Annotated in this window: 56 protein-coding genes and 1 pseudogene (2 of these 57 only partly in view); 31 read left to right on the top strand and 26 right to left on the bottom strand. The window is 72.2% G+C overall.

Annotation, left to right across the window (positions count from 1 at the left end; all coding sequences use genetic code 11):
* Both HJC40_RS30970 and HJC40_RS30965 read right to left on the bottom strand, forming a co-directional pair.
* Positions 1-65, bottom strand: partial view of a hypothetical protein gene (locus tag HJC40_RS30970; RefSeq protein WP_250006493.1) — the start only. The gene continues 679 nt to the left of window position 1, outside the view; only the first 65 of its 744 coding nucleotides appear in the window; the start codon lies at positions 63-65; its stop codon lies off the left edge, out of view.
* Between the two features lie 60 nt (positions 66-125).
* Positions 126-818: an MBL fold metallo-hydrolase gene (locus HJC40_RS30965; protein ID WP_250006491.1), complete on the bottom strand. Its 693-nt coding sequence runs from the start codon at positions 816-818 to the stop codon at positions 126-128.
* Between the two features lie 383 nt (positions 819-1,201).
* Here HJC40_RS30965 and HJC40_RS30960 point away from each other — a divergent pair, with 383 nt between their 5' ends.
* The 4 genes from HJC40_RS30960 to HJC40_RS30945 all read left to right on the top strand — a co-directional run bounded on the left by HJC40_RS30960 (position 1,202) and on the right by HJC40_RS30945 (position 5,776).
* On the top strand, positions 1,202-2,350 hold the full coding sequence (locus HJC40_RS30960; RefSeq protein WP_250006489.1) for a ScyD/ScyE family protein: 1,149 nt from the start codon (positions 1,202-1,204) through the stop codon (positions 2,348-2,350).
* A 160-nt stretch (positions 2,351-2,510) separates the two neighbouring features.
* Complete coding sequence (locus HJC40_RS30955) at positions 2,511-2,840, top strand: DUF3817 domain-containing protein (protein ID WP_250006487.1); 330 nt, start codon at positions 2,511-2,513, stop codon at positions 2,838-2,840.
* Between the two features lie 324 nt (positions 2,841-3,164).
* Complete coding sequence (locus HJC40_RS30950) at positions 3,165-4,148, top strand: helix-turn-helix transcriptional regulator (protein WP_250006485.1); 984 nt, start codon at positions 3,165-3,167, stop codon at positions 4,146-4,148.
* Between the two features lie 38 nt (positions 4,149-4,186).
* On the top strand, positions 4,187-5,776 hold the full coding sequence (locus HJC40_RS30945; RefSeq protein ID WP_250006483.1) for a DASS family sodium-coupled anion symporter: 1,590 nt from the start codon (positions 4,187-4,189) through the stop codon (positions 5,774-5,776).
* A gap of 17 nt (positions 5,777-5,793) precedes the next feature.
* On the opposite strand, the gene HJC40_RS30940 is transcribed toward HJC40_RS30945, so the two are convergent.
* From HJC40_RS30940 to HJC40_RS30925, 3 genes are all read right to left on the bottom strand, one after another.
* Positions 5,794-7,230 carry a chemotaxis protein CheW gene (locus HJC40_RS30940; RefSeq protein WP_250006481.1) on the bottom strand — a complete coding sequence of 479 codons (1,437 nt, stop codon included), beginning with the start codon at positions 7,228-7,230 and terminating at the stop codon, positions 5,794-5,796.
* The gene (locus tag HJC40_RS45635; protein WP_284043947.1) at positions 7,227-9,602 is read right to left on the bottom strand and encodes a PAS domain S-box protein; all 2,376 of its coding nucleotides are present in this window, start codon (positions 9,600-9,602) and stop codon (positions 7,227-7,229) included. The genes HJC40_RS30940 and HJC40_RS45635 overlap by 4 nt, the downstream gene beginning before the upstream one ends.
* 149 nt (positions 9,603-9,751) lie before the next feature.
* Positions 9,752-12,508, bottom strand: coding sequence for a BTAD domain-containing putative transcriptional regulator (locus HJC40_RS30925; RefSeq protein WP_250006479.1), 2,757 nt, complete (start codon positions 12,506-12,508; stop codon positions 9,752-9,754).
* 88 nt (positions 12,509-12,596) lie between these two features.
* Here HJC40_RS30925 and HJC40_RS30920 point away from each other — a divergent pair, with 88 nt between their 5' ends.
* Entirely contained in the window at positions 12,597-13,631 is a 1,035-nt protein-coding gene (locus HJC40_RS30920; protein ID WP_250006477.1) for an NACHT domain-containing protein, read from the top strand.
* Here HJC40_RS30920 and HJC40_RS30915 read toward each other — a convergent pair.
* A complete protein-coding gene (locus tag HJC40_RS30915) occupies positions 13,624-14,175 on the bottom strand; it encodes a Uma2 family endonuclease (protein ID WP_250006475.1) in 552 nt (183 codons plus the stop codon). The two genes, HJC40_RS30920 and HJC40_RS30915, sit on opposite strands and share 8 nt — an antisense overlap.
* A 271-nt stretch (positions 14,176-14,446) precedes the next feature.
* Here HJC40_RS30915 and HJC40_RS46325 point away from each other — a divergent pair, with 271 nt between their 5' ends.
* The 9 genes from HJC40_RS46325 to HJC40_RS30870 all read left to right on the top strand — a co-directional run bounded on the left by HJC40_RS46325 (position 14,447) and on the right by HJC40_RS30870 (position 26,386).
* Positions 14,447-15,514, top strand: a complete 1,068-nt coding sequence (locus tag HJC40_RS46325) for a methionine ABC transporter ATP-binding protein (protein ID WP_250006473.1) — start codon at positions 14,447-14,449, stop codon at positions 15,512-15,514.
* Positions 15,511-16,167, top strand: coding sequence for a methionine ABC transporter permease (locus HJC40_RS30905; RefSeq protein ID WP_250006471.1), 657 nt, complete (start codon positions 15,511-15,513; stop codon positions 16,165-16,167). Before HJC40_RS46325 ends, HJC40_RS30905 begins: the two co-directional genes overlap by 4 nt.
* A 12-nt stretch (positions 16,168-16,179) precedes the next feature.
* Complete coding sequence (locus tag HJC40_RS30900; protein ID WP_250006469.1) at positions 16,180-17,004, top strand: MetQ/NlpA family ABC transporter substrate-binding protein; 825 nt, start codon at positions 16,180-16,182, stop codon at positions 17,002-17,004.
* Between the two features lie 143 nt (positions 17,005-17,147).
* Positions 17,148-17,609, top strand: a complete 462-nt coding sequence (locus HJC40_RS30895; RefSeq protein ID WP_250006467.1) for a GNAT family N-acetyltransferase — start codon at positions 17,148-17,150, stop codon at positions 17,607-17,609.
* Positions 17,610-17,705: 96 nt separating this feature from the next.
* A complete protein-coding gene (locus HJC40_RS30890) occupies positions 17,706-20,210 on the top strand; it encodes a M14 family zinc carboxypeptidase (RefSeq protein ID WP_250006465.1) in 2,505 nt (834 codons plus the stop codon).
* Positions 20,211-20,393: 183 nt separating this feature from the next.
* Positions 20,394-20,870 carry a hypothetical protein gene (locus HJC40_RS30885; protein ID WP_250006463.1) on the top strand — a complete coding sequence of 159 codons (477 nt, stop codon included), beginning with the start codon at positions 20,394-20,396 and terminating at the stop codon, positions 20,868-20,870.
* Between the two features lie 59 nt (positions 20,871-20,929).
* On the top strand, positions 20,930-25,039 hold the full coding sequence (locus HJC40_RS30880; protein ID WP_250006461.1) for a polymorphic toxin-type HINT domain-containing protein: 4,110 nt from the start codon (positions 20,930-20,932) through the stop codon (positions 25,037-25,039).
* Positions 25,040-25,046: 7 nt separating this feature from the next.
* Positions 25,047-25,805 (top strand): hypothetical protein, encoded by a 759-nt coding sequence (locus HJC40_RS30875; protein WP_250006460.1) that lies wholly within the window; start codon positions 25,047-25,049, stop codon positions 25,803-25,805.
* 164 nt (positions 25,806-25,969) lie between these two features.
* Positions 25,970-26,386, top strand: a complete 417-nt coding sequence (locus HJC40_RS30870) for a PPOX class F420-dependent oxidoreductase (RefSeq protein ID WP_250006458.1) — start codon at positions 25,970-25,972, stop codon at positions 26,384-26,386.
* Positions 26,387-26,395: 9 nt separating this feature from the next.
* Here HJC40_RS30870 and HJC40_RS30865 read toward each other — a convergent pair whose 3' ends face one another.
* Positions 26,396-26,851, bottom strand: coding sequence for a nuclear transport factor 2 family protein (locus HJC40_RS30865; RefSeq protein ID WP_250006456.1), 456 nt, complete (start codon positions 26,849-26,851; stop codon positions 26,396-26,398).
* Between the two features lie 81 nt (positions 26,852-26,932).
* On the opposite strand from HJC40_RS30865, the gene HJC40_RS30860 reads away from it, so the two are divergent.
* Entirely contained in the window at positions 26,933-27,583 is a 651-nt protein-coding gene (locus HJC40_RS30860; protein WP_250006454.1) for a TetR/AcrR family transcriptional regulator, read from the top strand.
* 25 nt (positions 27,584-27,608) lie between these two features.
* On the opposite strand, the gene HJC40_RS30855 is transcribed toward HJC40_RS30860, so the two are convergent.
* Both HJC40_RS30855 and HJC40_RS30850 read right to left on the bottom strand, forming a co-directional pair.
* The gene (locus HJC40_RS30855; RefSeq protein ID WP_250006452.1) at positions 27,609-28,550 is read right to left on the bottom strand and encodes an alpha/beta hydrolase; all 942 of its coding nucleotides are present in this window, start codon (positions 28,548-28,550) and stop codon (positions 27,609-27,611) included.
* A 6-nt stretch (positions 28,551-28,556) separates the two neighbouring features.
* Positions 28,557-28,832, bottom strand: coding sequence for a putative quinol monooxygenase (locus tag HJC40_RS30850; RefSeq protein ID WP_250006450.1), 276 nt, complete (start codon positions 28,830-28,832; stop codon positions 28,557-28,559).
* A gap of 272 nt (positions 28,833-29,104) precedes the next feature.
* Here HJC40_RS30850 and HJC40_RS46715 point away from each other — a divergent pair.
* Positions 29,105-29,302 (top strand): annotated as a pseudogene (locus tag HJC40_RS46715) (helix-turn-helix domain-containing protein); the annotation flags it as partial.
* Between the two features lie 87 nt (positions 29,303-29,389).
* Here HJC40_RS46715 and HJC40_RS30845 read toward each other — a convergent pair.
* Positions 29,390-29,848: a hypothetical protein gene (locus tag HJC40_RS30845; RefSeq protein WP_250006448.1), complete on the bottom strand. Its 459-nt coding sequence runs from the start codon at positions 29,846-29,848 to the stop codon at positions 29,390-29,392.
* Between the two features lie 110 nt (positions 29,849-29,958).
* On the opposite strand from HJC40_RS30845, the gene HJC40_RS30840 reads away from it, so the two are divergent.
* Positions 29,959-30,270, top strand: coding sequence for a hypothetical protein (locus HJC40_RS30840; protein ID WP_250006446.1), 312 nt, complete (start codon positions 29,959-29,961; stop codon positions 30,268-30,270).
* Between the two features lie 98 nt (positions 30,271-30,368).
* On the opposite strand, the gene HJC40_RS30835 is transcribed toward HJC40_RS30840, so the two are convergent.
* The gene (locus HJC40_RS30835) at positions 30,369-30,578 is read right to left on the bottom strand and encodes a hypothetical protein (protein WP_250006444.1); all 210 of its coding nucleotides are present in this window, start codon (positions 30,576-30,578) and stop codon (positions 30,369-30,371) included.
* Between the two features lie 54 nt (positions 30,579-30,632).
* On the opposite strand from HJC40_RS30835, the gene HJC40_RS30830 reads away from it, so the two are divergent.
* The 3 genes from HJC40_RS30830 (at position 30,633) to HJC40_RS30820 (ending at position 32,179) form a co-directional block, all read left to right on the top strand.
* On the top strand, positions 30,633-30,998 hold the full coding sequence (locus HJC40_RS30830; RefSeq protein WP_250006442.1) for a hypothetical protein: 366 nt from the start codon (positions 30,633-30,635) through the stop codon (positions 30,996-30,998).
* A gap of 8 nt (positions 30,999-31,006) precedes the next feature.
* Positions 31,007-31,207, top strand: a complete 201-nt coding sequence (locus HJC40_RS30825; protein ID WP_250006440.1) for an AlpA family transcriptional regulator — start codon at positions 31,007-31,009, stop codon at positions 31,205-31,207.
* Positions 31,208-31,747: 540 nt separating this feature from the next.
* Complete coding sequence (locus HJC40_RS30820) at positions 31,748-32,179, top strand: tyrosine-type recombinase/integrase (RefSeq protein ID WP_250006438.1); 432 nt, start codon at positions 31,748-31,750, stop codon at positions 32,177-32,179.
* On the opposite strand, the gene HJC40_RS30815 is transcribed toward HJC40_RS30820, so the two are convergent.
* Together HJC40_RS30815 and HJC40_RS30810 are read right to left on the bottom strand one after the other, a co-directional pair.
* The gene (locus HJC40_RS30815) at positions 32,164-33,009 is read right to left on the bottom strand and encodes an ABC transporter permease (RefSeq protein WP_250006437.1); all 846 of its coding nucleotides are present in this window, start codon (positions 33,007-33,009) and stop codon (positions 32,164-32,166) included. The genes HJC40_RS30820 and HJC40_RS30815 overlap by 16 nt on opposite strands.
* Positions 33,006-33,983 (bottom strand): ATP-binding cassette domain-containing protein, encoded by a 978-nt coding sequence (locus tag HJC40_RS30810; protein WP_250006435.1) that lies wholly within the window; start codon positions 33,981-33,983, stop codon positions 33,006-33,008. The genes HJC40_RS30815 and HJC40_RS30810 overlap by 4 nt, the downstream gene beginning before the upstream one ends.
* A gap of 103 nt (positions 33,984-34,086) precedes the next feature.
* Here HJC40_RS30810 and HJC40_RS30805 point away from each other — a divergent pair, with 103 nt between their 5' ends.
* Together HJC40_RS30805 and HJC40_RS30800 are read left to right on the top strand one after the other, a co-directional pair.
* On the top strand, positions 34,087-34,893 hold the full coding sequence (locus HJC40_RS30805) for a cyclase family protein (protein ID WP_250006433.1): 807 nt from the start codon (positions 34,087-34,089) through the stop codon (positions 34,891-34,893).
* A gap of 138 nt (positions 34,894-35,031) precedes the next feature.
* Positions 35,032-35,286 (top strand): hypothetical protein, encoded by a 255-nt coding sequence (locus HJC40_RS30800; protein ID WP_250006432.1) that lies wholly within the window; start codon positions 35,032-35,034, stop codon positions 35,284-35,286.
* Here the strand turns inward: HJC40_RS30800 and HJC40_RS30795 are convergent.
* Together HJC40_RS30795 and HJC40_RS30790 are read right to left on the bottom strand one after the other, a co-directional pair.
* The gene (locus tag HJC40_RS30795) at positions 35,283-36,440 is read right to left on the bottom strand and encodes an alkaline phosphatase PhoX (protein WP_250006431.1); all 1,158 of its coding nucleotides are present in this window, start codon (positions 36,438-36,440) and stop codon (positions 35,283-35,285) included. The two genes, HJC40_RS30800 and HJC40_RS30795, sit on opposite strands and share 4 nt — an antisense overlap.
* Before the next feature lie 85 nt (positions 36,441-36,525).
* Entirely contained in the window at positions 36,526-37,017 is a 492-nt protein-coding gene (locus HJC40_RS30790; RefSeq protein WP_250006430.1) for a septum formation initiator, read from the bottom strand.
* A 102-nt stretch (positions 37,018-37,119) separates the two neighbouring features.
* Here HJC40_RS30790 and HJC40_RS30785 point away from each other — a divergent pair, with 102 nt between their 5' ends.
* The 7 genes from HJC40_RS30785 to HJC40_RS30755 all read left to right on the top strand — a co-directional run bounded on the left by HJC40_RS30785 (position 37,120) and on the right by HJC40_RS30755 (position 43,933).
* Positions 37,120-37,809: a response regulator transcription factor gene (locus HJC40_RS30785; protein ID WP_250006429.1), complete on the top strand. Its 690-nt coding sequence runs from the start codon at positions 37,120-37,122 to the stop codon at positions 37,807-37,809.
* On the top strand, positions 37,806-39,074 hold the full coding sequence (locus HJC40_RS30780) for a HAMP domain-containing sensor histidine kinase (RefSeq protein WP_250006428.1): 1,269 nt from the start codon (positions 37,806-37,808) through the stop codon (positions 39,072-39,074). Before HJC40_RS30785 ends, HJC40_RS30780 begins: the two co-directional genes overlap by 4 nt.
* A 99-nt stretch (positions 39,075-39,173) precedes the next feature.
* A complete protein-coding gene (locus HJC40_RS30775) occupies positions 39,174-39,758 on the top strand; it encodes a PepSY domain-containing protein (RefSeq protein WP_250006427.1) in 585 nt (194 codons plus the stop codon).
* A gap of 318 nt (positions 39,759-40,076) precedes the next feature.
* Positions 40,077-40,721: a heme oxygenase (biliverdin-producing) gene (locus HJC40_RS30770; RefSeq protein ID WP_250006425.1), complete on the top strand. Its 645-nt coding sequence runs from the start codon at positions 40,077-40,079 to the stop codon at positions 40,719-40,721.
* A 135-nt stretch (positions 40,722-40,856) separates the two neighbouring features.
* Positions 40,857-41,879: an alanine racemase gene (locus HJC40_RS30765; RefSeq protein ID WP_250006423.1), complete on the top strand. Its 1,023-nt coding sequence runs from the start codon at positions 40,857-40,859 to the stop codon at positions 41,877-41,879.
* Between the two features lie 59 nt (positions 41,880-41,938).
* Positions 41,939-42,661, top strand: a complete 723-nt coding sequence (locus tag HJC40_RS30760) for a GNAT family N-acetyltransferase (RefSeq protein ID WP_250006421.1) — start codon at positions 41,939-41,941, stop codon at positions 42,659-42,661.
* 9 nt (positions 42,662-42,670) lie between these two features.
* On the top strand, positions 42,671-43,933 hold the full coding sequence (locus tag HJC40_RS30755; RefSeq protein WP_250006419.1) for an alpha/beta fold hydrolase: 1,263 nt from the start codon (positions 42,671-42,673) through the stop codon (positions 43,931-43,933).
* Between the two features lie 39 nt (positions 43,934-43,972).
* Here HJC40_RS30755 and HJC40_RS30750 read toward each other — a convergent pair whose 3' ends face one another.
* The 8 genes from HJC40_RS30750 to HJC40_RS30715 all read right to left on the bottom strand — a co-directional run bounded on the left by HJC40_RS30750 (position 43,973) and on the right by HJC40_RS30715 (position 48,237).
* Positions 43,973-44,308: a transcriptional regulator gene (locus HJC40_RS30750; protein WP_250006417.1), complete on the bottom strand. Its 336-nt coding sequence runs from the start codon at positions 44,306-44,308 to the stop codon at positions 43,973-43,975.
* A complete protein-coding gene (locus tag HJC40_RS30745; protein WP_250006415.1) occupies positions 44,305-44,784 on the bottom strand; it encodes a hypothetical protein in 480 nt (159 codons plus the stop codon). The genes HJC40_RS30750 and HJC40_RS30745 overlap by 4 nt, the downstream gene beginning before the upstream one ends.
* A gap of 106 nt (positions 44,785-44,890) precedes the next feature.
* Positions 44,891-45,424: a peptide deformylase gene (gene def / locus HJC40_RS30740; protein WP_250006413.1), complete on the bottom strand. Its 534-nt coding sequence runs from the start codon at positions 45,422-45,424 to the stop codon at positions 44,891-44,893.
* Positions 45,425-45,796: 372 nt separating this feature from the next.
* On the bottom strand, positions 45,797-46,045 hold the full coding sequence (locus HJC40_RS30735; RefSeq protein ID WP_250006411.1) for a hypothetical protein: 249 nt from the start codon (positions 46,043-46,045) through the stop codon (positions 45,797-45,799).
* Complete coding sequence (locus HJC40_RS30730; RefSeq protein WP_250006409.1) at positions 46,042-46,332, bottom strand: hypothetical protein; 291 nt, start codon at positions 46,330-46,332, stop codon at positions 46,042-46,044. Before HJC40_RS30730 ends, HJC40_RS30735 begins: the two co-directional genes overlap by 4 nt.
* Positions 46,325-47,161, bottom strand: a complete 837-nt coding sequence (locus HJC40_RS30725) for a DNA-3-methyladenine glycosylase (protein ID WP_250006407.1) — start codon at positions 47,159-47,161, stop codon at positions 46,325-46,327. Before HJC40_RS30725 ends, HJC40_RS30730 begins: the two co-directional genes overlap by 8 nt.
* Positions 47,162-47,172: 11 nt before the next feature.
* Positions 47,173-47,946: a hypothetical protein gene (locus HJC40_RS30720; protein ID WP_250006404.1), complete on the bottom strand. Its 774-nt coding sequence runs from the start codon at positions 47,944-47,946 to the stop codon at positions 47,173-47,175.
* A 54-nt stretch (positions 47,947-48,000) separates the two neighbouring features.
* Complete coding sequence (locus HJC40_RS30715) at positions 48,001-48,237, bottom strand: hypothetical protein (protein WP_250006402.1); 237 nt, start codon at positions 48,235-48,237, stop codon at positions 48,001-48,003.
* A gap of 2,323 nt (positions 48,238-50,560) precedes the next feature.
* Here HJC40_RS30715 and HJC40_RS30710 point away from each other — a divergent pair.
* Entirely contained in the window at positions 50,561-51,922 is a 1,362-nt protein-coding gene (locus tag HJC40_RS30710; protein WP_250006401.1) for an NAD(P)/FAD-dependent oxidoreductase, read from the top strand.
* Here HJC40_RS30710 and HJC40_RS30705 read toward each other — a convergent pair.
* Together HJC40_RS30705 and HJC40_RS30700 are read right to left on the bottom strand one after the other, a co-directional pair.
* Complete coding sequence (locus HJC40_RS30705; RefSeq protein WP_250006399.1) at positions 51,895-52,671, bottom strand: DUF3152 domain-containing protein; 777 nt, start codon at positions 52,669-52,671, stop codon at positions 51,895-51,897. The genes HJC40_RS30710 and HJC40_RS30705 overlap by 28 nt on opposite strands.
* A gap of 31 nt (positions 52,672-52,702) precedes the next feature.
* Positions 52,703-54,199, bottom strand: coding sequence for an ABC-F family ATP-binding cassette domain-containing protein (locus HJC40_RS30700; RefSeq protein WP_250006397.1), 1,497 nt, complete (start codon positions 54,197-54,199; stop codon positions 52,703-52,705).
* A 399-nt stretch (positions 54,200-54,598) separates the two neighbouring features.
* Between HJC40_RS30700 and HJC40_RS30695 the strand changes: the two genes are divergently transcribed.
* Entirely contained in the window at positions 54,599-55,114 is a 516-nt protein-coding gene (locus HJC40_RS30695; RefSeq protein WP_250006395.1) for a GNAT family N-acetyltransferase, read from the top strand.
* A gap of 13 nt (positions 55,115-55,127) precedes the next feature.
* On the opposite strand, the gene HJC40_RS30690 is transcribed toward HJC40_RS30695, so the two are convergent.
* Positions 55,128-55,609, bottom strand: partial view of a diguanylate cyclase gene (locus HJC40_RS30690; RefSeq protein ID WP_250006392.1) — the final stretch only. It continues 4,498 nt past the right edge of the window; only the last 482 of its 4,980 coding nucleotides appear in the window; its start codon lies off the right edge, out of view — the gene reads right to left on this strand; its stop codon occupies positions 55,128-55,130.

Here is a 55,609-nt window from a genome sequence, read left to right as displayed (position 1 = left end):
GGCTCGCCGGTCAGTCCTGCGACAGCGATCGCCGCGCCGGCGGCCAGCAACGTCCTACGGTCCATGGGCTGGACCCTAACCGGGCAAAAGCCCCACGGGGCGCGACTACCGAAACTTCCGCCGTTTCAGCCGGCCGACCCGCCGGCGCGGCCCGCGTACTCCCGGAAGCGCTCCACGGCCCGGCCCGAGACGGCCTGGCCGTGCCCGAAGACGGCGTGCTCGAAGTCGTAGGAGCCGAGCTTGGCCAGGCTGCGTGCCTGTTCGTCCGGGTCGGCCGACACCCGGGTGGGACCGGCGGTCACGCCGCCCTCGCGCGTGCCGGCCGCCGTGTCGCCCGCGAACAGCAGCCCGCCGGCCCGGTCGAGCAGATAGGAGACGTGCCCCCGGGTGTGGCCGGGGGTGTGGATCGCGGTGAAGCCCGGCAACGGCTCGGACTCGTCCTTCGTGATCAGCTGGTCGAGCTTGGTCGGCTCGGCCGTCCCGATCAGCCGGACGGCGAACCGGGCCAGGCCCCGCGGCTCGGGCGGCCGGATCGCGCCGGTGATGGCCGGGGCGTCGGCGGCGTGCGCGAACACCCGTGCCCCGGAGCGGCGCCGGACGTCGGCGACGTTGCCGATGTGATCGAAATGCTGGTGGGTCAGCAGGACCGCGGTCACGTCGCCGATCTGCTTGCGCAGGCCGTGCAGGGCGCGATCGATGCGCTTGGCGTTGCGCGGGAGCCCGGTGTCGACCAGGACCACGCCGTCGTCGGTGACGACGAGATGCATGTTGACGAAACCCAGGCTGACTTCGAAGACACCCTCGACTACTTCGCGCACGCGACCATCCTGCCAGCCACCTCGCTCGCCGGGGACTCGAGGCGGGCGTGGACGGGGAACGGCAGTTCGTCGGGGTCGGGAAGAGGGAGCTCCGCCGCGCCGGCGCCGGCGCCGGCCGTGGGGCGGGGGCGCCGCGGGTGCGGGCGGCCGTTGCTGCCGCCTCGGCCCGTCAGCGCAGATTCATCTCTCGACTGTAGAACGACCTTGCGAAGGCCGGGGCCTCATGCGGAAAACTGACACAACAGGCTGGAATAGGTCTGACATTAGGCGACTGAAATGCATCTCGAATCGGGGAGTCCTTTTTCTTCGATGGCTGGCCGAAAGGATGGTTGCCGGATGCGCCCGCCGTTCTTAGGTTGAATTTGCTGACAACGCATCGGCTAATGGAAGATCTCGCCCGGGGGAGGCGGGAAAACAATCTGTCGGGGGACAGGATGAAATTCACGCATGCGTTGAAAATGGTCGCGGCGGTGGGGACCGGCGCGATCACCGTGCTGGCGGGTATGCCCGCCGGCGCGACCGGTGGTCACGGTGGCGGCAAACCCGCCGTCCGGACGATCACCACCAAACTGAGCGGCCCGTTCGGCCTCGACGTGATGTCGTCGCGGACCGCCCTGGTCGCCGAGTCGGAGAGTGGGGAAGTCACCGCGGTCGATCTGAGGACCGGCCGGCGCACCACCTTGATCTCGAAGGTGCCGGGCGTGGCCGGGGTCGCCGCCACGCGCGGAAAGATCTATTCATTGATCGGCGGTCCGAATGAGGAAGGCGCTCCGCCACCCTCGAAATATCCGCCGGCCTCGGTGCTGGTGTCGGACGCGAAAGGTAAGCACGTTCGCGTTCTCGCCGATCTTATGAAATACGAGTTGAGACGCAATCCGGACAGGCAGAAGCAGTTCGACAAGTCCGGAAAGCCCTATGACGCCCTGTCCAACCCGTTCAGCATGGTCGCCACCCGATGGGGACTGCTGATCGCCGACGGCGGGGCGAACGACGTCCTGCGGGTCGACCCGCGCACCGGCCGGGTCTCGACGTTCTTCGTGCCGCCGAACCCGCGGACCAAGGCCTGTCTGGCCAAGGGCGCGCAGGCCAACCCGGGCACGGTCGGGTGCGACTCGGTGCCGACCGGCATCGCCGTCCAGGGCCGGCACGTGTACGTCTCGACCCTCGGAGCCGAGAAGGCCGGCGCCGCGGCGATCTACAAGCTCGACGGCCGCAGCGGCAAGGTGCTGCGCAAGTGGTCGGGCTTTACGTCGCTGACCGGGGTCGCGGTGAGCCCGCGGGGCACGATCTTCGCCTCCGAGGTGCTGTTCGGCGCGCCGGCCGGTCCGCCGCCGGCCGGGTTCGACCCGTCGAAGGTGGGCCGCCTGACCCGCATCGACCACGGGCGGGTGACGCGCGCCGCGGTGACGATGCCGACCGGTCTCGAGTTCACCGACGGCAAGCTCTACGCGACCTCGTGGAGCATCGCCGGACTGCTCGGCATCAAGGACGCCGGCCGCCTGGTCCAGGTGCACCCGCACGCGTTCCGCTAGAACCGGCAGGATGCTGGAACCGGCAGGATGCCAGAACCGGAAGTGATCCGCCGGGGTGACGACCACGTCACCCCGGCGGTGGCCGTCCGGCGCCGCGGATACGATCGGATGCCGTCAGGTCGCAGGGCTCGAGCCGAGCCGGGAACCAGGGGGCAGCACCGTGCCACAGCCGTACCGCATCTTCCGCATCACGGCCGTGGCCGAGGCCTTCTCGTGGGCCGGCCTGCTGGTCGGCATGTATCTCAAACGCGTCGCGGAGGTCACCGACCTGGGCGTCTGGCTGTTCGGCCGGATCCACGGCGCGCTCTTCGTCGCCTATCTGGTCGCCGCCCTGTGGGTGGCGCGCACCGAGCGCTGGTCGCTGCCGCGCACCCTGGTCGGCCTGGCCGCCTCGATCCCGCCGTTCACGTCGCTGATCTTCGAGCGCTGGGTGGCGCGACGGCGGAGGGCGACCGATGAGGCTATTTCGGAAATGTCTATTACGAGCTGAACGGCAGCCCCCGATGGGCCGTTCGGATGATCTCCGCCCGATGGTTTCAGGGACGCATTAAACGTCTTGTCGCGCGGCCCGCACTCCGGAGATCGTCATCCCGCCGGGTCGGCCACGAGCCGGGCCGACGGGGCTGTGTCTCATGCCGGATATGCCGTTATCGGGGGTGCATATCCGGGACTGCTGCCCTTTGTCGGCGCTGCTCGTGGCGACACCCGCTCTTCCGTACGGCTCCGGGCCTTACGGATCTTCGTCGTGGACTGATTTTCGGGCTCTCGTGCACTCCGGATAGACTTTCGGCCGTGAATCCTTGCTGAATGGCAAATGGGGGCCGACGTGTTGCGCATCCACTTCACGCCGGAGGATGTCGGCCGCGTGCGGATCGCGGGCGAGCCCGATCCGCTGTGGGAGACGATCTTCAGTGTGTGGCGTCTGCGCCGCCCCGGGCCCGAGCTCGTCTACGGCCGCTGGCGTGACCACGCGCTGAGGGCGAGCCGGCGCGACGACCTCGAGCTGCTGCTTCCGCTGGTCCGCGGGGCCTACTACCCCGACTTCCTCACCCCCGCCGAGGGCTCGCTCGGCCTGCCCGCCGCGCTCGAGGTCATCAAGTCCACACCGGCCACCCGGCTGCGCGGCGAGCTGGAGGAGCTGGTCCGCCACGCCGGGCCCAAGCCGTCCTGGATGGGCCGGCTGGCCGAGGGGGAGATCGAGACCGTCGAGCGGCTGGCCGGGGCGCTGCAGTCGCAGTACGAGAGCGCGATCGCGCCGTTCTGGGCCGAAGGCCGGGCCCACATCGAGGCCGAGCGGTCCCGCCGCGCCCGCGTGCTGCTCGACCAGGGCGCCGAGGGGCTGCTCGACAGCTTCCGGCCGATGATGCGCTGGGAGCCGCCGGTCCTCGAGGTCGACACCCCGTTCGACCAGACGTTGCACCTCGGTGGACGCGGCCTGATCCTGCTGCCGTCGTTTCTCTCCTACGGCACGCCCGACGCGTTGCGGGACACGACGTTGCCACCCGTGCTGGTCTATCCGATCCAGCACGACCTCACGATCAACCCCGGGCTGCGCCCAGCCGACGGCGCGTCGCTGGCCGCGCTGATCGGGCGGACCCGCACGTCGCTGCTCGAGTCGCTGGGTGACGGCCGGACGACCTCCGAGCTGGCCCGCCGGGTCGGCGTCAGCGCCGCCTCGGTCAGTCAGCACACCGCGGTCCTGCGCGAGGCCCGTCTCATCCGGACCAGCCGCGCCGGCAAGGCGGTCGTCCACACTCTGACCCCGCTGGGCGAAGCGCTCTTAGCAGATCAGCCCTAAGATTGAGTGATGTGGATCACTCGATCAGAGGGGCTGGTATGGACGGCGCCAAGACCGATGTGGAAGATCGCCTGCTCGGCGGGGCAACCTACCGCAGTTTGGGCGAACAACAACTGTCCCCGGCCGAGGAGCGGTTCGAGCGCGGCCGCCGTACGGTCGGGCTCTTTCTCGCCCCGGCCATCACGCTTCTCTTCCTCGCGCTGCCGCTGAGCATCCCGCCCAGCCAGCAGGTGCTCGGCGGGGTGCTGCTGGGCGTGATCGTCCTCTGGATCACCGAGGCCGTGCCCATCCCGATCGGGGGCCTCATCGGGGTCGGTCTCATCGTCGTGTTCGGGGTGGCCGAGGCGGCCGACGTGCTGGCGCCGTTCGGCTCGTCCACCGTCTTCACCTTCATCGGCGCCTTCATCCTGGCCCAGGCGATGCTCAAGCACGGGCTGGCCCGGCGCTTCGCCTTCCGGATCCTCTCGCTGCCGGGCGTGGGCCGCTCGACGTCGCGCGTGATCATCGCGTTCGGCGTGGTGACCGCCCTGCTCTCGGCGTTCGTGTCGAACACCGCCACGGTTGCGATGCTGCTGCCCACGGCGCTGGGCATCCTCTCGGTCATCGCCAAGCTGCTGCAGGACCGCGGGCTCGTCGAGCCGGGCTTCGACCCGACCCGGCTGCGGGTCGGCGCGGCGCTCATGCTGATGCTGGCCTACGGCGCGAGCGTCGGCGGTCTGCTCACCCCGGTCGGCTCGCCGCCCAACCTGATCGGCCGCGGGCTGATCGAGGAGGCCACCGGCGAGCGCATCTCGTTCGCACAGTGGATGGCCGTCGCCGCCCCGATCTGCCTGGTGATGTTCGCCGTCCTGGCGATAGTCCTGCTGCTGCTCAACAAGCCGGAGATCCGCCGGATCGAGGGTGTGGCCGAGTACGTCGCGGCCGAGCGGGCCAAGCTCGGCAAGCTCTCGGTGGCCGAGCGCAACACCCTGATCGCGTTCGTGGTCACGGTCACCTTCTGGATTGTCCCGGGCATCGTCGCGGTGATCGCCGGGACCGACTCGGCCGTCTACGACACGGTGTCGGCCCGGCTCAACGAGGGCGTGGTGGCCGTACTCGGGGCCTCGCTGCTGTTCCTGCTGCCGGTCTCCTGGCGGCAGCGGGAGTACACCCTGAACTGGAGCGATGCCGCCCGCATCGACTGGGGGACGATCGTCCTGTTCGGCACCGGCATCATCTTCGGCTCGCTGCTGGCCGACACCGGGCTGGCCGAGACGATCGGCACGTCCAGCGCCGACGCGCTCGGCCTGGGCAGCACCTTCGCGATCACCGCGTTCGCCGTCGTGCTGGCGATCGTGGTCTCCGAGACGACCAGCAACACGGCCTCGGCCGCGGTCGTGGTGCCGATCATCATCCCGATCGCCGTCGCCGCCGGCATCAACCCGCTGGTCCCGGCGCTGGCCGCCACGTTCGCCGCGTCGTTCGGTTTCATGCTGCCGGTCTCGACGCCGCAGAACGCGGTGGTCTACGGCTCCGGCGTCGTCCCGATCACCACGATGATCCGGTCGGGCGTCTCGTTCGACGTGCTCGGCGCGATCGTCATCCTCCTGCTGCTCCCGTTGATGGTCGCGGCGGTGGGCCTGGGCTGAGCCGCGCCGGGGACGACTCATCCACCGCCGAGGGCGGCCGCCCAGCCCGCGAGATCCACCCGGGGCACCAGGCGGCCGTCCGGATCGGCGCCGAGCTGGACGAGGCGGCTGTCCTCGATCCGGCCCGGGGTCGTGCCGCCGCCCTCGTCGTCCTGCTCCCAGACCGAGAGCTCGATCGCCCCGAGGTCGTCGACCACGTAGCCGATGTGGTGCCCGCCCTGCTCGACGAGCAGGACGCGGCTGGTCACCGGGTCGATCTCGCGTGGACGGCCGATCAGCTCGTTCAGGCTGATCAGCGAGACCACGCTCTCGCGGTGGGTGAACAGCCCCAGCAGGCCGCCGCCGGCCCCGGCCAGCGGAGCCACGTCGTCCGGGTAGGCCAGGATCTCGGCGATCTGGGTGAGCGGCGTCGCCACCTCCACGCCGGCGCGGTAGGTCAGATAGCGGCCCAGACCGGTGGTGCTGCCTCCGGCGGGCCGATCGTCGCGCTCGACGACGTCCTCGCGCGGCGTGGTCAGCCGGCCGAGCGCGGTCAGCGTCTCGTCGGCCGACAGCGCCGCCGAGTCGACCACCAGGTGCTGGCCGTGGCCTTCGATCAGCACCGCCCCGCTGAACCGGCCCGCGTTCGGGCCGCCCAGCGCGGGCAACGGGTGGATCCGGGCCGGGTCCAGCGTGACGATCTGGACGACCTCGGAGACCTGCAACGCGACCAGCCCGTCCGGGTAGCTCCAGAGCAGGCCCTGCGCGCCCTGGTCGCCCGTCGGCGGGCCCAGCCCGAGCCCGTGGGCCAGGTCCACGACCGGCACCCAGTCCCGCAGGTACGCCGTGACGCCGCGGCACAGGTCGCCGGCCAGCGGCGAGTCGGTCACCACGAGCTGGGGCAGCACCGTGTGGATGTCGGTGAGGCGCACCGCGAGCCGGAACTCGCCGCACCGCACGAGCAGCATCGGCAGCCCGGCCGGGACCGCCGAGGCGGTGACCGGAGCGGCTCCCGCCGGGCCGTCGGCCGGGTCGAGCACCGCCGGCACCCCGGGCAGCCCGAGGATCGCGCCGGCGTCCAGGATGCTGACCACCGAGCCGGTCTCCGGGTGCCCGAAGGTGTGCGAGAAGACCAGTCCGTCGGCGGTGTCGCGGGTGTCGTGCCGCTGGTCGTCGGGCACCGTGGTGATGCCGTCGACCCGGTCGGCGACCACCCCGAGGGTCCGGCCGCCCGAGCTGATGATCACGATGACCGGGTGCTCCCGGACCCGCTCGGGCCACTCGAGCGTGACCGCGAGATCGAGCACGGGGATCACCACGTCGCGCAGGTTCACCGCGCCGAGCAGGCCGCGGGCCCGGGCCGGGATCGGGGCGAGCTTCTTGGGACAGGGGATGACCTCGCGCAGCACGGTCAGCGGCAGCGCGACGGCGGCGTCACCGACCCGGAGCAGACCGTACGTGGTCCGGGCGCTCATGACGGGCAGGAGCCCGCGAGCTGACCGAGCAGGGCGGTGACCTCGTGCGAGGCGTCCTGCTGGGTGCTGGTGGACGACGCGATCCGGCTGATCGCGTCGTCGGTCAGGCGGGCGCTCTCGCGGATGCGGGTGAGCGCGCTGCCGGCCCGGTCCGAGACGTCGGCGCCCTCGTTGACGCGCAGCGCCGACTCGCTGATCAGCTTGGCGATCTGGCGGGCCGCGTCGCCCGAGCGCTCGGCCAGCTTGCGCACCTCGCCGGCCACGACGGCGAAGCCGACGCCGTGCTCCCCGGCGCGGGCGGCCTCGATCGAGGCGTTGAAGGCGAGCAGGTTGGTCTGGCTCGCGATCTCGCCCATCACCGAGACGATGTCGCCGATCTCGCGGGTGGACGCCTGGATCAGCTTGATCGCCTCGATCGAGCGCTGCAGCTCGGCCGCGCCCTGCTCGGCGTCGCCCGCCGTGCGGCGGGCCAGCTCGAGGGCCTGACCGCTGGTCTGCGCGATCTCGGTGGTGGCGCCGGCCAGGGCGGACACCGTCGCGCTCATCTCGCTGGTCTTGGCCTGGACGAGCATCTCCATTCTGACCTGGGCGGTGATCTCGGTGGCGTACTTGATGACCTTGGACGGCCGGCCGTTGAGGTCGAGGACGGGGTTGTAGGTGGCCTGGATCCACATGTCGCGGTTGTACTTGCCGAGGCGGTGGTAGCGCCCGGCCGAGAACTCGCCCTTGTTGAGGTTGAGCCAGAACGCGCGGTACTCGGGGCTCACGACGTACTCGGGCGTGCAGAACATGCTGTGGTGCTGGCCGACCACCTCGCGCAACGAGTAGCCGGTGGCCCGCAGGAAGTTCTCGTTGGCGTGCAGCACGACGCCCTCGAGGTCGAACTCGATGACGGCCTGGGAGCGGTCGACGGCGTTGACCTTCGACTCGAACTCGGCCGCGCGCAGCTTGGTGCCGGTGATGTCGGTGGCGAACTTGACGATCTTCACCACGCGGCCGTCGGCGTCCAGGATCGGGTTGTACGTGGCCTGGATCCACACCTCCCGGCCGAGCGCGCCGACCCGCTTGTACTCGCCGCCCTGGAACTCACCGGCGCCGAGACGCTCCCAGAAGTTCGCGTACTCGGACGACTGGGCGTACGCCGGCTCGCAGAACATCCGGTGGTGCTTGCCCTGGACCTGGTCGAGGCGGTAGCCGGTGAGCTCGAGGAAGGACGTGTTGGCGGTGATCAGCTCGCCCTTGACGGTGAACTCGACGACGGCCTGGGACCGGTCGATGGCGTCCAGCTTGCCCTCGAACTCGAGGTTGCGCTGCTTCTCCGGGGTGATGTCGTGGGCGAACTTGACGACCTTGACCGGCTTGCCGTCCAGCCCGAAGATCGGGTTGTACGTGGCCTGGATCCAGACCTCGGCGCCGGACTTGTCGAGCCGCTTGTACTCGCCCGAGTGGAACTCGCCGCGGGCCAGCTCACGCCAGAACTCCCGGTAGTCCTCGCTCGCGGCGTAGGCGGGCACGCAGAACATCCGGTGGTGCTTGCCGACGACCTCGTCCCGGTCGTAGCCCAGGGCGCCGAGGAAGTTGTCGTTGACCGACAGCACGGTGCCGCGCAGGTCGAACTCGATGACCGCCTGCGAGCGGTCGACCGCGGCCACCTTGCTCTCGAACTCGGCGTTGCGCAGCCGGGCCTGGGTGATGTCGGTGGCGTACTTGACGACCTTCACGGGCTTGCCGTCGAGGTCGAGGATCGGGTTGTAGGTGGCCTGGATCCACACCTCCCGGTCGCCCTTGCCGAGCCGGTGGTATTCGCCGCCCTCGTACTCGCCCCGGCCGAGCTTGGCCCAGAACGCGCGGTACTCGTCCGAGCCGGCGTACTCGGTGTCGACGAACATGCGGTGGTGCTGGCCGATCACCTCGCGCTCCTGGTAGCCCATGGCCTGGAGGAAGTTGTCGTTGGCGGCCAGGATCGTGCCCTGCAGGTCGAACTCGATGACCGCCTGCGCCCGGCCGATGGCGTCCATCCAGCCCATCGCCTCGGCCGAGGCCCGCCGCTCGGCGGTGACGTCGCGCAGCGCGACCATCAGCCGGTCGCCGGGCAGGGGCCGCACGGTGGCCCGCCACTGTGCCGGGGCGCCCTCGAGGCTGGTCGCCGTGAACTCGGCGACGGCGCCGTCGTCGCCGGCCCGGCGCAGCGCGCTCAGCACGCCGGCGTCGGCCGCCAGCTGCTCGGCCCACTCGGAGGCGCCGGGGGAGCCGGTCGTGACGGCGACCAGGGCGCCGTTCCCGGCCTCGACCACCAGGCCGATCGTCTCGGTCGACACCAGGGCGCGGAACGCGTCGGCGAAGGTGGGCTCGGCGGCCAGGTCGGTCGTCAATGCAGCTCCCCGGTGCAGGATGGCACACCCCCGTCGGGTGTGTCCGCCAGCACTGTCGGCCGTGCCAGGGCCGAACTGAACCCGGAAATGATCGGAGCTTTCCGCGGACGGGAGTTATCCGGTTGCCGTGCCCGTCCGCCCGGCCGCGCTCAGCCCTGTTCCTGGAGTCGGGCGGCGGCGGTGATCTTCTGACTGACGGCGGCCCCGGCCGGGTGCTGCAGGTCGTTGAAGAGGGCGAGCGCCCGGCGCCAGGCGGCCTCGGCCTCGGCCGGGCGCCCCATCGCGCTCAGCGTGTTACCCATCCGGTCGAGCGTGGCGGCGTGCTCGTACACGTCGGGCAGCTCCTCGTACAGCGACCGGGCCCGCTCGTAGTGCTCGAGGGCCGCGTCGAAACGGCGCGCCCGATGGTGGATCAGGCCGAGACTGTCGCTGGCGGCCGCGATGCCGCTGCGATCGGCCAGCGACTCGAAGGCGGCCAGCGCCCGCGCGCAGTTGCGCAGCGCGGGCTCGGGCCGGCCGAGCACGGCGTTCCACCAGCCGACCTCGTTGAGCGCGACCGCCACCGCCCGCGGGTCGGCCGACTCCCGGGCCGCCGTCAGGGCCTGCTCGGCGCTCTCCAGCGCGTCGGGCACGCGGTCGAGCATGCCCAGCAGCCAGGCCAGCAGCATCCGGAGGCGATAGACCCGGCCCGGGTCGGTGACCAGCGGAACGGCCCGCTCGGCCTGCCGCCGGGCCTGGTCGGCGCGGCCCTGCCAGCCCAGCGCGCGGGCCAGCTCGATCAGGGCGTCGGCCACGTCGCCGGTGTCGCCGAGGCGGCGCGCGCCGGCCAGGGCGACCAGTTGCGCCTCGTGATACTCGTGCCAGCGGCCCTGCCGGATCTGGTAGTTGGCCGACATCCGCGGCAGCTGCACCGCGTACCGGGTCAGTCCGACGTGGAGCGCGCGCTCGGCCACCGCGGCCAGGTTCAGCGCCTCGGCCCGCAACCACGCGCTCGCCGCCGCCTCGTCCTCGATCGGCGTGACCACGACGCCGGGCGCCGGCGGTTCGCCGTCGGCCACATGCGAGTACGGGCCGAGCTTCCGGTCGGCGCCGGCCGCGGTGTGCAGGTAGTGGTCGAACAGGCGGACCGTGGCGGCGGGCTCGCCGGTGGCGGCGTCGGCCTCGGCGGCGAACGCCCGGAGCAGCCCGTGCATCGCGAAACGGCCCGGGGCCGGGGAGCTGATCAGGTGGGCCGCCGCCAGGTCGGCCAACGGCGGATCGGGCTCGCCGGCCAGGCTCGCGGCCGCCGCGGCGGTGAAATCCGGGCCCGGATGGCGCGACAGCAGGCGGAACAGCCGCGCCGCCGGGCCGGGCAGCCGGTGGTACGACCAGGCGAAGGTCGCGCGCGGGTCGGTCGGGCCGTCGCCGGTGGCGATGACGTCCAGCCGCCGGCCCTCCTCGCCCAGCTGGCCCACCAGCTCGGCCAGCGGCAGCTCCGGGCGCTCGGCGGCCCGCGCGGCCACGATGGCCAGGGCCAGTGGCAGCCCGGCGCAGAGCCGGATCAGCTCGGCCACGACCCCGGGCGGCTCGCCGGCCAGCCGGTCGTGCCCCAGGCGGGCGGCCAGCACCTCGCGGGCGGATTCCTCGGCCAGCAGCTCGAGCGTGAGCGCGGCGCCGCCGGGCGCGACGGCCAGGCCGTTCAGGCGGGTCCGGCTGGTCACCACGGTCAGGCACGACTCGGAGCCGGGCAGCAGGGCCCGCACCTGCTCGTCGTCGGCCGGGTTCTCCAGCACGATCAGCAGACGGCGGCCGGCTGCGAGGCTGCGGAACAGCCCGGTCAGCTCGCTCTGGCCGGTGGGCATCCGGTCGGGCGGGACACCCAGCGCGCCGAGGAAGCCGCGCAGCACCTCGGCCGGCGTGCGGCGGCCGGGCCGGCGGCGGCGCCGGCCCAGCAGGTCGGCGTGCAGCTGCCCGTGCGGATAGTCGGCGGTCAGCGAGCGGGCCCAGTGCACCGCCAGGGTGGTCTTGCCGACCCCGGCGGTGCCGTAGATCAGGACGACCGGCGGGCGCGGGCGGGCCGGGTCGGTCAGGGCGGTCAGCCGGGCCAGTTCCCGCGTACGCCCGGCGAAGTGGGCCGTGACGGCGGGCAGCTGCCGGGGCACCGCCGTCTCGTGGCCGTCACCGCCCGGCGTGCCGAGCAGCGGATCCCGTACGCGGATCCGGTCGTTCAGGGCACGGGTGGCGGGCGCCGGCGTGGTGCGCTGGGCGAGCCGTTCGTACGCCTCGACCGCCGAGCCGTAATCACCGGCGAGATAGGCGGCCTGCATCTCGAGCCGGACCACCCGCTCGTCGTCCGGGTTCTCCGCGCTCAGGCGTTCGGCGTCCGCACGGGCCGGCTCGACCGCGCCGCAGCGCAGCCGGGTCTCGGCCAGCCGGATCGCCGCCTCCCGGCGCTCACGGTCGAGCTGGCGGCGGATCCCGGCGGCCCAGTCGCCCGGCACGCCCTCGAGCGCCGAGCCGTGCCACAGCGCGAGTCCGCCTTCCAGGTGGATGCGGGCGGCGGCCCAGTCGCCGTGCGCGACGCACTGCCGGGCGGCCTCGGTCGCCGTCCGGAAGCGGTGCAGGTCGACGCGGTCGGGCTCGACGTCCAGCCGGTAGACGCCGCCGTGGCCCTGGCGGGGCAGCGTGAACCCGTACCGCCGCAGGGCGAGGCGAAGGTCGCCGATGTAGCCCCGCCGGGTCTCGGGGTTGCGCGCCTCGGCGCCCCAGAGCGCGTTGTCGAGGAAGGCGCCGGTGACCGGCCGGGCCCGGGCCAGCAGCAGCGCCGCGAGGACACAGTGCACCTTGGGGAGCTCGGCGTCACGCCCCAGATGGATGCGGGTGTCGCCGTCGAACAGGCCGACCGGGCCGAGCAACCGGAAATCCATGCCTCCATGTTCCCCGCCGGATTCCCCGTTACGGCAGTCAAGGTGCCGACATGGACATCGGTCGGCCCACGAACGTGAGCGTGTCGCCGTGAGTCCACCCCTCATGCCGCCGGCGCTGCGGTTGCTGCGCCCGGGTGAGCCCTTCGAACAGCAGTTGTGCTTCGCCGAGGCGTTGTGGACGGCCGGGGAGTACGCCAGCAAGGCCGCGAGCCTGCTGGCGCTGAACAAGTGGCGCGCCGTCGTCTACGGCGGTCCGGGCAGCGGCAAGTCGACCTTCGCCGCTCTGGCCGCCCGGGGCCTGCGGGAGCGGGCGGCGCCGGTCGTGCCGTTGCTGTTCTCGCTGAGCGCCCGGCGGCCGCCCGACGATCTGTCCGGCTGGCTCAACCGCCGTCTCGCCCTGGCCTACCCCGACCTGCGCCGGGTGCCCGCGACCGGGCCGGGCGGACGGGTGGCCCGCCTGATCGGCAGCGGCGAATACCTGTTCATCCTCGACGGGCTCGACGAGATGCCGGCCCGCCTGCGGCGCTGGGCCCTCGAGGAGGTGAACCTGCTGTTCGGCCCGGACGACCCGGTGATGCTGCTGACCGGCGACGCCGGGCTCAGCCACCCGCTGCCGCTGGCCGGGGCCCAGCACATCGGCATCGACCCGGCGGGCGCGGCCGACGTGGCCGACCACCTCGACGCGATGGGCCGGCTGGAGATGCCCAACCTCGCCGGCTCGACGGCCGGGTTCGATCTGCTGGCCAAAGCGTTGCGCGACGATCCGTACGGGCCGCTGGGGGTGCTGCTGTGCCGCCCCCTCGACCTGGCGCTGACCGTGCAGGCGATGCGCCGGGGCCTGCTCTGGCACTCCGACCTGACCGGCTGCGTGGCCCACGCCGGCCCTGCCGCCGCCCGCGAGATGCTGCTCGACCTGGAGATCGCGGGCGCGCTCGACGGCCGCTGGCCGCCCCGCCGCACGGCCCACCTGGCCCGCCGGATGCGCGCCGGCGACGTCGGCCCGCGGCCCGGCCCGTTCCTGCCGGCCTTGCACGCGGCCGGCCTGCTCCGCCGCGAGGGCCGCCTCTACCAGTTCCGCCACGCCGAGCTGCGCGACCACGCGGCGGCGCTCGCCGTCAGCTGAGGTCGTGCTCGGCCGGGCGGGTGTTGAGGACCCAGGCGAGTGGCATCGTGGCCCGGACGGTGTAGTGCCCGTCGGCGAGGACGTGCATCGTCACGGTCTGCGCGGTGTCCTGGTCGACCACCCAGTACTGCGGGATGCCGGCGGCCGCGTACTCGCCTCGCTTGGTCACCGTGTCGATGCCCTCGGAGCCCGGGGAAACGATCTCCACGACCAGGAGGACGTCGGCGACCGGCAGCCAGACTCCGTCACTCTGTTCCTTGTGCCACACGACCAGGTCGGGGATGCGTCCGCCGAATCCACCGGCGCGACCCGGAATGCGCAGGCCGACCCGCTGCGTGACGCACGGGAGCGCGACGATTTCCGTCAGCCAACCGGTGAGCCGGGTCGCGACGATCGCCTGTGCATACCCCGGTGGCGGCGTGATCGTGAGGACGCCTTCGGGGCTCAATTCGTATCGATGGTGGTCGTCCGCGGTCATCATCGCGGTCAAGTCGTCGAGCGTCACGACGGCGGGCATGTGCCGGCCGACTGCCTCTGCGCTCATGCCGGGGAGCGTACCGATTTCGAGCAGAGCGGTGGCGCATGTGGTGTGCGCCTGTGGGTAACTCGCTGAAGCGGTGCGCATCACTGTGGGTATCGGTGGGCGACGCCGCGCGGGCGGGGTAGGGAATAAGGGGACGGTCAGGGGCGTTGCCCGTGACGGTCGTTACAGCGATTGGCCTACGCCGTCGGCGCACGCTACCGTATCGATGTATCGAAGCCTATGGGATTTATAGGTTTTACCGGGTCGTCAACCACGCATACCAGGGTGCTACGTGATTGAGATACAAGGGCTCCGGAAGACCTACCGGGCCAAGGGACGGCGCGACCGGGAGGTCGTCGCCGTCGACGGGGTGGACCTCAGCGTCGCCGACGGCGACGTGTTCGGGGTGCTCGGGCAGAGCGGCGCGGGCAAGAGCACGCTGCTGCGCTGCGTGAACATGCTGGAGCGGCCGGACGAGGGGACCGTGACCGTGGGCGGCGTCGAGCTGACCGCGCTCAAGCGGAAGCCGCTACGGCTCGCCCGGCACGGCATCGGGATGATCCACCAGCACTTCGCGCTGCTCTCGTCGCGGACCGTGGCCGGCAACGTCGCCTTCGCGCTCGAGGTCACCGGCGTGCCCCGGGCCGAGCGCCGGACCCGGGTCGCCGAGCTCCTCGAGCTCGTGGGCCTCGGCGGGCGCGCGGACGCGTACCCGGGCCAGCTCTCCGGCGGGCAGAAGCAGCGCGTCGGCATCGCCCGGGCGCTGGCCGCCCGGCCCCGCGTGCTGCTCTCCGACGAGGCCACCTCGGCGCTCGACCCGGAGACGACCGACTCGATCCTGCGGCTGCTGCTCGACCTCAACCGGCGGCTCAACCTCACCATTCTGCTGATCACCCACGAGATGACCGTGGTCAAGCGGATCTGCCGCTCGGCCGCGGTGATGCGCGACGGCCGGTTCGTCGAGTCCGGCGCCGTCGCCGACCTGCTGCACCGGCCGGACTCCGAGCTGGCCCGCGGGCTGTTCCCGCTGGACGCGCCGACCGAGCTGCCGGGCCACACCGTCGTCGACGTGACGGTCAGCGGCGAGCAGGCCGACGCGCCGCTGCTGGCCGAGGTCGCCCGCCGCTTCGATCTCGACGTCCGCATCCTGGCCGGCTCGGTCGAACAGCTCGCCGCGACCCGCGCCGGGCGGTTCCGGCTCGCGCTGCCCGCCGGCGACGACGCCCCGCTGACCTACCTGCGGGAGCGCGGCGCGCAGGTCGGTCCGCCCGCGGCGCCGCCGGAGCCGGTCGAACGGCCCGAACCCCTCGAGACAGCCGCCCCGCTCAGCGGGCCCGAGATTCAGGGAGCCGCGTCGTGACCTGGAGCGAACTCTCCGAGCTGCTCGGGGTCGGACTGCGCGAGACCGCCTGGATGGTCGGCGTCTCGACCGTGCTCACCGCGATCGGCGGTCTGCTGCTGGGGATCCTGCTGGTGCTGACCGCGCCGGGCGGGATGCTGGCCGCGCCCGCGGTGTCGTCGGTGCTCGGCTTCGTCGTCAACGTCGCCCGCTCGCTGCCGTTCATCATCCTGCTGGTCGCCGTCATCCCGTTCACCCGGGCCGTGGTGGGCACGACGATCGGCACCGACGCCGCGATCGTGCCGCTGACCATCGGCGCCATCCCGTTCTTCGCCCGCATCGTCGAGGCCGCGCTGCGCGAGGTGCCGCCCGACGTGGTCGCCGCGGCCACCGCGATGGGGGCCACCCGCCGCCAGATCGTCGGCAAGGTGCTGCTGCGCGAGGCCCGGCCCGGCCTCGTCGCCGGCCTGACCATCACCGTGATCGCGCTGGTCGGCTATTCGGCCATGGCCGGCGTGGTCGGCGGCGGCGGCTTGGGCGACCTGGCCATCCGGTACGGCTACCAGCGCTTCGACACGCAGGTCATGGTCGCCACCGTCGTCGCGCTCATCGTCTTCGTGCAACTCGTCCAGATGGCGGGCGACGTCCTCGTCCGCCGGCTGTCACACCGTTAGGAAAGGGATTTCATGCGCCGCGCACTCGCTGCCGTGCTCACCTCCGCGACCCTCCTGCTGGGCCTCGCGGCGTGCGGCTCCGACACCGATTCGGCCGGGGGCTCCTCGGCCGGCGACACCCTCAAGGTCGGCGTCAGCCCCGTCCCGCACGGCGAGATCCTCAAGTACATCGCGGACAACCTCGCCTCGGCCGAAGGCCTGAAGCTCGACATCGTCGAGTTCAACGACTACATCCAGCCCAACGTGGCGCTGCAGGAGAAGCAGCTCAACGCCAACTACTTCCAGCACATCCCGTACCTGGAAGAGGAGATCGCGGCCAAGGGCTACAAGTTCACCGCGCTCAAGCCGGTGCACATCGAGCCGCTCGGCGTGTACTCCAAGACCGTCAAGAACATCGCGGACGTGCCGGCCGGCGGCGTGGTCGGCATCCCCAACGACCCGTCGAACTCGGGCCGCGCGCTCAACCTGCTCGCCGCCAACGGGCTGCTGACCCTCAAGGACGGCGTCGGCGTCAAGGCCACCGAGAAGGACATCACCGCCAACCCCAAGAACCTGGAGTTCAAGGCGCTCGAGGCGGCCCAGCTGCCGCGCAGCCTCGAGGACACCGCCATCTCGGTCATCAACGGCAACTACGCGATCGAGACCGGCCTCAAGCCGGCCACCGACTCGCTGGCGCTGGAGAAGGCGCAGGACAACCCGTACGCGAACCTGCTCGTGGTCCGCACCGGCGAGGAGACCGACGCCCGGGTCGTCAAGCTCGAGAAGCTGCTGCACTCGCCCGAGGTCAAGAAGTTCATCGACGACAAGTACCAGGGCTCGGTGCTGGCCGCGTTCTGATCCACTCCGGGGGCCGGGACCGCGCGGCGGTCCCGGCCCCCGTGCTATCACCCGGATGATGCGCCTTGAAATCAGAAATCCCCGGCCGTGCTCGCCGCGCCGGAAATCTCGTGAGATGGCCGGCGTTGCCTCATGATGCTTCGGTGAGCAACCTGGCCGTCCTGCCCTTGACCATCCGAGCCCGGCGCTCCGAGGACCTCGAGCAATGTGTGGAAGTGCTGCGAGAGGTGCGCCTGGACATGGGGTATCCGGGGAAATGGCCGTCGGATCCCCGGGCCTGGCTGGACCATCCCCGGCTCGATCAGGCGTGGGTGGCCGAAAGCGCCCCCGGTGTCATCGTCGGGCACGTCGCCGTCCAGAACGGCCGGGAGGCCACCCGGTTGTTCGTGGCGCCGGCGGCACGGCGTCAAGGGGTGGGCAGTGCCCTGCTGGACCACGTGTGCGTGCTGGCCGGCGGCCGGGTGATCCTGGACGTCACCGACAAGGCGGGTTCCGCTGCCGTCGCCTTCTTCGAGGCCACGGGCTGGCGATACACGCACACGACGACCGCTGACTCGACCGGGCCGCGCGAGGAAGCGGTGCGGCTGCGGCACTACGTCCGATAGAGGGCGCTGCGCGCCGGTGCTATGACCCGAACGGTATGGGCCGCGAGCGTTGCGGCGCCGGCGGTGCGTGCGGGAGGGTCCTGGTGGAGGTGCACTGTGGATCTGGCCCGACTCTGCGCTGTGCTGCTCACCGCCGGACTGTTCGCCGTCCCCGCGTCCCCGGCCCGGGCCGGCGACCCCGGCACCACCCGTGACTTCGGCAACGGGCCGGAACGCAACGAGGTCGCCGCCGTCTCCGAGCCGGCCGGCGCTTCCGTGTTCGGCGCCCCGGCCCCGGCCTGGAGACCGGCCCCGCAGGGCTATCCGCGCCGGCACGAGCTGCCGCTGCCCCCGGTCGACCCGGCCGACCGGTCGATCAAGCTGGGCCTCGTCCCGTACCACGGCATCGCGCCCCGGCTCAATGCCCTGCAGGAGGCCTCGGACCGGGTCTCGGCCGAGGTGGTCGGGCGCTCCGCCCTCGGTCGCGACCTCTATCTGGTCACGGTGACCGCGCCCGAGTCGGCGGCCGAGTCGGCCCGGCAGGACCGCTGGCGGAAACTGATCGAGGACGACCCCCGGGCGGCCGCGCGGGACCGGCGGCTCGCCCGCGAGTACAAGACACCGGTCTGGATCAACGGCAACATCCACGGCGACGAGTGGGAGGGGACCGACGGCTCGTTGCGGGTGATCGAGCGGCTCGCAGGCGCCTCCGACGCCGCCACGGCCGCCTTCCTCCGTCGTACCCGGGTGTATCTGACCGTCACCAACAACCCGGACGGCCGGGTCGCCGGCACCCGCGCGAACGGCGCCGGCTTCGACATCAACCGCGACCACGCGACCAGTTCGCAGCCCGAGTCGCGGGCCGTGCGCGACGTGCTGATCGCGACGCAGCCGCTGGTGATGCTCGACGAGCACGGCTACACCGGCACGACGCTGATCGAGCCGGCGACGCCGCCGCACGGGCAGAACTACGAGTACGACCTCTACATCAAGCACGCGCTGCCCAACGCGCTCGGCATGGAGGCGGCCATCGGGCGGCTCGGCCACCCCGAGACCCAGCGCGCCGACATCCCGTTCCGCGACTTCGCCCCGGGCGACTGGGACGACTGGCCGCCGATCTTCACCCCGATGTACGCGATGTACCACGGCGCGATCGGGCACACCGTGGAGGTCCCGCTGCGCGTGAACCGCGCCGAATACACGTCGTTGCCGGTCGCCGAGCTGCAGCGGCGCTCCGCGGTCAACACCGACGTCGTCGCCGCGACCATCTCCGCGACGCTGACCTACGCCGACACGAACCGGGCGGCCCTGCTGGCCGACCAGATCGAACAGTTCCGGCGCGGCTGGGCCGGTGCGCCCTCGCCGGTCGTCCCCGACGGCTACGTGCCCGGCTTCGGGCCCGAGGACCGCTACTCCACTACCTTCCCCCGGGCGTACGTCATCCCGGCCGGCACCCCCGCCGCGGCCCGGCTCGTCGACCACCTGGTCGACCACGACGTCCGGGTGAAGCGGGCCCTGCGGAGTTTCGCGCTGAACGGCAAGCGCTACCCGGCGGGCACCTACCTGGTCGACATGCACCAGCCGAAACGCGGCCTGGCCAACGTGATGCTCGAAGCCGGCCGGGACATCTCCGACCTCGTGCCCCAGATGTACGACATCTCGGGCTGGAGCCACCGCCTGCTGTGGGGCGCCGCGGTCGACATCAGCCGCTTCGCCGCGCCCCGCGTCGCGTCCGCGCCGGTGGTCGCCGCTACGGCCACCGGCGCGGTCACGGGAGGGAGGGGCCAGGATCTCGCCCTCACCCTGCGCGACGGTTCCGATGTACGCGCCCTGAACGCGCTCCTCGACCGCGACGTCAAGCTGTCCCGGCTCGACGCGGCCACGGTGGTGGTCCCGGCCTCCGCGCGCCGCCAGGCCGAGGAGGTGGCCGGCCAGTTCGGCGTACGCTTCGAGCCCGCCCGCCGGACCCCCGCCGGCGCGCCGTTCGCCAAGCCGGTGCTGGCCGCCGCGGTCGCCGCCGACGAGCTGTACGTGCTCCGCGAGCTCGGCTTCGACGTGCGCCCGGTGTCGACCGCGTTGCTCAACGCCGGCGCCACCCTGACCGGCGCCGACACGCTGGTCGTCTCGTCCGGCCTGAGTTACGCCCAGCTGAACGCGACCGGCAAGGCCACCGTCGACGCCTTCGTGGCCGCGGGCGGCGGCGTCGTCACCCGGGGAGCCACGGGCGCCGCCTTCAACGCCGCCACGGCCCTGCTGCCGGCCACCGCCGTCGCCGGCCGCGGCGACGCGAACGGTGTCGTCGCCGTCGCCAACACCGGCCCGGTGGTGGGCGCCGGCTCCCCGCCGAACTCGTTCGTCTACTCACCGCTGTGGTTCACCGGCACCGGCTTCACCGTCGAGCAGCGCTACGCCGCCACCGACCCGCTGGTCGCCGGCCACTGGCAGCCCGCGTCCCCCGGCGCCGGGGGCCCGGCCCAGGCCGCCGGCCAGGCGTCGGTCGTCTCCGGCACCACCGCCGGCGGCGGTGGTGCGGTCCTCTTCGGCACCGAGCCCCTGTTCCGGGCCCACCCCAAGGGCCTCTACGCGCAGTTCGCCCGAGCCCTCTACTGGACGGCCGCCTGAGGTCACCGCTCAGGCGGTTTCCGGAAGGGGCATGGTGATGCCGCGCGACAAAACGGACGGGGTTGCGAAGACATCGACCGTCCCCCATGCTTTGGCGGCATTGGGCGATGTTCTTCGGCCGGCCGCTCGGCCGCCTTCCGACGCGCTCGAGTCGCCAATGTTCCACGGGGGAAGGAAATCTCTGTGTCCGCTGTCAATCGCCGTCTGATCGGACTCGCCGCCGGGATCGGTGCCGCGCTGGCCATCGTGGCCGGCGTTGCCGCCGGTGTGCCCGCCATGGCCGCCGACGAGGATCCCGCGCCGCAGTCGCTGGTGGAGGACTTCGCCTATCCCGGCGCGGAGCGGTACACCGACATCAAGCTGATCCGCGGTGACGGCAAGATCATGCTCGTCGACTGCGGCGCGGGCCGCACCTCCGCCGAGGTGTGGAGCTACACCCGCCCGGAGCCGTTCTGTTTCGAGTTCCTCGGTGACACCGGCTACGTCGCCCTCGAGCTGGCCGAGGCGTACGGCGTTCGCAACTACGAGAACTTCGTCATGTCCGCGAAGGTCACCGTCGACGACGTCACGAAGACCGTCGAGGTCCCCGAGGACGACTGGAAGGGCGTGGGCGTCGGCAACAGCGAGAACCAAGCTGTCCTGCTCGAGCTGCGCGCCTGATCCGGACTGATCGACAGACATCGGCGGTCGCCGCGGCGGCCGTTGCACGAGGGGGATGCATGTCATCGTTGGACACTCCAGCGCGCCCATTGTCCGGTCACCGGCGGCGCCGGTGGCTGGCCGGATTGCTCACACCACTGCTCGCTCTGACGCTGGCCGCCGTCCCGGGCAGCGCCGCCCGGGCTGACGAGGCCGAGGACGAGTGGGCCCCGTCGAGCCGGTCGGCGGCGCTCTACCTGATGCGTTTCGGCGGTCCGTCCGCCGCCAAGGCGGCCAAGGCGGCGCTGGTCGGCTCCGAGGCCGACGTGCAGCGTTTCCTGGACGAGGACGAGCCGACGCTGCGGACCACCGACATCCGGACCCAGATCACCGGGCTGTTGACCACCGGCGGACCGGGGGTCCAGATCGCCGCCGCCCGGGCGCTGGACGGCACCGACGAGGACCGCAACAACTTCCTCGCCTACGGTTTCGAGGCCGCGTGGCTGCAGGACGAGCGGGCGCGCACCCTGCAGGTGCACAACACCGGCGGATACGCCGTGCAGGCCGCGGCCAAGAAGGCGATGGACTCCGGTGACGACGCCATCACCGAGTTCCTCGCATCCGGGCAGTTCGTCGCTCAGCAGCAGGACGACCGGGCGGCCATCCTGGCGGTGATGTCCACCGGGGGCACGGCCACCAAGGAGATGGCCCGGGCCGCGCTGGCCGCCGGCCCGGAGGCGATCACCGAGTTCCTGGCCACCGGTGTCGAGGTCGGCCGGGCCCGCGACGTGACCCTGGCCACGGTGACCGAGTTGGCCGCCGAGGCGAAGGCGGCCGGGCTGAAGGCGGCCAAGGAGACTGCCGCCGCCGAGTTGGCGGCCAAGCAGGCGAACGCCGCTGCCGCTCGCGCCAAGGCCTCCGCACAGGTCGCCGCCGAGGAGACGCGGCTGGCCAAGGATTCGGCGGTCAAGGCCGCCCGGGCGGCCGGTCGGGCCGCCGACGCGGCGAGCCAGGCGGCCGACGCCGCCGAGGTCGCGATCGGTGCCGCGGCACAGGCGCATACGGCGGCGCGGGCCGCCGCCACCGCCGCCGGCCGTGCGGCGCGGGCCGCGGTGCTGGCCGAGGATGCCGCCACCCGGGCCTGGGGGCAGGCGTCCCTGGCCTGGAACGACAAGCAGGCGGCCGACAACGCGCGGATCGCCGCCAACAGCGCGCTCGAGATCGCCCGCGCGGCCAAGATCGCCGCCGACGCCGCGGACCAGGCACGTCTGGCGGGTGACGCGTCCGGCGACGCGGCGCTGGCCGCCGCCTCGGCCAGTGGCCACGCGCAGCTGGCCGCCGACGCCTCCGACGAGGCGGGTGGCTACTCGCAGGCAGCCGGCGCCGAGGCCGAGCGGGCCCGGCGCAACGCCGCCACCGCCCGCCGCGCGGCGACCCGGGCGACCCGGGCCGCGAATGCCGCGGTCGCGTTCGCCCGCAAGGCGGCGGCCGCCGCTGGAGAGGCCGCCGCCGCTGCTCGCGACTCGGCCTCACACGCGCAGGCCGCAGCCGTCGCCGCTCGCGCAGCCGCCGATTCCGCCGGCGAGGCGCGGGACAAGGCACAGAAGGCCCGGGAGCATGCCGACGCCGCGATCGTCGCGGCCAACGCCTCCTCGGCAGCCGCGCAACAGGCGGTGAAGGTCGCCGACCTCGCCGACACCGCCGAGGTCGAGCGCCTGCGGGAGCTCACCGATCAGGGCATCGTCCAGGCCGAGGCGGCCCTGGCCGAGGACCGGAAGATCGCGGCCCAGGTCGCGTGGGACGCGGAGGAGACGAGTCGGCGCGATGCCGAGACGCGCACCCTGCTGGCCGAGGCCGGTGCTCCGGGTGCGCCGACCGAAACCGTGGTGCAGAAGGGGCGTGAGGCGGCGGTCCGGCTCCTCAACGTCAGCGGTCCGTATACCCGGGGTGCCGCCGAGGAGGCGCTGACCGGCGGCGAGGTGGAGATCCGGGCGTTCCTCGACACCAACTTGGCGACAGCCACCGAGCAGGACGACCGCACCCGGGTCGCGTCGATCGCGGAGTTCGGCGAACCGGCCGCCCTGCGAACCGCCGCCGAGAGCGCGCTCGACGGCTCCGCCGCGACGGTCCGGGAATTCCTCAAGACCCAGTACTACGAGGGCAAGGAGCACGACGACCGGGCCAAGATCCTGCAGATCATGAACGTCGGCGCCGCTTCCAAGCAGACCGCCACGGCGGCTCTGGACGGCACCGCCGAGCAGCGCCTGGACTTTCTCCGGCGGGGACAGTACACCGCCGCCGAGCACGACGAGCGGACCAAGATCCTCGCGATCCTGAACAGCAAGCCGGGTCGCGAGGTCGAAGCTGCCGCCCGGATCGCCCTGGCCGGCCCGCAGTCCTACATGCGGGGCTTCCTGGACGTCGGCAAGGCCCAGGCGGAGGAGCGGGATCTCCTCGCCGCGACACACAACGCCCGGGTGGACGCCATGGTCGCGGAGGCTCTGAAGGCCGCCGCGGCCGCACAGGAGAGTGCCTACCGGGCGGCCGAGGCAGCGGCCCGGGCCCGGGCCGACAGCGCTTCCGCTGACCGGTATGCGAAACAGGCGGCCGACTCGGCCACCGCAGCGGCGAACCACGCCTCGGCCGCCCGCAACTCGGCCCAGCAGGCGAAGGCCTCGGCCCAGCAGGCCGCGGCCTCGGCGGCCACCGCCCGCAACGCGGCGGCAGCGGCCCGGGTCAGCGCGCGCAAGGCGGAAGCATCCGCCGCGGACGCACGCTGGTCGGCGCACGTCGCCAAGGGGCACGCGGACAACGCCAAGCGTGCCGCGGCCGACGCCAAGTTGTCGGCCGAGAAGGCGGGCGAGAGTGCCCGGCTGGCGCAGGAGGACTACGACGAGGCGTACGAGATCGCGCTCGGACTGATCCTGGAGGAAGAAGAGGTACGCCGGAACAACCCGGACCCCGAGGGTGACAAGAAGTGCAACCGTCCGCCGGGTTATGGCGGCGACGCCTCCTGCTATCCGAGCCTGCCCGGCATGCAGCGGACCGACCAGGACGGCGACATCGTCTGCTGGAGCTGGGCGATCGAGGACGGCAACCGGCAGTGCGGCTACCGGGTGGTCTCGGACGAGGAACGCCTCAAGTTCCAGCAGGAACGGGACGCGCAGAACACGCTCAACGCCTGCGCGTTGTTCATCCCCGGATGTCTGGGCATCCTCTCCGGAGTGTTCGCCGTGCTGGACCCGGAGACGCGTGGTGACCCGCAGGCCATGCTCGACGAGGTCACCGAGCGCATGCTGGGCCGGAAACTGGACGCGCTCAAGCGCCAGCAGCGCCTGCTCGATCTGCTCGAGTGCCGGAAGAAGGCGGGCGGCAACAGCTTCGACGCGGACACCCGCGTGCTGATGGCCGACGGCACCTCCAAGCCGATCAGCGAGGTTCGCCTGCGTGACCGGGTGCTGGCCACCGATCCGGTCCGGAACATCACCGGGCCGGGCGAGGTGACCGCGCTGCACCGCAACCAGGACACCGAGCTGACCGATGTCGTGGTGCGTGACAGCCGGGGCGGGACGACCACCGTGGACACCACGGCCGGGCACCCGTTCTGGAACAGCACCACCGGCGCCTGGGCCCCGGCTGACAAGCTCACCACGGACGACCGGCTCCGGACCGCGGACGGCACCGAGGCGTCCGTGGTGGACGCCTGGAGCTTCACCGGCGACCAGACGATGTTCAACCTGACGGTCGAGGACGCCAACACCTACTACGTCCTGGCCGGCGACTCGGCGGTGCTGGTCCACAACGTCAGTTGCCGCGACGCCCTCGAACACCGGTCGGAGGGGGACCCGAAAGAGGTCGAGGCGCACAACAAGCTGGTCGATCGGCGCTTCGACCACACCTGGGGCGAGCACGCCCACGAGTGGTTCGGCTATCGGAAGGGTGAGGTCCCGTCGGGTCTGCGGGCCGAATGGGAGCGGCTGATCAAGGACGTGTCGAGGAGCAAGGCCACCGGCCGCTGGTCGGCCGGTAAAGACCGGACTATTTTCCATATGGCCAAGGTCGACGGGAAGTGGTTCTCCGTGCACTATTACGCCTCAGGCCCGAATGTGGGCTATCTGGCCACCGCCTATCGGGTCCATGAGAAGAATGTCAGGACCATGCAGGCGAGGGTGAGGGCCCACCGGCAGTGAGGCACAAATGAGCGCATTACCCATCGGTTCCCTGCTCGCGATCGGTCTCTGGGCCGATCGTGAGCCGGGGCCGGCCGGATTGCTCGTCGCGGCGGAGGCCCTGCGGTCACTCGGGGCCGAGCTCAACGGTGTCGTGTGGTCAGCCGAGGCGGGCGTCCGCTTCAAGCTGGCAGTCGATGTCGCCGGCCATTTCTGGACCGACCTGGGCGCGTCCGAGGTGCACGAGATGTTGCGGTCCGGGCGGGCCTACCGGGTCGGCCTCGACCTGCCCGGTCTCGGCCCGGTGATGCTGGGGTTCGAGGGCACCCCGGAGGAGGAGCCGGCCGACCGGCATCCGATCCGGGTGGCGATGGAGTCGGGTCCCTTCGGCATTCCCCGGGAGCTTTGGGAGGACGAGGAGCGCGCCGAGGCCGCCGTCATGCGACAGCGGGTGCTCGAAGTGCTTCAGGCGCTCTGCCGGGCACTGGATCCGGCGTACGCCATCGTGGGCGAGGAGATCGACGTTCCGAATCCGGACGGTCTGGTCACCGACCCGCACCTCGGCTGGACGATCGGCGCCGACGGTTATCTCGCGCGGCGCATGATCGAGCGACCGGAGGTCGCCGGGCACCTGGCTGTGGTGTCGCCCTTGGCGCAGGTCGTGGAGTGGGACACCGGCAGCTTCTTCTCGGGTTGGTTCCTCGCCGAGACACCGGATGACGAGACCTACGAGAGCGCCTGGGGAGCTGCCTTCCTCGCGGTGGGCGAAGCGCTGCGGAAAGGCTGAGACCGCGCGGCCCGCGGTCAGTTTCGTGGGCCGCGTGCGGACACGACCTCGGTCAGGCCGGCCACCATCCCCGACTGCTCGTAGATGGTCCGCGCGATGGAGCACGCAGACAGGGGCTCAACGCTCGTCGTCGGCTTCTGGTGGTTTGCCGGTAGTTTGGCGTCATGGCCTTCACCGAGGAAGAGGTCGCCTACCTGCGGTCGCAGTCGCTGGGCCGGCTGGCCACGCTCGGCGCGGGGGAGCAGCCCGACGTCGTGCCGGTGGCGGTCGAGTTCGACGGCACCTACCTGTGGGTAGGCGGCGGCGAGACCGTCCGCGGCACCAGGAAGTTCCGCAACGTCGCGGCCGGGCGGGGCAAGGTCGCCCTGGTCGTCGATGATCTTGTGTCGCTCGAGCCGTTCGTCGCCCGGGGCCTCCGCGTGTACGGGGAAGCCGAGGCCCCCTTCGAGCGGGTCGGCCTGGTCGGGCCGGGCGTCTATCTCCGCATCACGCCCACGGTCTCGTGGAGCTGGAACCTGGAGGGCCGGCCCGCCGGCGCCGAGTGGTACCCGATGACCAGGACGGAGCACCGCCGGCCCTAGGACGCGGGATCAGCCGCGTTCCATGAGCGGCAGACGGAACGTGGCGTAGGTGTATTTGCCGGTGATGCGGCCCGCGGTGTCGAAGTGGAAGACGTCCAGGCCGTGCCACTGCAGGCGGCCGCCGTGACGGAGGCGGGCGAACCAGCGCAGGGCCGGCATCGCTCGCCGGCCGGCCGCTCCGGTGAGGTCGAGCCGGCAGGCCCAGCGGATCGTGGCCCGGCGGCGTTCCTCGTCGATCACCTTGTCGTAGACGTCGAAGGTCATGGCGCCGTACCGCCCGGCGAACTGGGGCGCGAACTCCGCCCGGATCGCCGCGAGCCCTCGCAGTTCGGGGACGTGACCGGGCAGGTATCGAGCGTCCTCGGCGAAGAACGACATCACCCGGTCGAGGTCCGGTTCGGGCTCGTTGAAGCCGGCCACGAAGGCGTCGATGGTCCGGCTGAGGTCGGTCTCGGTGACGGTCATGAACGACGATGCTAGAAGAACACCGTGCTCTTAACAAGAGAACGGTGTTCTGATGTTTCCGGGTCTACCATGAGGACCGCCATGGAAGCGTCGTTTCAGCGGGCCCGACGCCCGGAACAGAAGGACCAGCGGCGCGAGATGATCCTCGCCGCTGCCCGCCGCCTGGCCGACGACGCCGGGGTCGCCCGCGTCAGCCTGGGCGACATCGCCGCCGCGGTCGGGCTGGCCAAGTCCAACGTCCTGCGCTACTTCGGGACCCGCGAGGAGATCTATCTGCAGCTCGCCATGCGCGACGGCGCGGATTGGGCGGAGGCCGCGATCACCGGGCTGCGACCGGCGAGCGGCTTCGCGGCGGTGGCGGCCGTGCTCGCGGACACGTTCGCCGACCGGCCGCGGTACTGCGATCTGACCACGCACGCCGAGACGATGCTGGAGCAGAACGTCTCCGTCGAGGCCCTGCGGGTCTACAAGGTGTGGGCCATCGACACCTACCTGACGGTCGGCCGGCACATCGCGACGGCCGAGCCGCGGCTGACCGACCGGGACGGCGCCGCGCTCGTCATGGCGTCCAGTGCGTTCGTCGCCAAGCTCTTCCCGTTGACCAGGCCGTCCGCGGCGCTCCGCGAACTCTACGATCGCGAGCCGCAGATCGCGCGGGCGTTCCCGCCGTTCCGGCCGACGCTGCAGCGCATGATCGCCGCCACGGCGGCCGGTATGCCGCAGGCGCGCTGACCCGGGCTCGAAGCCGCCGCCGGCGTCAGGTCACCCGGCGGGCCAACCAGGCGGTACGGGTCTCGCGTGCGCTCGCCGAGATCGGCGCCTGCGGGAACAGGGCGTCGAAGCCGTGGAAGCCGCCGGCCCAGATGTGCAGGTCGGCGTCGCCGCCGACGGCCCAGATGCGGAACGCGAACGTGACGACCTCGTCGCGGAAGACCTCGGCCGACCCGGCGTCGACGTACGTGGGCGGCAGGTCGGACAGGTCGGTGGCCAGCGCGGGGGAGACGTACTCGGGCACCACCTCGTCGGTCAGCCCGGCCAGCACCGACTGCCAGCCGAAGGCATTCATCGCGCGGGTCCAGACGCCCGGGTCGCCGGCGAACTGGCGGCTGGAGGTGGTGGCGTTGCGGTGGTCGAGCATGGGGCCGATCAGCACCTGGGCGGCGACCGCCGGATAGCCGCGGTCGCGGGCCATCAGCGTGACGCCGGCGGCCAGGCCCCCGCCCGCGCTGGCCCCGGCCACGACGATGCGGGCCGGGTCGATGCCCAGCTCGGCGGCATGCTGGGCGACCCAGAGCAGGCCCTGATAGCTGTCGTCGACCAGCGCGGTGCCGCCGGACTCCGGGGCCAGGCGGTAGTCCACCGAGACGACGACCGCGCCGAACCGTTCCAGCCACTCGAGCGGGATGTCGATCTGCGAGTAGCGGTTGCCCATCACCATGCCGCCGCCGTGGATCCAGTAGACGCAGGGAGCGGCTTCGGGCGACGGCGGGCTGAGGATCGTCAGGGGCAGCGACGCGCCGTCCGGCCCGGGAATGGTGATCTCGCGCCGGGTGACGGCGCGACCCTCGAGCAGCGGCTCGATGGCCGGGGCGGCGAACGGCCGGATCTGGGCCAGCGTCTCGCGGTCGAGGCTCGGGAAGGCGGGCAGGCCGGCGAGGAGCGTACGGAGCTGGGTGTCGATTTCAGGCGGGGTCGGCATCGCGGATCAGAACGCAGCCTTGCCGCCGAGCGGCACCTCGTCGGAGTAGGCGGACTCGCCGGTCAGCATCGCCTGCAACGAGGCGACGAAGGCCTGGGCCCGATCGCTGCCGAAGAACGCGCTGTGCGCCTCCCGGCTCGACCAGCCCTCGGTGACGTGGACGACGTCGGGGTCGCTGGCCGACCGGCCGACGAGGAAGACGACGCAGTCCCGCTCGGGCAGCGACGGCGCCGCGAGCAGCAGCTGGACGACTTCGTCGCCGCGCCCGGGTCGGGCTGTCATGGTGGCGTGGAATCCGTGGTGGACGGTCATTCTCGGTGGCCTTTCCCCGATGCGGGTCGCTGACCACTTGATCGCATCATCCCGAGGCGGGGTGACGGGAGAACGATCCTGCCCCATGCTTGCCTGATCCTCGCTGCTGCCGGGATCGGCGGGCCCGACAGCAGCGAGGATCGGACCGGGCGGGGTCTCGGATCCACGCGAGGTACCGTCGACCTCGGCGGCCGGTTGTAGCGGCCGGTCGCCACACCCTGACCGCTACCAGGGGGCAAGGCATGGCCGCCACCATCGGCGAGAACCTGTTCATCGGGGCACAAGTCGCGTACTGGCGACGACGCCGCGGCAAGAGCCAGCGCGTCCTGGCCGACCTCGCCGGCATGAGCCAGCCCTACCTCAGCCAGATCGAAACCGGCACCCGGCCCGTTGAGCGCCGCGCCACCCTCGTCGCCCTGGCCCACGCCCTGGACGTGTCCATCGCGGACCTCACCGGCAAGCTCGGCGATCCCACCGACCCGGCCCGGGCCGCGGCATCCGCTCACGTGCCGGCCATCCGCGACGCCCTAATCCGGCGTGAGGTCGGCGAGCTGACCGAGCCGCACTACGACGTGCAGACGGTGATGGAGGCCGGCGGTGCGTACGACTTCACGACGGTCGCGCCGATGCTGCCCAACCTGCTCGGTGGCCTGCGCGGCGGCGACCTCGTCCAGGTTGCTCACGTGGGTGTCTACACGCTGAAGCACCTGGGCTTCGCCGACCTGGCCCGCGACGCCGCCCGCCTGGCCGTCGCCGAGGCACGCGAGCTGGGCGACCCGGCGTGGATCGGGATCGCCGAGTTCGTTCGGATCCTGGCCATGCCGCCGGAGATGCCGGGCGCTCCGACCCGGCTCGCACAGCGGGTGGCCGACGAGATCCAGCCGGCCATCGGCGACGACCAGGCCCGGCAGGCGTACGGCATGTTGCACCTTCACGCGGCGCTGCGGGCCGCCGTCGACCGTCGGCCTGACGTTGCCCGTGACCACCTGGTGGAGGCTTCGGAGGCGGCGGATTCGATCGGCGAGCCGAGGACCTGGGCCTTGCTCGGTTCGCGTTCGGGCCCACGAATGTCGGCTTCTGGAAGGTGTCCGTCGAGATGGAGCTCGGCGAGCCGCACCACGCGATTGAGACCGCCCAGCTGGTCGCTCCCGGCCGGATCCCCCTGGCGAATCGGCAGGCTCCCTACTACGCCGACGTGGCCACCGCGCTGGCCGAGGTCGGCCGCGACGATGAAGCGATCGCGGCGTTCCTGCGCGCTGAGAGTGTGGGCCCGCAATGGTTCCGGCTGCGGCCGACGGTGCGCGACAGCATTGGTGCCATCCTGCGCCGGACCAGCCGAAATGCCGTCAGTAAGCAGATGCGTCACGCCGCGGTGGCGGCGAATCTGCGCGAATTGCTGAAGGGCTGATTGCACCGAGCAATAGCTACTCACCCTGTCGCCTTGATGAACGGGTGTGAAGGCGGCGGGTAGGCGTTCCCCCAAGTTCGGTGGCCCGCCGTCTTCGCTCAGTCGAAGACGATGCGGGAGGCGACCAGCATGCGCAGGCACAGACGATTCGTCGAGCACACGCCGCGGAAGCGGTGGCTGCCCCTGCTGAAGCCGAACCGCTGCTGATGCGGCGAGGAGCTGCCCTGCTGCGTCGCGACGATGCTCGACCGGATCCCGCACTTCGACCGGTCGGCCCGGCCGGCCTGGGACGCGCCGACCACTGTCACCCGGCCGCTGATGACGCTCGGCCAGGAGCACCGCAGCCGCGGGGCGCGCTACCGATGACACCGGAAGAGCAGCACGCTGACGCGGTCGCGGCCGCGCACGAGTGGCGCGACAGCCAGCGCGACCCGTACGGCGCGAACCAGATGGACGCCGAGCAGCTAATCGAGCTTCGCGCCAAGCTGGTCGCCGCGGCGGTCGCCGAGGGTCGCCGATGCGAAATATGCGGCGAAACGCCGACGGCGATCGTCCTGAACTACGAGGTCGAGCACCTGCTCTGCGCCGCACACGCCGAGAAGGCGCAGTCGCTGCACGAGGCACAGGTCGAGTTCTGGGGTGCCGAGCCCGAGACGCGCCGGATCATCCGCTGGTCCCTGGAGCGCCAGTCCGGTTACGCCCGCAGCCGCCAACAGCACCTGCGGTAGGACGTCAGATGAGCCACCTGCCGTACTGGGGCCGGGCCGAGATCGCCGAGCGCCTCGGGGTGCACCGCAGCAAGGCCTACCGGCTCACCCTGCGACCGGACTTCCCGGAGCCGGCCGCCCGGCTGTCGACGGGCGACGTCTGGCGCATCGACGCTGTCGAAAATTGGGCCGCCGAGCACTGGTCGCCCGACGGCCCACCATCGCCTTAGCTCCCGCTCAGCACGGTCTGGCCGCGGACCACGATGCTGCCACCCGCGGCGAGGTAGGGCTGCAGGGCGACGGCGATCTGCCGCCCGTACTCCACCGGGTTGATCCCGGCGGTCGACGGCAGGTTCAGGTTGACTGTCGTGGTGCTGACCTCGCCTCCCCTGCCGGCGCCCGCGGGCTGCCAGTTCGGGGTGACCCGCTCGCGATCCTCGTGGCCGCGGTGCGCGACCGGCTGATCCCCTTCGATTCGTCGGCCCGGATCAAGCTGCCCGAGCTGCCCCGCAAGCAGACCGTGCCGATGACCCTGGAGCAGGTCGACGCGCTCGCCGCCGCGATGCCCGAGCGGTACCGCGTCCTGGTGCTCGTCGGCGCCGGGACCGGTCTGCGTCAGGGCGAGCTCTTCGGACTGCAGGTGCTCGGCGTTGACTTCCTGCGGCGGACGCTAAACGTCGAGCGCCAGGCCCAGCCGGTGGCCGGCGGGGGAGTGGAGCTCGGCCCGCTCAAGAACAAGGACTCCTACCGCAAGCTACCTCTGGCCCAAGGTGACCATCGACGTGCTCGCGACTCACCTGGCGGCGTATCCAGCTGCAGGCGACGAGCAGGTGTTCACCGGCCCGCGCGGCGGCCTGGTGCGGCGCCAGGACTTCAACAAGTTGTGGGCCAAGGCGAGGGCCGCCGCCGGTCTGCCGTCGTGGGTGACCACTCACGACCTGCGGCACTTCTTCGCCTCGCTGCTGATCCGCGCCGGCCTCTCGGTGACCGTGGTGAGCGCCCGTCTGGGGCACGGCAACGCGACCGAGACCCTCGGCGTCTACAGCCACCTTTGGCCTGACGACGAAGACCGGTCGCGCGATGCCATCGAGTCCGCGCTCGGCCACGGCGTTGTGCCCCACCTGCGCCCCGGGAGAGGCCTAATCAATGTCTTCGCAGCTCGGAGCCCAGGCCCGAGACCCGTCACCTACTTGCGGTTGTAGAGGCGCATGGTCAGGGAGCCGAAGACCAGGACCAGGACGGCGCTGGCCACCAAGGTCCAGGTCATCTCGGCCATGTCGGGGCGGCCGGCCATGATGGAGCGGATGGCGCTCACCAGATGGGTGACCGGGTTGACCTCGACGAAGGCCTGCAGCCAGCCCGGCATGGTGCTGGGCTCGACGAAGACGTTGCTCAGGAACGTCAAGGGGAACAGCACGAGCATGCTGACGCCCATGACTGATTTCTCGGAGCGCAGGAACAGGCCGAACATCGTCCAGATCCAGGAGAACGCGAACGAGAAGACGACCAGCAGGGCGATGCCGCCGACGACGCCGGGGAAGCCGCCCTCGGGACGGAAGCCCAGGATCAGGCCGACGACCATGATGGTGGTGGCGGCCAGGATGTAGCGCAGGACGTCGCCGAAGATCATGCCGACCAGGGCCGCCGGGCGCCACACCGGCAGGGTGCGGAAGCGGTCGAAGACACCCTTCTCGATGTCGGTGTTGAGGCCGACGCCCGTGTACATCGTGATCATGACGACGCTGGTCACCATGATGCCGGGCAGGAAGAACTGCAGGTATTCGCCGGTGGAGCCGGCCAGCGCGCCGCCGAACAGATACGTGAACATCAGCGTCATGATGATCGGGAACGCGGTCACGTCGAACAGCTGCTCGGGCACGTGCTTGATCTTGAGGACGGCGCGCCAGCCGAACGTCAGCGACGCCGACAGGGCACTTGGTCGTTTCGGCCGGTCGGCCCGGGCCAGCACCGCCCCCAGGGTGTCGCGGGAGGGCGCATAGGCGGTCACGGACTCGGCGGTGTCGGTGCTCATGCCGGAACCTCCTGCGGGGCCGGGCGGTCGGTCAGGGCCAGGAACACCTCGTCGAGGCTGGGCTGCCCGAGCGAGAAGTCGTCGACGACGATGCCGGCCTCGGCCAGCCGGGCCAGGGCCCGCGCGGCCAGCTCGGCCGCGCCCTGATCGGAGCCGCCCGCGTCGGCCCGCGCGGTGAGCGCCACCGGATCGGACCCCTGCTGCACCGTGGTGCCCAGCACCGACGCCAGGAGCCGCTCGGCCTCGGGCCGCCGGGCGGCGTCGCGCAGCCGGACGTGCACGGTGCCCGCACCGATCGAGGACTTGAGCTCGCCGGGCGTGCCCTCGGCGATCACCCGGCCGTGGTCGATCACCGCGATGCGCCCGGCCAGCTGGTCGGCCTCGTCCAGATATTGCGTCGTGAGCAGCACCGTCGTGCCCGCCGCGACCACGATGCGGACGATGTCCCACACCTGGTTGCGGCTGCGCGGGTCGAGGCCGGTGGTCGGCTCGTCGAGGAAGAGCAGGTCGGGGGTGTTGAGGATGCTCGCGGCGATGTCGATGCGCCGCCGCATGCCACCGGAGTATTTCTTCACCTGGCGGTCGGCCGCCTCGGTGAGGCCGAACGCGGTCAGCAGCTGGGCCGACCGGTCGCGCGACTGCGCCCGGGAGTGCCCGAGCAGCCGGGCCAGCAGCACCAGATTCTCGGTGCCGGTCAGGTCTTCGTCGACCGACGCGTACTGACCGGTGAGGCTCACGCGGCTGCGGACGGCGTCGGCCTCGCGCACCACGTCGTGGCCGAAGACGCGGGCCGTGCCGCCGTCGGGGCGCAGCAGGGTGGCGAGCATGCGGACCACTGTGGTCTTGCCCGCGCCGTTCGGGCCGAGCAGCCCGTAGACGGTGCCGGTCGGAACGGTCAGATCGACCCCGTCGACGGCTCTGTTGTCCCCGAACGTCTTCACGAGGCCGGCTGTCTCGATCGCCGGTGCGGTCATGGCTTGTCCCTCCGTTGGGCGTAGCCACATCTTCGCGGGAGGGTACGACATTTCCCGGGGCTCGAAGCCCCCGTTCGCCCCTTCGCGGCGCTAGATTGCCCCCATGTGCATCGACAAAGTCACTCGTCGTTCACTTCTGTTCGGGGCGGCGGCCACAACAGCGGCGGCCGCGGTGGCGCTGCCCGCGGCCGCCCCCGCGCAGGCCGCCGGCCGTCCGGCCCGCAGGACCGGTCTGCAGGACCTGACCCATCCGGTGACCCCGTCGTTCCCCGCGTTCGAGCCGGGGGAGGAGCCGTCCCGCCGCACGGTGACGTCGATTCCCGACGACGGTTACTACATGCAGGAATGGTCGATCCTCGAGCACTTCGGGACGCACGTGGACGCGCCGGCGCACTTCACCGCCGGCGGCCGCACGTCGACCGAGCTGGCTCTGGCCGAGCTGATCAGCCCGGCCGTGGTCGTCGACATCGCCCGGCGGGCCGCCCGCGAGCCCGACACCACGGTCACCGTCGCCGACCTGGTGGCCTACGAGCGGCGGTACGACCGGATCCCGCGCGACGCCGCCGTCCTGATGCACAGCGGCTGGGCCGCGAAGGCCGGGGATGTGGACGCCTACCGGGGCGCCGACGCCCAGGGCGGACTGCATTTCCCGGGCTTCAGCGTCGAGGCCTGCGAGTGGTTGCTCACCAAGCGCCGCATCCGCTGCCTCGGCGTGGACACGCTCAGCATCGACCCGGGCAATTCGACCGGCTTCGAGACCCATCTGGCGCTCACCGGCGCCGACCGCTACGGCGTGGAGAACGTCGCCCACCTCGATCGTGTCCCGCCGTACGGCGCGACGCTGACGGTCGGGCTGATCCCTTATCAGGACGGTTCCGGCGGCCAGGCCAGGGTTTTCGCGAACTGGTAGGCGGCCCCGGAACCGGCGGAGACGTCCCCGGATGACGTCTTCACAGAAATTTCGTGAAGATCTTTCGAACCCGGGGACATCTTCGCGACGTACAGTGCGATCGGAAGGCCTTCGTGCCCCACTGGGAGGTTGATCGGGATGAGCACCGAGGACAAGCGCAGGGAATTCGACGACATCGTCGCCCGGCTGACCACGGATTACCCCGCGCTGACCCGCGCGCCCTGGCCCCGCTGGCCCCGTCCGGTGCTGATCACCGTGCTGGTGACCGCCGGTGTCGTCTGGGGCCTGCTCTCGGTGGCCATGGTCGCCTGGGGCGCCCGCGGCGTCGCACTGACCTGCGCGATCGTCACCGTCGCGGCGGTGACCGCCGTGCTGGACGCTCGAAAATCCTAGCGGAACGGCCCGGTCACGCAGTACGTGATACCGCCGGAGGACGCTCCGGAGGTGCCGCGCTGCGACGAGAAATAGAGCCGGTTGCCGGCCGGCGTGAAGGCCGGTCCGGTGATCTCCGATGAGCCCTGTCCGGTGACCCGCAGGAAGACCGAGATCTTGTCGTCCGGCGTGATCAGGCAGATGTCCATCGTGCCGCCGTCCTCGGCGACGTAGAGGTCACCCGACGCCGTGCCGGTGACGTTGTCGACCCCGGTCAGCGGAGCCGTGCCCGAGCTGACCAGGCTGTCGTCGTACGCCAGCTCGTAGGTGTTGTTCGCGAGGTTGACCTGCCAGACCCGGTTGTCACCCTTGGTCGTGAACCAGACGGTGTTGTTCGCGTAGTGGCAGCCCTCCCCGCCGTTGAACGACTTGGCCCCCGACACCTGGTTGCGGGTGGCGGTCGGCGAGCCGTCCGGGTCGGGGACGTCGGCCCAGGTGAACGATCCCGACGTGGCGCTGCCCGCGCGGAACACCTGCAGCCGCCCGGCCGAGAGGTTGCCCCAGGTGGTCGGGATGAACCGGTAGAACTTGCCGTCGGTCTCGTCCTCGGTCAGGTAGACGACCTGGCGTACGGGGTCGGCCGCGGCCGCCTCGTGCTTGAACCGGCCCATCGCGGGTCGCACCACAGCCGTCCCACCCAGCGGATAGGTCTCGTAGACCCGCCCCAGGCTGACCTCCTCGCACGACAGCCACGTGTTCCACGGCGTTTTTCCGCCGGCGCAGTTCTGGTTGGTGCCGCTGAGGATCCGGGACGCCCCGGTCACCTGACCGCTCGCGTTGAAGACGATCCGCGACGCGCCGCCGCCGGCCGACGAGGACACCTCGGAGTTCGAGACGTAGATCCAGCCGGTGCCGTTCGGGATGACCGCGCCGCCGTCGGGGGCGTCGTGCCAGACGTACGACGTGCCGGGCACGGCCTGCCGCGAACGCGCCACCACCTGGCTGGTGAAGCCGGCCGGCAACCGGATGCCGTTGGCGTCGGCCGATTGCAGTGCTCCGTAGGGCCCGGTCGCGTTCTGTGCCGGAGCCGCGTACGCCGCGGGCCAGGCCGTGAACGGCAGCGCGAGTCCACCGGCTCCGGCGACGGTGGCGCGCAGCAGGGAACGTCGGTCCATGAATCCTCCTCGAGGGTCGCTCCCCGCGAAGCCTGCTGGGCGCCGCTGGCCGTGGGATGAACGCCGCACAGCCTATTGACGACGGTCAATCGTCGTCATCGCTGCCGCCCCGCCGCTGTTCACGCTGCGGCACGCCGCCGGCGCAGTGGAACCTGAACTCGGCCCGGCCGTCCGGGCCCTCGAAGCGGACCCTCACCTCGTCGTCCGGCCCCCGGTCGTAATCGTGCACCCGATAGCCCGGCGCCGGGGACCAGCTGTCCAGATACGCCTGGTCGCCGGGCCGGCAGCGCACTGTCGCGGTGCCGCCCGCACCGGCGAACACGGCTTGCGTGCCGCGCGCCGCCGCAGGGGAGGAGGAGGCCGCCGCCGACGGGGGCGCCGACGTAGGCGCTGACGGCACGGGGGCGGCCGCCAACGCCCGCTCCACGTCCTCCGCGCTACGCACCCCACCCGGCGTACCCGTCAGGCTGTCGCCCACCAGGCGGATCCCGCCCAGGCCGGCCAGCGTCGCGACCAGGGCGGCGGCCAGCCACCCGGCGGCGACGACGACGGGACGCGGCGGCTTCACGGACGGCATGAACCGAACTATGCCGCACCGACAGCTAAGGCTGTCCCGCCCGCGCGCTAAAGGACGGTTAAGACCGCAGGCCGGGGCGGCCCGGGCGACTACCCTCGGCCAATGGCCCGGCTGTTGCTGATCGAGGACGACGCGACCATCCGCACCCCGCTGCTGCGGGCGCTCAAGGAGCGCGGCCACGCCGTCGCCTCGGTGGCGACGGCCATGGACGGAGTGCGGGCCGCCCTCACCGACCGGCCGGACCTCGTCGTCCTGGACCTGGGGCTGCCCGATCTGGACGGCCGGGAGGTGCTGCGCATGCTGCGGGCGGTCAGCCAGGTGGCGGTGATCGTGGCGACCGCGCGCGACGACGAGGCCGAGATCGTCCGGGTGCTCGACGCGGGTGCCGACGACTACGTGGTCAAGCCGTTCACGGCGGCGCAGCTCGAGTCGCGGATCCGGGCCGTCCTGCGCCGTGGCGCGACCCCGCCGGCCGATCCGTCGATCACCGTGGGCGAGCTGACGATCGACCCGGCGGCCCGGCAGGTGCGGCTGGCCGGCGAGAGCGTCGAGCTGACGCCGCGCGAGTTCGACCTGCTGCACCACCTGGCCACCCGGGCCGGGCACGTGGTCACCAAGCGCGAACTGCTCACCGAGGTGTGGCAGATCCCGTACGGCGGCGCCGACAAGACGGTCGACGTGCACCTCTCGTGGCTGCGCCGCAAACTGGGGGAGAGTGCCACCGCGCCCCGTTACCTGCACACCGTCCGCGGCGTCGGGGTGCGGCTGGGCGCGCCGGAGCCGCAGCCGTGAGGAGCCGTCTCACCCTGCTCGTGCTGGCCACCACCAGCCTCATGATGATCGCCTTCCTGGTGCCGCTCGCGTTGCTCGTCCGGCAGGTGGCGCAGGACCGGGCGACCGTGCGCGCGACCGCCGACATCCAGAGCATCGTGCCGCAGGTCGGCACGGCCGAACCGGCCGATCTGAGGGTCACGGTCGAGCAGCTGGCCGCCACCACCGGGCGCCCGATCACCGTCTTCCTGCCGGGCGACACGGTGCTGGGCACGGCCGCACCCCGGACGCCCGCGGTGCGGTTGGCCGGCCTGGGCCAGAGCCTCACCGTCGCCTCGGGCGGCGGCCGGGAGATCGTCGTGGCGGTGCAGGGCCGCCCCGACGGGCCGGCGGTCATCCGTACGGTCGTCTCGCCCGCCGAGGGCAGCGCCGGCGTCACCCGGTCCTGGCTGGTGCTCTTCGGGCTGGGCGCGCTGCTGGTGGCGCTCGGCGTCCTGGTGGCCGACCGGCTCGCCCGTACGATCGTGCGGCCCATCACCGACCTCTCGGACGTCTCCCACCGGCTCGCCGGCGCCGAGCTCACCGCGCGGGCATCCCCCGAGGGGCCCCGGGAGGTCCGCGAGGTCGCCGGGGCGCTCAATCACCTGGCCGGCCGTATCCAGGAGCTGCTGCGCGCCGAACGGGAACAGGTCGCCGACCTGTCCCACCGGCTGCGGACGCCGCTGACCGCCCTGCGCCTCGAAGCCGAGGGCCTGCGCGACCCCGAGGAGAGCGCCCGGCTCAGCGCGGCCGCCGACGCCCTGGAACGGGCCGTGAGCGGGCTGATCCAGCAGGCCCGGCGCCGCACGGACGCCGATGCCGAGCCGGCCGGCTGCGACGCCGCCGCGGTGGTGGCCGACCGGGCGGCGTTCTGGGCAGTGCTGGCCGAGGACACCGGGCGCGAGATGACCGTCGACCGGGGGCCCGGGCCGCAGCCGGTCGCGGTGTCGGCCGACGAGCTGGGCGCCGCGATCGACGCTCTCCTCGGCAACGTCTTCGCCCACACCCCCGACCGGACCCCCTTCTCCGTACGGCTGGAAGCGGCGCCCGGCGGCGCGGTCCTGACGATCGCCGACCGCGGGCCCGGGATGCCGGCCGGTCTGATCCGCCGCGGGGTGAGCGGCGGCGACTCGACCGGCCTGGGCCTGGACATCGCCCGGCGGGCGGCCCAGACGGCGGGTGGGCAGCTGGAGATCACCGGCAGCGAGAACGGCTCGGTCGTGACGATGCGGCTCGGCCGGCCTTAACCCGGCCTTATCGATCATGCAGCGCGCCGCTATCCCGGAACGGGAGAGTCTCCAGGGGTCAACAACCGACAACCTGGAGGAAAGTCATGAAGCGCTCGTATGCCCTCGCTGCCGCGGTCGGTGCGGCCGCGGTCTTCGGTGTCGCGGGAACGGCGCTGGCCGCCGCCGACAGCTCGACCCCGTCGGACGACCCCGTCGGACGACCCCAGCTTCTCCTCGTCGCCATCCTCGTCGGCGTCGGCGTCGGCGTCGCCGTCGCCGTTCCGGACGGCCGAGCCCGGCTCGGTCACACCGACGCCGCGCGGCAGCGGCTCGGCGTCGACGGGGCTCGGCAGCGCCGCCGGTACTGCCGCGGTCTCGTTCCCGGCCGAGCAGGCGCGGGCCAGGGCGCTGGCCACGGTCGGCGGCGGGCGGGTCACCAAGATCGAGGCGGAGACCGAACACGGCCGGGCCATCTGGGAGGTCGAAGTGATCTTCAACGGCGTCGAGCACGACCTCGACATCGACCGCAGGACCGGCGCCGTCACCGACCACGACCGCGACGATGACCGAGGCCGCGATGACCGGGGCCGCGATGACCGGGGCCGTGACGACGATCGCGGCCGTGATGACCGGGGCCGCGGGGGTGACGACGATCGGCATGGTGGCCGGGGCGACCACGGCCGGCACGGCGACGACGACTGATCGCGGGCACTGTCGCCGGCGGCCGGGTCCGGTACGCCCGGCCGCTCGCGGCGCGCTCCTCTCCCGGCCGCTCGCGGCGGGCTCCTCTCCCGGCCGCTCGCGGCGGGCTCCTCTCCCGGCCGCTCGCGGCGCGCTCCTCTCCCGGCCGCTCGCGGCGCGCTCCTCTCCGGCCGCTCGCGGCGCGCTCCTCTCCCGGCAGCTCCGGGGTCTCGGCCGTGCCGCCGGTCCGCGCGGCGAATGTCAAGGCCCTGGTGATCTTGCTTTGGGGCGGCCTTTTAGGTGAGGCTGACCTAAGACGTCGCTCGAAAGGTGTGGGCCATGACCGAGTTCGCCACCCGGATCCGTCGCGCCACCATGGCCGAGCACCGTGAGGCCGAGACCCGCAGCTTCATCTCCCGGCTCATGTCTGGGCAGGTGTCCTATCCGGGCTTCGCGGCGCTGACCGCGCAATACCTGCACATCTACCGCGAGCTCGAGGCGGCCGCCGCCTCGATGCGGACCGACGTGATCGCCTCCGGTTTCGCCGATCCGGCGCTCGATCGGGTGCCGTCGCTCGAGGCCGACGTGGCCCACCTCGGGTCCGCGGCGGTGCAGCCCCTGCCCGCGACGCTCCGTTACGTGGAACGGCTGCGGGAGCACTGCCACACCTCGCCGGCGCATTTCATCGCCCATCACTACGTCCGCTACCTGGGCGACCTCAGCGGCGGGCTCATAGTCGGCCGGTCGGTCGCCCGGACGTACGGGCTCGGGTCGGGCGGCGTCGCGTTCTACAGCTTCGCCGGGATCGCGGACCCCAAGGCCTACAAGTCCGCGTACCGCGAGCGGCTCGACCTCCTGCCGTCCGTGTTCAGCCCGGCCGAGCTCGACGAACTCGTCGCCGAGTCGCAGCTGGCCTTCCGGCTCAACGCGGCCGTCTTCGCCGAGATGGGCGATCGCCACCCGGCCGGGATGGCCGCAGCCTAGGCCGCTGCTGCCGCTGCCGCTGCTGCCGCCGAACGAAGCCGTAGCCACCGCCTGCTCCAGGGCGCCGCCGGGAACCGAGGCTCCGTTCTTGAGCCTAGGTTCCTAGGATGGCTTAGGGGCTGCGATCATGCTCGCGTGGAGACCCCTTACGTGGCTGTGGACGTCGACGTGCTGGACCGCAACGTGCGTCGCATGGCTGCCGGCGCCGCCGATCGCGGCCTCGTGCTGCGCCCGCACGCCAAGACGCACAAGACCATCGAGATCGCCCGTCGTCAGATCGAGCACGGCGCGGCCGGTCTGACCGTCGCCACGGTCCGGGAGGCCGAGATCTTCGCCGACGGCGGCGTCACCGACCTCTTCATCGCGTACCCGATCTGGCCCTCGCCCGAGCGGGCCCGCCGCCTCCGCGCTCTGGCCGATCGTGTCGCCTTGCGGGTCGGCGTCGACTCGGTGGAGAGTGCCGAAGCCCTGGCCCGGGCCGTCGGCTCGCTCGACGTGCTGGTCGAGGTCGACAGCGGCCACCACCGCAGCGGTGTGCAGCCGGCCGAGGCCGGGGCCCTCATCGGTGCGGCCGAGCGGCTCGGTCACCGGGTGCGCGGCGTCTTCACCTTCCCCGGTCACAGCTACGGGCCGGGGCTGCGCGAGCCGGCCGCGTCCGACGAGGCCCGTGCGCTCGCCGACGCTTCCCCGCACGCCGAGGTGCGCAGCGGCGGCTCCACGCCGACGGCGGGGCTGGCCGATCTCGGACCGGTCAACGAGATCCGGCCCGGCGTGTACGTGTTCAACGACGCCCAGCAGGTCGAACTGGGCACGTGCGCTTTCGGCGACGTCGCCCTGACCGTGGCGGCGACGGTCGTCAGCCGTACGGGGAACCGCGCCATCGTCGACGCGGGCAGCAAGGTCCTCGGAGCCGACCGGCCGGCCTGGGCCACCGGTTTCGGCCGCCTGCCCGACGTGCCGGACGCGCGCGTCGTCGCCCTCTCCGAGCACCACGCGACCATCGAGTTCCCGGACGGGACACCGGCGCGCGGCGATGTCCTGCGGGTGGCTCCGAACCACGTCTGCACCACCGTCAACCTCGTGGAGGAGCTCGTGGTCGTCTCCGGTGGAAGCCAGGTCGACAGCTGGCGGGTCGCCGCCCGGGGAGCCAACACCTGACAGCGCGGGAGTCGGCGGCCGCCGCCACGAACCGGGTCGGCGCGCAGTAATTTGATCGTGTGACCCCGCCGTACCGCTCCGAGATCCGCCTTCGTCTCGACGATCCCGCCGCGCAGCGGGACGTGATCGCGCTGGGGTATCGGCGTGAGGGGATCGCGCGGGGCGCCGGACCCGATCGGGAGGACCTGGTCGTGTGGGCCCGGCTGGCCGACGACCCCGAGGGGCCGTCGCCGCGGGCGCTGCCCGACCTGCCGGGCGGTGAGCTCACCGACGGGGTGATCCGGGTGCGGCCGGTGCGGTCCGAGGATCTCGACGGCTGGTACGAGTTGCGCAGCCTGCCCGAGGTGGTGGCGACCTCGGTGCCGCCGGTCGCGCCGCCCCGGGCGGAGGTCGAGCGCCTCTTCGCGTACGCCGAAAGCCGTTGGCTGGCCGGCGAGGCGGCCGCGATGAGCATCGTGGACGCGCGGAGCGGGTCGTTCGCCGGGCAGATCGCGCTGTACTACTTCCAGCCGCACCACCGCGAGGGGATGCTCGGGTACGGGGTGCTGCCGGCGTTCCGCGGCCGGGGCTACGCGCGGCGGGCCGTCGAGCTGGTCACGAAGTGGGCGTTCACCGAGGCGCGGCTGCAGCGCGTCGTGGCGGGCACTGCCGTCGGCAACATCGCGTCGCAGAAGGCGCTGCAGGCGGCCGGCTTCGAGGTGGAGGCCCGCCAGCTCGGCATGTTGCCCGCGCCGGACGGCGGACGCATCGACAGCGTCCTCTATGTCAGACGCCGGCCCTAGGGTAAGGCCATGATTGCTCACCCGGGTCTGCGCTTCGCCGATCACACCGTCACCGTGCCGCTGGACCATCGCGATCCGGGCGGCGAGACGATCGAGGTGTTCGCCCGCGAGGTGGTGGCGACCGACCGGGCGAGCGACGATCTGCCCTGGCTGGTGTTCTTCCAGGGTGGGCCGGGCGGCAGTTCGCCGCGGCCGTTGCGGGCCGAGGGGTGGATCGGGCGGGCGGTGCGGACCCACCGGGTGCTGCTGCTCGACCAGCGCGGCACGGGCCGCAGCACGCCGCTGACCGCGCGCACGGCCGGTGAGCGCCCGGCCAAGGAGCTGGCCGCCTATCTGCGGTTGTTCCGCGCCGACAGCATCGTGGCCGACGCCGAGGTGCTGCGGTCGCGGATAGCCGGCGGCGCGCGCTGGGACACGCTGGGGCAGAGCTACGGCGGCTTCGTGACCATGACCTATCTGTCGCAGGCGCCCGAGGGCTTGCGTACCTGTTACGTCACCGGGGGTCTGCCCGGTCTGACGGCGACGGCCGACGAGGTCTACGCGCGGACCTATCCGCGGGTCGCCGCGAAGAACGCCGGTTACTACCGGGCTTTCCCCGGCGATGCCGCGGCGGTGCGCCGGATCGCCGATCACCTGACCGCGCAGGACGTGCGGCTGCCCGACGGCGACCGGCTGACGGCCGAACGGTTCCGGTTGCTCGGCACCCTGTTCGGCATGAGCTACGGCTACGCCTATCTGCACTGGTTGCTCGACGAGGCGTGGCACGGCGACCACCTGTCGGCGACTTTCCGGTACGAGGTGATGGCCCAGACCGCCTTCGTCGACAAGCCGCTGTATGCCTTGCAGGAGTACTGCTACGGCCTGCCGGGCGGCGGACCGACCGGCTGGGCCGCCGACCGTGCGCTGGCCCGGCATCCGGGGTTCGCCGCCGCCGCCGACCCGCTGCTGTTCACCGGCGAGATGATGTATCCCTGGATGTTCGAGCAGATCGCCGCCCTGCGCCCGTTCGCCGCCGCCGCCGGCCTGCTGGCCGAGGCCGACGACTGGCCCGTGCTGTACGACGGGGCCCGGCTGTCCGCCAACGAGATCCCGGTGCTGGCCGCCGTCTACCACGACGACATGTACGTGGACGCGGGCCTGTCGCTGGAGACGGCCGCCGCCGTGGGCAACGTCCGGGCCTGGGTGACCAACGAGTACGAGCACGACGGCCTGCGCTCCGGCGGCGAGGCCGTGCTGGGGCACCTGATGGACATGGCGGCCGGCTTGCGGTGATGCCCCAAGCCGGCCCGGGTGTGTCCTGGCTCAGCGGTCTCAGTCGGAGAAGGCCTGGACCGGGTCGGGGAGCACGGCCAGGCCGGAGCGGGCGACGATCTCCTGCAGGGCGGCCACGTGACCGGCGAAGGCTTGCCGGCCCAGCGCGCTCAGCCGCACCGACGTGCGCGCCCGCTTGCCGATGAAGGCCTTCCGGATGTCGACGTAGCCGGCTTCCTCGAGCGTGGTGAGCTGCTTGGACAACGCCGAGTCGGAGAGCCCCACCTGGTCGCGGAGATACTTGAACTCGGCCCACTCGGTGGCGGTCAGCAGGCTCACGATCGACAGTCGCGTGGGCGCGTGGATCAGCTCGTCGAACCGCGGCTCGACCGTCATCGGACGCCCCCGAGCGGCCGCGAGAGCATGACCGCGCGCAGGTGCGACATGAGCGCCGGGCCGCCCAGGGCCAGCCCGGCCGCGACCGGCACGCAGCCGATCGTGGCCGGCGCGGGAACGCCGAGCGCGGCCAGCGTGAACGACAGCCCGAGCCCGGCCGCGACCAGCACCAGGGTGAAGGCCGCGATGGCCAGCCCGCCCCGCACCCCGATCAGGCGGTTGCGCACCTGCACGCGCGACCGGCGCGCGAACGCGACGATCAGCCCGGCCAGCCCGGCGGCGTAGGCGACACTGCCGGTCGCGACCAGCCAGGGACGTCCGCTCTCGACCGAGGCCACGAACAGCAGCATCAGCCCACCGATCGACGGCCAGAACCACGCGGGCACCAGATCGGCCTCGACGACCTCCGCGCGGCGGGCCCGCACCTCAGCCAGGGCCAGCTCGGCGTCGACGGGTGGAATGCGCGGAAGGTCCATGGCTTTCTCCTCAGGCTGGAGCCGGCCAGCAAAGTATGCGCTCCACTTTCCTGGCCGGCAAGTGCTTTCCGCCTGGACGAGTCGACCGTCCCTCAGCCGCCCGGCTTCAGTGCGGGCTGACCTTCACCCGGGCGTCCGACCAGGCCGCCTCGCGGATCGTGGCCAGGATCCGCTCCTGACCCTCCGGATCCTGACGGTCGATGAACAGCACGCCGTCGAGGTGGTCGGTCTCGTGCTGGATGCAGCGGGCCAGCAGCCCGGCGCCGACGATCTGCACCGGGTCGCCGTGCTTGGTCAGGCCCCGGGCGACGACGTTCATCCGCCGCCTGGTGTCCAGATAGATCCCCGGGATCGACAGGCAGCCCTCGGGCCCGTTCTGCTCCTCGTCGTCGGGGAACTCCAGGCCCGGGTTGATCAGGTGGTCGAGTCGCAGGTCGTTGCCCGGCAGGTCCGGGTTGACGGCGAACACGCGCAGGCCGACGCCGATCTGCGGGGCGGCCAGTCCCGCGCCGCGCGACTGCGCGAGCGTCTCACCCAGGTCGTCGACCAGCTTGTGCAACTCCGCGTCGAAGACGGTGACCGGCTCGGCGACCTGACGCAGCACCGGGTCGCCGACCTTCCGGATGGAAATCACGCTCATGTGGCACCTCCGCTGTCCGACGGTAGCCAAGTCAGCCGTTGCGGCGGTTTCCGGGCCCGCATGTTCAGCCTGTGAGATCCGGCACCGCGGACCGGCCGATTACCGATGAACTGTCGCGCGACTCCCACGTTCAGGTGGCGGGAGTCTTCGTGTCCGGTGAGCGAAAGGCAGGTGCGCGGATGAACGCCCACGGGTGGCCGGCTCGCGGTGGCCGTCGGCGCGCCGGAGATCCGGCGGCCCGCCGGGCCCTCGCGCCGATCGACGGGGGCCGCTGCCCCGTGACCTTCCGGCGGCGGCACGCGACGGCGCTGACCCCGCGCCGATCCCCCCGGTGCCGCGACGCCGCCCGCCGCCTGTTCCCGCGCGTGCCGATCAGTTGACCGCCGATCGCCAGGCGGTGTGCCGCCGGCGCAGATCGGCCCGGCTCAGGTCGAGCCGCCCGAGGTCGTGGTAGTTGGCCACCCACGACTCAACGTCGCGGTGAGAATTGTCCAGCGCGACCAGGTCCCATCGCCGCCGATCGGGCACAGCCAGCCCGGCCGCGTCCTGGTAGGCGGTGAGGAAGACGTCGGCCACGCCGGGCCCGTGCAGCAGCGCCAGGTCGAGCCGGCACCAGCTCACGTGAGCACCGTCGGTTCACCGAAGCGGACGCCGGACGGGTCGGCCGCGAGCAGCCGCGGCGCGAGCCCGCCCAGCCCGTCCACCATGGTCAGGACTCGGGCCTCGTGGGCCGCCGCCGGGTCCCCCGAAGGGAAGCGGCGCAGCACGACCTCGGCCGGGTCGCCCCCGGCCCCGATCAGGTGGGTGGCGGCGTGGGTGCCCCCGGCGAGCCGGCGTACGCAGGTGACCGGTCCACCGGTCGTCTCGGCGATCCAGTCCAGCGCGGCCGGTGGGGGAGAACTATCCACTGATCTCGGCGGTGCGGCGCTCGCGGAGGGCGCGCAGGTGCACGACCGCCCACGTCCGGTAGGGCCGCCAGGCCTCGGACACCTGCGCGGCGGTCACCTCCGGCCCGTACCGGAAGGCGACCTCGGCCTCGAAACGGGCCTCGTGGCCCGGCACACCGTCGGGGTGGTTGGCCCCGCGCAGCACGACCAGTTCGGCGGCGAAGGGGCCGAGCCCCTTCACCTGCCGCACGCGGGCGACGGCTTCCTCGGCCGTGAGCTCGCGTAAACCATCGAACACACCGTCGAGCGCCGCCTCGGCGACCGCGCGCAGAAACTCGGCCTTTCGGCCCGGCAGGTCGGCGTCGAACGATCGGAGCTGCTGCGGCGCGGGAAAGGCGCCATCGGCACCGAACAGGTCCGAGCGCAGCCGCGCGGCCTGCGTGATGCGTACGCGCTGCGACAGCACCGCCCAGGCGGCCGCCTCGTACGGAGAGAAGAACCCGCACGGCCGCAGACCCGGCAGCTCGCTCTGGGCGGCCGCGATGATCGGATCGCGCGCGCCGACCCCGGGCCAGCCCCGGCCGTCGACGTCGAGGGCGAGGAACCGGGCGGTCTGCTCGGCCGCCGCGTCCAGATCGCCGTCGCCACCGACCGTGATGTGGGCCGCCGTCCCGTCCTGCCGGACCGTCACGCTCGCCGTCGACCAATCGCGCTCCACGCGGAACACCGTCCGCAGGGCCTCGTCGCTCTGCGCGCGCAGCGCAGCCGGCGCGAACCCCTCCCAGAAGGCGCGGCTGGCCGCCAGCGACCAGGGACCGGCCACTTCTCGTACGACGGTGTGCTCGCTCATGCGTCCCCCGCTCACCGGCCGATGGCCGCAGCCGCCCGCTCATAGCGCCGCGCCTCGTCACGGACGTCCGGTACATCGTCGCGTTCGTTGGTGGTCGCCATCCGGAACAGTAGCGCCCGGGCCACCGCCGGCACGCTCACTCCGACAGCCTCCAGGAGCGAGGCTCGCGCGTCGTGCCAGCACAAGGCGTCGGCGACGACCACACCCTCCGCGTACGCCGCCGGTCGCCAGTACGGCGAGATGTCGATGATCGCCGGCGGCAGCCCCGGCGCGAACAGCACGTTCTGCGTCAGGTCGGCGTGCACCAGCTGCGGTTCGCCGAGCGGCGCGAGCGCCCCGGCCAGCCACGACGCCACCCCGGCGAACTCGGGCCGGAAGCGGACGGACCGCTCGCCCCAGGCCGCCCGGTCCCCGCGGGCCCACCAGTCCTGCCGCGCCGCGAGGAAACCGGGCCGTCGGACGTGGGCGACGGCCCGGTGGAAGGCCCGCCCGGCCGCGAGGATGTCCCGCCACGTCGACTCCTGCGCATAGTCGGCCTCGGCGCCCGCCACCCAGCGCGTCGCCGACCAGCCCTCGCAGGCAAAAGACCCGTCCCGCGTACGGGCGGGCGCCGCCAGCCGGAACCCGCCGGACCGCAGCCCATCGAGCTCCTCGACGACCGGCCCGGCCTCAGGCTTGAGCACCAGCCCACCGGCCAGCCACGACGTCCCCCGCCCACCGGCCAGAGCCCGGGCGGGCCCCTCGACCCCGAACGCGCGCAACACACCGGCCGGTGGCGAAGACATGTCACGGCACGCTAGGGAAGGAAGTCGCCGCTGTCGACGCGATTACCGCCAAGCTCAGGCGCCGTCGAACAGCGCCACCACCTGGTTCCGGTTCATCGCCGCGGCCGGCCGTTCCGGAACGCCGCGCGTGTCAACCGACTCCTCGGTGTCCGACGGCCGCACCCGAGCCGGCAGCCGCCCGAACCGCTCCCGCCGCTCGCGCCCGACCTCATCGACCGGCGAAGCCTCGTCGCTCTCCATCCGCCCATTGAACCGCATGCCCGTATTGCTCTCGGCCGTCTTGACCGCCACCCGATCGGAGCCACGCGAGGCCGACTCGCACCGGGCCGGGAGCTGTCGGGGCCGACTGCCATCGCGCCGCTATGGATGACGGTCAGGTCGAGTTACGGCCGCACCGATGGAGACAGTGGCGGGGGGCGGTCGAGTCGGATTCCGGGCGAAGCCTTTCACGCGCCCGGAACATGTCTCACCATGGCCGCCGCCGGCCTCGGCTCATGATATGCCCAAGCCGAATGTATTCGCCTGATATATCTAAGCCGAATGTTTCCGCCTCATAGGGCGACCGCATTCCGCCGTATCCACGCCGCCGTCATGTCATTGCTGAAAGGCGTGGATGACCGTCGCCCGCGTGCTTACAGTTTCGGCGACCAGTTCCCGACGCCGTCACGGTTTCGTCCGGTGTCGTGTGCGTCCGGCCGTATGATTTGCGGAATGTGTTCGGCTCGGCGCCCGTGGTTGACTGCCTGCGCTGGGTGAAGCCTTTGGGTGAACTGATCGCCGGAACGGACTTTGCTGCCGGGCGAAGTTCGGTCGGGTGGCGGAAATGCTGTATGGAAAGGAGCCCGCCCAAGAAGCGATCAGTCGGCGATGTTGCCCGTGCTGGTGGAAGCGAAAGTTGCTCGACGCCAGGACAATGCGCGGAGCGCGCTGTGTTCCGATCGGTGCGCTCGATGCGGCTTGCCATGGCTTACATGCCTTGGCGGCGCGAACCGCTGGGATGCGGGGGTCCATCCGGGTGGTGATCGCTGAGCAGGCTCGACCAACCGTCGGCTCGTTTGGCCGCTCTATGCTTGGTGAGGGAGTCGCTGTCGAATTGGCCGTATCGGGCGGATTGACCGTGGCTGTGCGCTTCGGGACGGCCGCACATCGCGTGTCGTCGTTGGCGACTGTGCCGCTGTGGGGCGGCATGGGGGACGCCGGTTTGCTGTCGCTTGGGCCGACGGCGCATTTGGGTGCGTGCAGCTCCGCGTCTTCGGCTCGAATGCGGCTCAATTTCTCAGCGTGTCTCCGGGCGAGGCCCCAGATGCGGCGGCGAGCCTGTTCGCGACGGAATTGCTCACGCTCGGGAGAATACTTCCGGGATCTCGTCCGGTCACGCATGATCGACAATTGCGCCGAGGTGAACAATTGAAGCTGCCGCATCAGGCAATTCTCCTCCTCGATCAATGAGAAGTCCAAGCCGCGCTGCGCGTTCGTTGTGCCATTCTCAAGATGCGGCCAGTGGCTATATTAAGGTCAATCGATGGCCGATGGCCGATGGCCGATGGCCGATGTGTCTTGGGTGATGGGCGACGGGTGATGGGCGACGGGCGACGGGCGACGGGCGACGGGCGACGGGCGACGGGCGACGGGCGACGGGCGACGGGCGATACTATGTTTCAACTCGCATCGGCGCCGCGAGCCGACTGCGATAGATGGGATCGTGGGCGGCTGTCGTAAAACGCCACCCATGATGGGGAAGATGTAGTGGCGACTCGATTAAGAAGCATTGGTGATCGGTCGGCTCTGCTGACTGATGGAGAGGGCAAAATTGCGGATTCCTGCGTGGGTTGCTGCCTGGCCTTTTGGTGGCATGGCAAAAATGTGGCGATCATTCCTGTGCCATTGAGCGCATATGCGGAATAAGGGTGCCACTCGTCTCATTTGTTTGGCCCGTCATGAAGCTGGACGTGACGGGCCGCAGGGGACCCGGTGGCCGTGGAAGTGTGACGGGCCGCGGGGAAAGCGGCGAGCCGCAGGAGTCTGACGGGCCCTGGAAGCCGCAACGGGCGGCACGAGTGCGGCGGGCCGCAGGAGTCTGACGGGCCCTGGAAAACGCAACGGGCGGCAGGAGTGCGGCGGGCCGCAGGAGTCTGACGGGCCCTGCAAAACGCAACGGGCGGCAGGAGTGCGGCGGGCCGCAGGAGTCTGACGGGCCGGAGGGAAACGCGACGGGCCGTAGGTGTGCGGCGGGCCGCAGGAGGTGACGGCCCACAGGGAAACGCGACGGGCCGCAGGGGTGCGGCGGGCTGCAGGAGTGCGGCAGGCCGCAGGGAAACGCGACGGGCTGCACAGGAGTGCGGCAGGCCGCAGGGAAACGCGACGGGCTGCACAGGAGTGCGGCAGGCCGTAGGAGTGTCGCGGGCCGCGGGAAACGGGCGGCGGCAGGAGTGTGACCGGTCCCAGGCGACGAGACGGGCCGCGCAGGGAGAGGCGGCGGCCGCAGAACACCGGCGGAGCGCGGGCGGGAGACCGGCGGGCGCGAGCGGGAGACCGGCGGGCGCGGGGCGAGATGTGGTGGGGATCAGTGGGCTAGCGGGTGTCATGCGGGGGCTTGGGGGTCGATCATGGGGGCATGCAGAGTTACGACGTGGTGGTGGTCGGGGCCGGGCCCGGTGGCGAGGTCGCGGCGGGGAAGTTGGCTCAGGCCGGCTTGAGCGTGGCGATCGTCGAAGGGGACAAGGTCGGCGGGGAGTGTTCGTTCTATGCGTGCATCCCGTCGAAGGCGCTGCTCCGGCCGGGGGAGCTGCTCGAGGAGGCCCGGCACGTACCGGGCGCGGCCGAGGCGGTGACCGGGGGGCTCGACGTCGGGGCGGTGCTGCGGCGGCGGGACGAGCTGATCGGCCACCTGGACGACGCGGGGCAGGTGCCCTGGCTGACCGACCGCGGCGTCACGCTGGTGCGCGGGTGGGGCCGGCTGGTGGGGGAGCGGCAGGTCGCGGTCGGTGACGAGGTTCTCGAGGCCCGGCAGGCGGTCATCCTGGCCGGCGGCACCCGGGCCGCGCTGCCCGACATCGAGGGCATCGAGCAGGTTCAGCCGTGGACCAACCGGGAGGCGACCACGGCGCAGGAGATCCCGGCCTCGCTGATCGTGATCGGTGGGGGCGTGGTCGGGGCCGAGATGACCCAGGCGTACGTGTCCCTGGGCTCGCAGGTGACGCTGGTGCTGGGCCGGGGGCTGCTGCCGCGCGAGGAGGACTTCGTCGGCCTGCAGGTGGCCGAGCGGCTGGCCGCGCAGGGTGTCGACATCCGTACGGGACACCGGCCGACCGCCGTGCGCCGGGACGCCGCCGGGGTGACGGTCACGCTGGGCGACGGCAGCACCGTGACCGCCGATCAGCTTCTGGTCGCCACCGGTCGTACGCCGCAATCGGTTGACCTGGGTCTGGAAGCCGTCGGGGTGAAGACCGAGGGCTTCGTCGAGGTCGACGCGCACATGCGGGTGCCGGGGCAGGACTGGCTGTACGTGATCGGCGACCTCAACGGGCGGGCGCTCTACACGCACATGGCGAAGTATCAGGCGGCGATCGCGGCGGGGGAGATCCTGGGCAAGCCGATGGTCGCCGAGCACCTGGCCGACGGGCCGGGGTCGCCGCGCGTGATCTTCACCTCGCCACAGGTCGTGGCGGTCGGGCACACCACGACGAGCGCGGCCGAGGCCGGGCTGGCCGTGCGTGTCGTCGACATCGGCACCGAGGCCAACGCGGGTGGCTCGTACTCCGGTGGCGGGGTCGGCACCGCCCGCTTCCTCGTCGACGAGCAGCGCGGCGTCCTGGTCGGGGTCACGATCACGGGTACGGCGGTGGCCGAGTTCCTGCAGGCGGCCACGATCGCCATCGTCGGTGAGGTGCCGATCAGCCGGCTGCGGCACGCCATCCCGTCGTTCCCGACGCGCAGCGAGCTGTGGCTCTACCTGTTCAACGAGCTCGGCATCTGAGAGGGCGGCTGATCGTCGTACTGCCCGGACGGCCCCCGATAGAGCGTGCCGTCCGGGTAGGGCCAGGGGTTGACCGTGCAGCCGTGCAGGCCGAGTGTCTGCTGCTGCATGACCGGCGCCGGCTCGCCCGGGCCGGGGCACCGCTCGTGACCGTGCCCGAGCCGGTGCCCGACCTCGTGGTTGACCATGTACTGCCGGTACGTCGTGAGCTTGCCCCGATAGAAGGGGACGCCCCCGGCCCAGCGGGCGACGTTCAGCACGACGCGGTCGCCGTTGCGGCACGACGTGTAGCCCTCGGGCACGTCGTCGCAGAGGCGGTCGCGGGTGACCGGCGTGGCCAGGTACAGCGTGAAGTCGTGCGGCTGGCCCGGCCCGGCCCGGCGGAACCGCCACCGGTGTCCCCGGATCCAGCCGCGCGGGTCGGCCAGGGCGGCGTCGGCCGCGGCGGCGAAACCCTCGGGTGACACGCCGGTGATGCCCTGCTCGACCGCGACCCGGTAGCGCAGCAGCGTCCCGCCCCGGCCGGCCGTCGCCGACCCGGCCGGGGCGTACCGCCACTTGGCCGGGCCCTGCAGGGGGAAGGCGATCGGCTTCGGCCGGGGCGGGGACGGGGAGGGCGCCGACGCGCGGGCCGGGACGGACGCCGGGGTCGTCACCGGGGCGACCGGTGGCGGCCCGGTCGCCGTGGTGTCGCACGCGGCGAGCGTGCCCACCGCGATCAGCGCCGCGGCCCAGCTGTGTTTCCGCATCATCACCCTCCGACCCGATTGACGATGCCGCCTACCCGTTCCGTTGCACCCCGGACGAATTGATCACCAGTGTCGGCCACTCTTCAACGTCGGCGAGCAGCTGCCGGTCGTGGGTGGCGATGATCACGGCCATCGGGGTGTGGCGCAGGGCCTCGGTCAGCTCATCGACGACGGTGGCCGAGAGGTGGTTGGTCGGCTCGTCGAGGATGAGCAGGTCGGGGCGCTGGTCAAGAACCGCTTCGAGGTGCCGTCGGCGCTCCTGGCCCGGTGATCGCCGGGCGCCCGGGGTGAACACTTCCTGGGCCAGATAGCCGACCCGGGCACCGTCGTGGCGCCGCACCTGTCCTCCGGCCGGTGTGAGCTCGCCGGCCAGCACGGCCAGCAGCGTCGACTTGCCCGCCCCGTTGGGCCCGGTCACGAGCAGCCGGTCGCCGCCGGTGAGGCGGACGGTCACCGGTGGCGCCAGCCGCCCGGCCACCGTGACCTGCCGGGCCTCGATCAGCGGCACACCCGGTCGCGTGTCACCGGCCGGGAAGCGCAGCGGCGCCGGCGGCGGGGGCAACGTGATCCGATGGGCGGCCAGGGCCTCCTGGCGGCGGCGCAGCGCCTGCACGATGCCGGGCGCCCGGGTCTGCCGCTGGTGCTTGCCCGTGCCCTTGCCGGGCCGCCAGCCCGTGCTGAGCCGGGCCCGGGCCTCGTCGACCGCGCCGGTCAGCCGCTGATGCTCGGCCACCTGGGTGTCGTACTCCTGCTGCCAGCGCTCCCGCTCGCGGGCCCGGCCCTCCTGCCAGCCGGGATAGCCGCCGGCGTAGAGGCGGGGCCGGCCGTCCGGCGCCGGGTCGAGGTCGAGGAACTCGCCGGCCACGTCACGCAGCAGCACCCGGTCGTGCGTGACGACCAGGACGCCGCCGGGGTGCTGCCGCAGCCGTCCGGTGAGGAACGCCAGCCCGGCCGCGTCGAGGTGGTTGGTGGGCTCGTCGAGGATCAGCAGGTCGGGCCGGGCGCCGAGCACGCACGCCAGCCGTACGCGGTGACGCTGCCCCACCGACAGCGTGTCCAGCCGCCGCGCGCGGTCAGTACAGGCGCCCAGCGCCCCGAGGGCGATGTCGACGCGCCGTCCGGCGTCCCAGGCGTCGAGCCGGGTCACCTCCTCAAGCGCTTGCGCGTACGCCGTGGGGTCGGTCTCGACCGTCCCGAGCGCGGCCTCGAGGCGTTCCAGGGCACGGCGGGCCGGCCGGATCGCCTCGGCCACGAGCGTGCCGACGGTCTCGCCGCCGCCCGCTTCCAGTTCCTGCTCGGCCACGCCGATCGTGCCGGATCGGCGCACGGTTCCCTGATCGGGTGCGGTCCGTCCGGTCAGGACGTGCAGCAGGGTCGTCTTGCCGCTGCCGTTGGGCCCGACGACGGCCAGGCGGGACCGGGTCGAGACGGTGAGGTCGACGCCGTCGAGGACGACGCGGTCGCCGCGCACGACGCGGACGCCTTCCGCGCGTACGTGGGCGGTGGTGGTGGTCTTGTCGAGATTCACGGTTCTGCTCTCGGCTCGTCTGGAGCCGGGCAGCGCGAAGCGCACCGCCCGGCGAGGACACCAGGACGGCGGTGCGGAAGCAGAGGATCAGAGGTTTCCGGCCGCCGTCAGCGGCCGGACCACAACCTCATCGAGGCGATCGACATGCGGATCAGATTACCCGGCCTCCGAGTCGTCGGCGGAAGTGGCGCACATCACGCCGATCCGATGCGGGGCCTGTCGCGCCCAACGCCGTCCGCCGCGGACGACAGGCCTCGGCGGTTGCTGACGGTGTCGTGGCGGCGTCGAGTGGCGGCGCGGGTGGCTCCCTGAGCGGAACGGTCGAACCGGGCGCACCGTCGCGCTGAGACCGCCGGCGGACGGGTCGACCCGACGCTGTGGCGTGGCTACGGTCGCCGCATGACTGAGCTGATCCTTCCGACGACACGTCTGCACGAGGCCTTCGTCGACTGCCGGGACGAGTGGGGGCCGGGCCTGCACGAGGACGGCTTCGGGCTCGGCCCGGACGACGACGTGCACTCCGCCGCCGGGTTCGCCGCCTGGGTGCACGAGCGTGTCCGGTACACGCACCCGGCCGGGACACCCTGTCCACCGGCGCGGCACGGCTCGCCGCGGTGGATCGTCGAGGACGGGCGGGTGCTCGGCGGCATCGCCTTGCGGCACTGGGAGTCCGACCTGGGGCACATCGGCTACGGCATCCGGCCGTCGGCCCGCCGGCGCGGGCTGGCGAGCTGGGCGCTGGGGCAGATGCTCGGGGAGGCCCGCGCGGCGCTCGGCCTGGACCGCGTGCTCATCCCGTGCCTGGCCGGCAACATCGCCTCGGCCCGGACGATCGAGCGGGCCGGCGGTGTGCTCGAGGGCATCGTCGAGACCGATCACGGGCCGGTCCGGCGGTACTGGATCACCCTCTCCTGACGCGGCCGGTGTCCTACTCTGCGAGCGCGGGAACGAGGGGCTCGGCCATCCGGACGGCGTTGCGACCGGCCGCCTTGGCCTGGTAAAGCGCGGCATCGGCCCGGCGGATCAGGTCGTCGGTGCTCTCCTCGCCGAGGGTGGCCACGGCCACCCCGATGCTGGCCGTGACGACGCCGGCCGGGCCGTCGGGGTGCGGGATGCGCAGGGTCTGGATCCCGGTCCGGGTCCGTTCGGCCAGCGTCGCCGCGATGGCCGGCTCGCTGTCGCCGAGGATGAGCACGAACTCCTCGCCGCCGTAGCGGCAGGCCAGGTCGGTGCCGGCCCGGACCGCGCCGGCCAGCGCGGCGCCCACCTTGCGCAGGCACTCGTCGCCGGCCTGGTGGCCGAAGCGGTCGTTGTACTTCTTGAAGAAGTCGACGTCGATCATGAGCACCGCGTAGGGCCGGCCGGAGTGCCGCAGCCGGTCGTGGTGGGCGCTCAGCCCCTGCTCGAACC

The organism is Actinoplanes sp. M2I2 (assembly GCF_023544445.1).
Taxonomy (GTDB): Bacteria; Actinomycetota; Actinomycetes; order Mycobacteriales; family Micromonosporaceae; genus Actinoplanes.
The sequence above is the reverse complement of the archived record's forward strand: the minus strand, read 5'-3'. Positions and strand labels throughout refer to the sequence as shown.

Excerpts from the sequence above, each read along its gene's own strand:
- HJC40_RS30865 (WP_250006456.1), bottom strand. The coding sequence starts at position 26,851 with ATGACCGTCACCGAGACCGACCTCAGCCGGACCATCGACGCCTTCGTG.
- HJC40_RS30830 (WP_250006442.1), top strand. The coding sequence starts at position 30,633 with ATGACACCGGAAGAGCAGCACGCTGACGCGGTCGCGGCCGCGCACGAG.
- def (WP_250006413.1), bottom strand. The coding sequence starts at position 45,424 with ATGAGCGTGATTTCCATCCGGAAGGTCGGCGACCCGGTGCTGCGTCAG.
- HJC40_RS30855 (WP_250006452.1), bottom strand. The coding sequence starts at position 28,550 with ATGCCGACCCCGCCTGAAATCGACACCCAGCTCCGTACGCTCCTCGCC.
- HJC40_RS30750 (WP_250006417.1), bottom strand. The coding sequence starts at position 44,308 with ATGACGGTCGAGCCGCGGTTCGACGAGCTGATCCACGCGCCCACGCGA.
- HJC40_RS30755 (WP_250006419.1), top strand. The coding sequence starts at position 42,671 with ATGATTGCTCACCCGGGTCTGCGCTTCGCCGATCACACCGTCACCGTG.
- HJC40_RS30710 (WP_250006401.1), top strand. The coding sequence starts at position 50,561 with ATGCAGAGTTACGACGTGGTGGTGGTCGGGGCCGGGCCCGGTGGCGAG.
- HJC40_RS30870 (WP_250006458.1), top strand. The coding sequence starts at position 25,970 with ATGGCCTTCACCGAGGAAGAGGTCGCCTACCTGCGGTCGCAGTCGCTG.
- HJC40_RS30785 (WP_250006429.1), top strand. The coding sequence starts at position 37,120 with ATGGCCCGGCTGTTGCTGATCGAGGACGACGCGACCATCCGCACCCCG.
- HJC40_RS30860 (WP_250006454.1), top strand. The coding sequence starts at position 26,933 with ATGGAAGCGTCGTTTCAGCGGGCCCGACGCCCGGAACAGAAGGACCAG.
- HJC40_RS30880 (WP_250006461.1), top strand. The coding sequence starts at position 20,930 with ATGTCATCGTTGGACACTCCAGCGCGCCCATTGTCCGGTCACCGGCGG.
- HJC40_RS30915 (WP_250006475.1), bottom strand. The coding sequence starts at position 14,175 with ATGAGCGCAGAGGCAGTCGGCCGGCACATGCCCGCCGTCGTGACGCTC.
- HJC40_RS30940 (WP_250006481.1), bottom strand. The coding sequence starts at position 7,230 with ATGAGCGCCCGGACCACGTACGGTCTGCTCCGGGTCGGTGACGCCGCC.
- HJC40_RS30725 (WP_250006407.1), bottom strand. The coding sequence starts at position 47,161 with ATGAGCGAGCACACCGTCGTACGAGAAGTGGCCGGTCCCTGGTCGCTG.
- HJC40_RS30695 (WP_250006395.1), top strand. The coding sequence starts at position 54,599 with ATGACTGAGCTGATCCTTCCGACGACACGTCTGCACGAGGCCTTCGTC.
- HJC40_RS30925 (WP_250006479.1), bottom strand. The coding sequence starts at position 12,508 with ATGGATTTCCGGTTGCTCGGCCCGGTCGGCCTGTTCGACGGCGACACC.
- HJC40_RS30770 (WP_250006425.1), top strand. The coding sequence starts at position 40,077 with ATGACCGAGTTCGCCACCCGGATCCGTCGCGCCACCATGGCCGAGCAC.
- HJC40_RS30810 (WP_250006435.1), bottom strand. The coding sequence starts at position 33,983 with ATGACCGCACCGGCGATCGAGACAGCCGGCCTCGTGAAGACGTTCGGG.
- HJC40_RS30720 (WP_250006404.1), bottom strand. The coding sequence starts at position 47,946 with ATGTCTTCGCCACCGGCCGGTGTGTTGCGCGCGTTCGGGGTCGAGGGG.
- HJC40_RS30790 (WP_250006430.1), bottom strand. The coding sequence starts at position 37,017 with ATGCCGTCCGTGAAGCCGCCGCGTCCCGTCGTCGTCGCCGCCGGGTGG.
- HJC40_RS30840 (WP_250006446.1), top strand. The coding sequence starts at position 29,959 with ATGGAGCTCGGCGAGCCGCACCACGCGATTGAGACCGCCCAGCTGGTC.
- HJC40_RS30825 (WP_250006440.1), top strand. The coding sequence starts at position 31,007 with ATGAGCCACCTGCCGTACTGGGGCCGGGCCGAGATCGCCGAGCGCCTC.
- HJC40_RS30805 (WP_250006433.1), top strand. The coding sequence starts at position 34,087 with ATGTGCATCGACAAAGTCACTCGTCGTTCACTTCTGTTCGGGGCGGCG.
- HJC40_RS30875 (WP_250006460.1), top strand. The coding sequence starts at position 25,047 with ATGAGCGCATTACCCATCGGTTCCCTGCTCGCGATCGGTCTCTGGGCC.
- HJC40_RS30900 (WP_250006469.1), top strand. The coding sequence starts at position 16,180 with ATGCGCCGCGCACTCGCTGCCGTGCTCACCTCCGCGACCCTCCTGCTG.
- HJC40_RS30960 (WP_250006489.1), top strand. The coding sequence starts at position 1,202 with ATGGAAGATCTCGCCCGGGGGAGGCGGGAAAACAATCTGTCGGGGGAC.
- HJC40_RS30815 (WP_250006437.1), bottom strand. The coding sequence starts at position 33,009 with ATGAGCACCGACACCGCCGAGTCCGTGACCGCCTATGCGCCCTCCCGC.
- HJC40_RS30950 (WP_250006485.1), top strand. The coding sequence starts at position 3,165 with ATGGGGGCCGACGTGTTGCGCATCCACTTCACGCCGGAGGATGTCGGC.
- HJC40_RS30775 (WP_250006427.1), top strand. The coding sequence starts at position 39,174 with ATGCCCTCGCTGCCGCGGTCGGTGCGGCCGCGGTCTTCGGTGTCGCGG.
- HJC40_RS30795 (WP_250006431.1), bottom strand. The coding sequence starts at position 36,440 with ATGGACCGACGTTCCCTGCTGCGCGCCACCGTCGCCGGAGCCGGTGGA.
- HJC40_RS30705 (WP_250006399.1), bottom strand. The coding sequence starts at position 52,671 with ATGCGGAAACACAGCTGGGCCGCGGCGCTGATCGCGGTGGGCACGCTC.
- HJC40_RS30850 (WP_250006450.1), bottom strand. The coding sequence starts at position 28,832 with ATGACAGCCCGACCCGGGCGCGGCGACGAAGTCGTCCAGCTGCTGCTC.
- HJC40_RS30945 (WP_250006483.1), top strand. The coding sequence starts at position 4,187 with ATGGACGGCGCCAAGACCGATGTGGAAGATCGCCTGCTCGGCGGGGCA.
- HJC40_RS30800 (WP_250006432.1), top strand. The coding sequence starts at position 35,032 with ATGAGCACCGAGGACAAGCGCAGGGAATTCGACGACATCGTCGCCCGG.
- HJC40_RS30745 (WP_250006415.1), bottom strand. The coding sequence starts at position 44,784 with ATGGACCTTCCGCGCATTCCACCCGTCGACGCCGAGCTGGCCCTGGCT.